The organism is Candidatus Limnocylindria bacterium (assembly GCA_036523395.1).
Lineage (GTDB): Bacteria > Chloroflexota > Limnocylindria > P2-11E > P2-11E > CF-39.
Map to the genome: position 1 here is coordinate 1 of DATDEH010000124.1, position 54,695 is coordinate 54,695.

At 67.4% G+C, this 54,695-nt stretch carries 43 protein-coding genes and 1 tRNA gene; 13 read left to right on the forward strand and 31 right to left on the reverse strand.

The window, feature by feature from the left end:
• On the forward strand, positions 1 to 2,169 hold a 2,169-nt coding region (locus tag VI056_15580), incomplete at its 5' end, for an LUD domain-containing protein (protein ID HEY6204441.1).
• A 3-nt stretch (positions 2,170 to 2,172) separates the two neighbouring features.
• On the opposite strand, the gene VI056_15585 is transcribed toward VI056_15580, so the two are convergent.
• From VI056_15585 to uvrB, 6 genes are all read right to left on the reverse strand, one after another.
• Positions 2,173 to 2,487 carry an iron-sulfur cluster assembly accessory protein gene (locus tag VI056_15585; protein HEY6204442.1) on the reverse strand — a complete coding sequence of 105 codons (315 nt, stop codon included), beginning with the start codon at positions 2,485 to 2,487 and terminating at the stop codon, positions 2,173 to 2,175.
• Positions 2,488 to 2,537: 50 nt separating this feature from the next.
• A complete protein-coding gene (locus VI056_15590; GenBank protein ID HEY6204443.1) occupies positions 2,538 to 3,173 on the reverse strand; it encodes a hypothetical protein in 636 nt (211 codons plus the stop codon).
• Positions 3,170 to 4,147 carry a CvpA family protein gene (locus VI056_15595; GenBank protein ID HEY6204444.1) on the reverse strand — a complete coding sequence of 326 codons (978 nt, stop codon included), beginning with the start codon at positions 4,145 to 4,147 and terminating at the stop codon, positions 3,170 to 3,172. Before VI056_15595 ends, VI056_15590 begins: the two co-directional genes overlap by 4 nt.
• Before the next feature lie 208 nt (positions 4,148 to 4,355).
• Entirely contained in the window at positions 4,356 to 7,274 is a 2,919-nt protein-coding gene (gene uvrA, locus VI056_15600; GenBank protein HEY6204445.1) for an excinuclease ABC subunit UvrA, read from the reverse strand.
• A complete protein-coding gene (locus tag VI056_15605; GenBank protein ID HEY6204446.1) occupies positions 7,274 to 8,131 on the reverse strand; it encodes a hypothetical protein in 858 nt (285 codons plus the stop codon). The genes uvrA and VI056_15605 overlap by 1 nt, the downstream gene beginning before the upstream one ends.
• Complete coding sequence (uvrB, locus tag VI056_15610; protein ID HEY6204447.1) at positions 8,131 to 10,194, reverse strand: excinuclease ABC subunit UvrB; 2,064 nt, start codon at positions 10,192 to 10,194, stop codon at positions 8,131 to 8,133. The genes VI056_15605 and uvrB overlap by 1 nt, the downstream gene beginning before the upstream one ends.
• A gap of 209 nt (positions 10,195 to 10,403) precedes the next feature.
• Between uvrB and VI056_15615 the strand changes: the two genes are divergently transcribed.
• Entirely contained in the window at positions 10,404 to 11,030 is a 627-nt protein-coding gene (locus tag VI056_15615) for a TadE family protein (protein ID HEY6204448.1), read from the forward strand.
• A gap of 92 nt (positions 11,031 to 11,122) precedes the next feature.
• Positions 11,123 to 11,908: a Flp pilus assembly protein CpaB gene (cpaB, locus tag VI056_15620; protein ID HEY6204449.1), complete on the forward strand. Its 786-nt coding sequence runs from the start codon at positions 11,123 to 11,125 to the stop codon at positions 11,906 to 11,908.
• 4 nt (positions 11,909 to 11,912) lie between these two features.
• Here cpaB and coaE read toward each other — a convergent pair whose 3' ends face one another.
• Genes coaE through VI056_15655 form a run of 7 tightly spaced genes read right to left on the reverse strand, consistent with a single transcriptional unit; the run spans position 11,913 to position 19,596 of the window.
• Positions 11,913 to 12,515, reverse strand: coding sequence for a dephospho-CoA kinase (gene coaE / locus VI056_15625; GenBank protein HEY6204450.1), 603 nt, complete (start codon positions 12,513 to 12,515; stop codon positions 11,913 to 11,915).
• Positions 12,512 to 14,512, reverse strand: coding sequence for an ABC-F family ATP-binding cassette domain-containing protein (locus VI056_15630; protein ID HEY6204451.1), 2,001 nt, complete (start codon positions 14,510 to 14,512; stop codon positions 12,512 to 12,514). The genes coaE and VI056_15630 overlap by 4 nt, the downstream gene beginning before the upstream one ends.
• Positions 14,509 to 14,676 (reverse strand): hypothetical protein, encoded by a 168-nt coding sequence (locus VI056_15635; GenBank protein HEY6204452.1) that lies wholly within the window; start codon positions 14,674 to 14,676, stop codon positions 14,509 to 14,511. Before VI056_15635 ends, VI056_15630 begins: the two co-directional genes overlap by 4 nt.
• Before the next feature lie 4 nt (positions 14,677 to 14,680).
• Complete coding sequence (mutM, locus tag VI056_15640) at positions 14,681 to 15,553, reverse strand: bifunctional DNA-formamidopyrimidine glycosylase/DNA-(apurinic or apyrimidinic site) lyase (GenBank protein ID HEY6204453.1); 873 nt, start codon at positions 15,551 to 15,553, stop codon at positions 14,681 to 14,683.
• Positions 15,546 to 18,269: a DNA polymerase I gene (gene polA / locus VI056_15645; protein ID HEY6204454.1), complete on the reverse strand. Its 2,724-nt coding sequence runs from the start codon at positions 18,267 to 18,269 to the stop codon at positions 15,546 to 15,548. Before polA ends, mutM begins: the two co-directional genes overlap by 8 nt.
• A 36-nt stretch (positions 18,270 to 18,305) precedes the next feature.
• Positions 18,306 to 19,013, reverse strand: a complete 708-nt coding sequence (locus tag VI056_15650; protein ID HEY6204455.1) for a zf-HC2 domain-containing protein — start codon at positions 19,011 to 19,013, stop codon at positions 18,306 to 18,308.
• Positions 19,014 to 19,056: 43 nt separating this feature from the next.
• Positions 19,057 to 19,596, reverse strand: a complete 540-nt coding sequence (locus VI056_15655) for a sigma-70 family RNA polymerase sigma factor (protein ID HEY6204456.1) — start codon at positions 19,594 to 19,596, stop codon at positions 19,057 to 19,059.
• Positions 19,597 to 19,686: 90 nt separating this feature from the next.
• On the opposite strand from VI056_15655, the gene VI056_15660 reads away from it, so the two are divergent.
• From VI056_15660 to VI056_15670, 3 genes are all read left to right on the forward strand, one after another.
• Positions 19,687 to 20,067, forward strand: a complete 381-nt coding sequence (locus tag VI056_15660; protein HEY6204457.1) for a response regulator — start codon at positions 19,687 to 19,689, stop codon at positions 20,065 to 20,067.
• Entirely contained in the window at positions 20,064 to 20,873 is an 810-nt protein-coding gene (locus tag VI056_15665; GenBank protein ID HEY6204458.1) for an inositol monophosphatase, read from the forward strand. Before VI056_15660 ends, VI056_15665 begins: the two co-directional genes overlap by 4 nt.
• 13 nt (positions 20,874 to 20,886) lie before the next feature.
• Positions 20,887 to 20,970, forward strand: a tRNA-Leu gene (locus VI056_15670).
• A gap of 799 nt (positions 20,971 to 21,769) precedes the next feature.
• On the opposite strand, the gene VI056_15675 is transcribed toward VI056_15670, so the two are convergent.
• The 6 genes from VI056_15675 to VI056_15700 form a co-directional block, all read right to left on the reverse strand.
• Entirely contained in the window at positions 21,770 to 22,975 is a 1,206-nt protein-coding gene (locus tag VI056_15675) for a GAF domain-containing sensor histidine kinase (protein HEY6204459.1), read from the reverse strand.
• 55 nt (positions 22,976 to 23,030) lie between these two features.
• Positions 23,031 to 26,783 (reverse strand): DNA polymerase III subunit alpha, encoded by a 3,753-nt coding sequence (locus tag VI056_15680; GenBank protein HEY6204460.1) that lies wholly within the window; start codon positions 26,781 to 26,783, stop codon positions 23,031 to 23,033.
• Between the two features lie 41 nt (positions 26,784 to 26,824).
• Complete coding sequence (locus tag VI056_15685) at positions 26,825 to 28,189, reverse strand: hypothetical protein (protein ID HEY6204461.1); 1,365 nt, start codon at positions 28,187 to 28,189, stop codon at positions 26,825 to 26,827.
• A gap of 4 nt (positions 28,190 to 28,193) precedes the next feature.
• Positions 28,194 to 30,029: an endonuclease/exonuclease/phosphatase family protein gene (locus VI056_15690; GenBank protein ID HEY6204462.1), complete on the reverse strand. Its 1,836-nt coding sequence runs from the start codon at positions 30,027 to 30,029 to the stop codon at positions 28,194 to 28,196.
• A 54-nt stretch (positions 30,030 to 30,083) separates the two neighbouring features.
• A complete protein-coding gene (locus VI056_15695; protein HEY6204463.1) occupies positions 30,084 to 31,805 on the reverse strand; it encodes a GAF domain-containing protein in 1,722 nt (573 codons plus the stop codon).
• A gap of 97 nt (positions 31,806 to 31,902) precedes the next feature.
• The gene (locus tag VI056_15700; protein HEY6204464.1) at positions 31,903 to 32,670 is read right to left on the reverse strand and encodes an SDR family NAD(P)-dependent oxidoreductase; all 768 of its coding nucleotides are present in this window, start codon (positions 32,668 to 32,670) and stop codon (positions 31,903 to 31,905) included.
• A gap of 25 nt (positions 32,671 to 32,695) precedes the next feature.
• Between VI056_15700 and aceB the strand changes: the two genes are divergently transcribed.
• The 3 genes from aceB (at position 32,696) to VI056_15715 (ending at position 37,123) form a co-directional block, all read left to right on the forward strand.
• Positions 32,696 to 34,303 carry a malate synthase A gene (aceB, locus tag VI056_15705; GenBank protein ID HEY6204465.1) on the forward strand — a complete coding sequence of 536 codons (1,608 nt, stop codon included), beginning with the start codon at positions 32,696 to 32,698 and terminating at the stop codon, positions 34,301 to 34,303.
• 137 nt (positions 34,304 to 34,440) lie between these two features.
• Positions 34,441 to 35,265: a phosphate ABC transporter substrate-binding protein gene (locus VI056_15710; GenBank protein HEY6204466.1), complete on the forward strand. Its 825-nt coding sequence runs from the start codon at positions 34,441 to 34,443 to the stop codon at positions 35,263 to 35,265.
• Between the two features lies 1 nt (position 35,266).
• Complete coding sequence (locus tag VI056_15715) at positions 35,267 to 37,123, forward strand: ATP-binding protein (GenBank protein HEY6204467.1); 1,857 nt, start codon at positions 35,267 to 35,269, stop codon at positions 37,121 to 37,123.
• Here VI056_15715 and gatB read toward each other — a convergent pair.
• The 5 genes from gatB to gatC are packed head-to-tail and all read right to left on the reverse strand — an operon-like array spanning position 37,107 to position 42,097.
• The gene (gene gatB, locus VI056_15720; protein HEY6204468.1) at positions 37,107 to 38,573 is read right to left on the reverse strand and encodes an Asp-tRNA(Asn)/Glu-tRNA(Gln) amidotransferase subunit GatB; all 1,467 of its coding nucleotides are present in this window, start codon (positions 38,571 to 38,573) and stop codon (positions 37,107 to 37,109) included. The two genes, VI056_15715 and gatB, sit on opposite strands and share 17 nt — an antisense overlap.
• Entirely contained in the window at positions 38,570 to 39,178 is a 609-nt protein-coding gene (locus tag VI056_15725) for a hypothetical protein (protein HEY6204469.1), read from the reverse strand. Before VI056_15725 ends, gatB begins: the two co-directional genes overlap by 4 nt.
• Before the next feature lie 2 nt (positions 39,179 to 39,180).
• The gene (locus VI056_15730; protein HEY6204470.1) at positions 39,181 to 40,353 is read right to left on the reverse strand and encodes an aminotransferase class I/II-fold pyridoxal phosphate-dependent enzyme; all 1,173 of its coding nucleotides are present in this window, start codon (positions 40,351 to 40,353) and stop codon (positions 39,181 to 39,183) included.
• Positions 40,350 to 41,801, reverse strand: coding sequence for an Asp-tRNA(Asn)/Glu-tRNA(Gln) amidotransferase subunit GatA (gatA, locus tag VI056_15735; protein HEY6204471.1), 1,452 nt, complete (start codon positions 41,799 to 41,801; stop codon positions 40,350 to 40,352). The genes VI056_15730 and gatA overlap by 4 nt, the downstream gene beginning before the upstream one ends.
• On the reverse strand, positions 41,798 to 42,097 hold the full coding sequence (gatC, locus tag VI056_15740) for an Asp-tRNA(Asn)/Glu-tRNA(Gln) amidotransferase subunit GatC (GenBank protein HEY6204472.1): 300 nt from the start codon (positions 42,095 to 42,097) through the stop codon (positions 41,798 to 41,800). The genes gatA and gatC overlap by 4 nt, the downstream gene beginning before the upstream one ends.
• 55 nt (positions 42,098 to 42,152) lie before the next feature.
• Between gatC and VI056_15745 the strand changes: the two genes are divergently transcribed.
• Complete coding sequence (locus tag VI056_15745) at positions 42,153 to 43,085, forward strand: alkaline phosphatase family protein (GenBank protein ID HEY6204473.1); 933 nt, start codon at positions 42,153 to 42,155, stop codon at positions 43,083 to 43,085.
• Between the two features lies 1 nt (position 43,086).
• Here VI056_15745 and VI056_15750 read toward each other — a convergent pair whose 3' ends face one another.
• Genes VI056_15750 through VI056_15760 form a run of 3 tightly spaced genes read right to left on the reverse strand, consistent with a single transcriptional unit; the run spans position 43,087 to position 43,943 of the window.
• A complete protein-coding gene (locus VI056_15750) occupies positions 43,087 to 43,419 on the reverse strand; it encodes a VOC family protein (GenBank protein HEY6204474.1) in 333 nt (110 codons plus the stop codon).
• 2 nt (positions 43,420 to 43,421) lie between these two features.
• A complete protein-coding gene (locus tag VI056_15755; protein ID HEY6204475.1) occupies positions 43,422 to 43,583 on the reverse strand; it encodes a ribbon-helix-helix protein, CopG family in 162 nt (53 codons plus the stop codon).
• Positions 43,584 to 43,943 carry a diacylglycerol kinase family protein gene (locus tag VI056_15760; protein ID HEY6204476.1) on the reverse strand — a complete coding sequence of 120 codons (360 nt, stop codon included), beginning with the start codon at positions 43,941 to 43,943 and terminating at the stop codon, positions 43,584 to 43,586.
• A 10-nt stretch (positions 43,944 to 43,953) separates the two neighbouring features.
• On the opposite strand from VI056_15760, the gene VI056_15765 reads away from it, so the two are divergent.
• Positions 43,954 to 44,742, forward strand: coding sequence for an oxygenase MpaB family protein (locus VI056_15765; GenBank protein HEY6204477.1), 789 nt, complete (start codon positions 43,954 to 43,956; stop codon positions 44,740 to 44,742).
• Between the two features lie 1,007 nt (positions 44,743 to 45,749).
• Here the strand turns inward: VI056_15765 and VI056_15770 are convergent.
• From VI056_15770 to ligA, 3 genes are read right to left on the reverse strand one after another with little or no spacing between them, the layout of a single operon-like run.
• Positions 45,750 to 46,865: a glycoside hydrolase family 27 protein gene (locus tag VI056_15770; GenBank protein ID HEY6204478.1), complete on the reverse strand. Its 1,116-nt coding sequence runs from the start codon at positions 46,863 to 46,865 to the stop codon at positions 45,750 to 45,752.
• 27 nt (positions 46,866 to 46,892) lie between these two features.
• The gene (locus VI056_15775; protein ID HEY6204479.1) at positions 46,893 to 48,248 is read right to left on the reverse strand and encodes an ATP-binding protein; all 1,356 of its coding nucleotides are present in this window, start codon (positions 48,246 to 48,248) and stop codon (positions 46,893 to 46,895) included.
• Between the two features lie 26 nt (positions 48,249 to 48,274).
• Positions 48,275 to 50,308: an NAD-dependent DNA ligase LigA gene (ligA, locus tag VI056_15780; protein HEY6204480.1), complete on the reverse strand. Its 2,034-nt coding sequence runs from the start codon at positions 50,306 to 50,308 to the stop codon at positions 48,275 to 48,277.
• Positions 50,309 to 50,350: 42 nt separating this feature from the next.
• Between ligA and VI056_15785 the strand changes: the two genes are divergently transcribed.
• A complete protein-coding gene (locus VI056_15785; GenBank protein HEY6204481.1) occupies positions 50,351 to 50,797 on the forward strand; it encodes a pyridoxamine 5'-phosphate oxidase family protein in 447 nt (148 codons plus the stop codon).
• Positions 50,798 to 51,096: 299 nt separating this feature from the next.
• Positions 51,097 to 51,777: a hypothetical protein gene (locus VI056_15790; protein ID HEY6204482.1), complete on the forward strand. Its 681-nt coding sequence runs from the start codon at positions 51,097 to 51,099 to the stop codon at positions 51,775 to 51,777.
• On the opposite strand, the gene VI056_15795 is transcribed toward VI056_15790, so the two are convergent.
• Entirely contained in the window at positions 51,774 to 54,035 is a 2,262-nt protein-coding gene (locus tag VI056_15795; GenBank protein HEY6204483.1) for a UvrD-helicase domain-containing protein, read from the reverse strand. The two genes, VI056_15790 and VI056_15795, sit on opposite strands and share 4 nt — an antisense overlap.
• Positions 54,036 to 54,695: the final 660 nt, after the last annotated feature.

A 54,695-nucleotide genomic window follows, 5' to 3' on the forward strand; every position in this document is an offset into this window, starting at 1 on the left:
ATGACGGCGTCGAAGACCGAGTTCCGCCGCAAGCTCGATCGCGCCCTCGACTCTGACAAGCTGCGGGTCGCGCTCCACCGCGCCCTCCCGGCTCTCGGTCTGCGCCGTGAAGACCGGATGCGCGAGATCGACTGGCCGAAGCTGCGCGAGGACCTCACGAAGCGGAAGAAGCGCGCGATCGATGACCTGCCCGCGCTCGTCGACCAGTTCACGCGCGAGGCCGAGGCGGTCGGCGCGAAGGTATACCGCGCCGTCGACGCCGAGGAGGCGCGTCGGGTCGTGACCGCGATCTGCCGCGCCAAGAAGGCGAAGCTCGTCGTCAAGTCGAAGTCGATGGCGACCGAGGAGATCCTGCTCAACGAGCACCTCGCCGCGAACGGCATCACCGCGGTCGAGACAGACCTGGGCGAGTGGATCATCCAGCTCGCCGGCGAGCGTCCCTCGCATCTCATCGCGCCGGCGATCCACAAGACGCGCGAGGAGATCGCGGCGCTCTTCTCGAAGGTCGTCGGGCATCCGGTGAGCGACGACACGGCGTCTCTTGTGGCGGTCGCGCGCGAGGAGCTCCGCGCTTCGTTCCTGAAGGCGGACATCGGCATCACCGGCGGCAACATCCTCATCGCAGACACGGGCACCCTCGTGCTCGTCACGAACGAGGGCAACGCGGACCTGGCGACGAGCCTGCCAGCCGTTCACATCGCGATCGTGGGCGTGGAGAAGGTCGTCGCGTCGTTCGACGACGCCGCCGCCGTGCTGAAGCTGCTCGCGCGCAGCGCGACGGGTCAGAAGATCAGCACGTACACGCAGTTCATCACCGGACCATCGCGATCCGCGGACATCGAGCTCAAGACACAGATCGGAGTCCACGGTCCGAAGGAGCTGCACTTCGTCCTCATCGACAACGGCCGCACCGCGATGCGCGAGGATCCGGCCTTCCGCGAAGCGCTGCGCTGCATCAAGTGCGGCGCGTGCAGCAACGTGTGCCCCACGTATCAGGTGGTCGGGGGGCATGTCTTTGGCCACATCTACACCGGGCCCATTGGGCTGGTCGTTTCGCCGTTCCATCACGGGCTCGACAGCGTCGCGTACGAGCAGCAGATGTGCGTCGGCTGCAACGCCTGCGACACGGTCTGCCCGGTGGGCATCCCGATCGCATCACTCATCACCGACGTGCGCGCGCTCGCGGTCCAGCGCACTGGCATCTCGTGGTCCAAGCGGATCGCGCTTTCGCAGTGGACCTCACCGCAGCGCATCGACCGCATGACTGGCTGGCTCTCCGCCCTACAGGGCCCCCTCCGTCACGGCAGCCTCGTGCGCCTGCCGTTCGGTGACCTCGGGAAGGAGAAGAGCCTCCCCGCCGTCGCCGAGCAGCCGCTCCATTACCGGGCCCGCGAGATCACGCAGACGAACCCGACCGATCCAGTCGTCCATGTGGGCCTCTTCCCGTCATGCATCGTCGATCACTTCCTGCCCGGAGCCGGGTACGCGGCCGCACGAACACTGCAGGCGCTCGGCGCCGACGTGCACGTGGTCGAGGGCCGCAGATGCTGCGGCCTACCGCACATGAACAGCGGCGACCGGCAGAACGCTCGGATGATGGCGAAGGAGATGATCGCTGCGCTCGAGCGCGTCCAGGCCGACCGGCTCGTGGCGCCGTCGTCCTCGTGCGCGATCACGATGGCGCAGGACTACGAGCGGATCCTCGCCGACGAGCCCGAGTGGGCTGAGCGCGCGCGCCGGCTCGGCGAGCGCATCGTGTCCTTCACTGGATTCGCGTACGACCTCGCGATCGAACGCGGCGCGACCGGCCGCCACCTTGCGATCCGCGCGACGTACCACGACGCCTGCCAGTCGGCGAACGTGCTCAATCTGCACGACGAGCCGCGCGAGCTGCTGCGTCGGGTCGCGGGTGTCGAGCTCATCGAGATGGCGGATTCGGCGGTGTGCTGCGGATTCGGTGGGACGTTCTCGTTCGAGCATCCGGACGTCGCGAACTTCGTGCTCGAGACCAAGCTCGCGAACATCGCCGCGACCGGCGCCGACATCGTGATCACCGACAACCCCGGATGCCTCACGCACCTGCGCGGCGGCCTCGACGCGCGAAATCAGCGCGTCAAGGTACGGCACATCGCGGACGTTCTCTGGGAGTCGCTGGCCGCGCCGGACTAGGTGCTAGCCACGGCCTCCGCATGCGCAGCCGCCGCCGAGCGTCGGGTTCTTCACGAGGAAGCCCGTGCCCTCCGGCCCATCGACGAAGTCGATGATCGCGCCATCTGCGAAGGGCTGGCTGACCGGATCGACCGCCAGCGGAATACCCGCGACATCGCTCACGGTGTCCTGATCATCCGCGTTGGCGTCGAACGCGAGTCCGAACTGCGTCGAGCAGCAGCTCTTGCCGGCGACATACATCCGAAGGAAGGCGCGCGAAGGGTCCGTGCCGCGGATCTCGCGGAGCTTCTCGGCGGCTACGGGCGTCATCTCGATCATTGCTTCACCTCTGCCGGATATCGGTCGCCGGCACCATGGTACCCGAGGACTCAGCCCGCGGCGATCCGCCTGGGCTCGGCCACGTTCTCGAACCGGTCGCTCTGCTCGTTCCAGCGGTGCAGCAAGGTCGCCTTCGGCTTGCCGCCACGCACCGCTTCGATCTCGTGGACCGTCGCGATGACCCGTCGGTCCGGGTACTCCACGCTGGCGCCGAGCGAGCGGATGTACACGACAAGCTCGAGCTTCTGCGCGTCGTCGTCGGGTACGCGGTTGTCGCCGGTGATCTGCCCCATGGCCTCTTCCATGCTCGGCGCGTGGAGAGCGGTCGCCAGGGAGACGCCGCCGCCGACGCCCGCGAACACCTTGCGCACGGGAGCTCCCCAGATGTACCCGTGCTGCATCATCCGCGCGATCTCGGGCACGACGATGTAACCGCCGTTGCTCACGGCAAGGAGTCGAGGGACATCGGTGCCGTCGTCCTCCACGGTCTGGATCGGAGTGCCCTTCGGCGCGTGGGCGAGCATCGCCCGCAGCACGGTCGTCTTGCCTGCGAAGCGCGGGATCGCGACGACGAGGTACGAGTGACGGCCCTTAGCCGTTAAGCGCAGCGTCGCGGCGATGTCCTCTGACATCGTCCGGTTCGCGACGAGGTCGTCGAGGGTCGGGGCCTTCTCGGGCTCGGTCATGGCGTCACGAACATCTGCGTGAACATGCGCCCGTACGGGCCGGCCGAGATCACGCCGATCGCCATGTGCGTGAACTCGGGACGCAGGATGTTCTCGCGGTGGCCCTGGCTCTGCATGAGACCGCGGTGCGCGACGGACACCGACTGCGCGTAGGCCAGGTTCTCACCGGCCCGCGAATATGCGATGCCCGCCGCCTTCAGGCGATCGAAAGGCGACCCGTTCACGGGCGACTGATGCGCGAAGTACTTCAGCTTGAACATCTCCTCCGAGTGCTGACGCGCCACGGGCAGGAGGCGGTCGTCCCATTGCAGCTTCGCCAGGCCGACGGCGGCCCGCTCGTCGTTCACCAGGTCGAACATCTGGCGTTCCGCCACCGCATCGGCCGCAAGCTGGAGGTTGCTCGGGAGATCGAGCGACTCGCTCTGGTCCTCACCGAGCTTGGTGACGAAGAGCGGAACGGTCTCGCCCAGCTGGCCGGAGAGCTTCGCGAGCGTCGGCTGGAACTCGCTGATCTGATCGATGAGGGCGCGCGCGATGCGCGAGCTCTCGACCGAGGCCTTGAGATCGCTGCTGACCGGCGATACGACGAATGCGGCCAGCACGATCGCGATGACGAACAGCGCCCGAGCCGCCGCGGGAAAGATGCCGCCGACGCGGTCGGCCTTTTCGAGCGCGGGCGCGCGGTGCACCGCTCGCACGATGGGCGTGAGCGCGAAGTGGCCCGCGATCGAAAAGAGTCCTTCGACGATGACCAGTACGACGATGAAGCCGATCGGCTGCGCCGTGACGGGAGAGACGCCGAAGTTCTCGATGAGGCGAGCGGCCTGGGATTGGAACAACACCGCAGCCGCGAATGAGACGATCCATGTCGCAAGTCCGTACGCCGTGGCGATGAATCCGGAGCGATAACCGGCCCAGATCGCGGCGGCGATGAGCAAGATGATCGCTGCGTCGATCAAAGAGAACGGATTCACCTGCGTCTGATGCTAGCGATAGAGACGAGCGCGACACTTCGAGACACGTGAGTCGGCGCCGCGGGTGACGCGGCGAGACACATGCTCGCGAGCGAGAGTGGAGGGGCCCCCGCCGGCAGCGGAACGTCGAGCACACGGTGAGGCGGGGAGGCCAACTCGCGAGCGAGCGGTGCGAGCCGCGGCAGGACCCGCGGCGCCGTCCACAGGCCTAAGCGATCCCGCGCACCTCGCCGGTCGCGAGCAGCTCGCGTAGATAGCGTCCCGTGAAGGACCGCCGTGATCGCGCGACGGCTTCCGGAGTCCCCTCGGCGATGACTTCGCCACCGGCCTTGCCGCCTTCCGGACCGAGATCGATGATCCAGTCGGCGGTCTTCACGACGTCGAGGTTGTGTTCGATCACGACGACGGTGTTCCCGGCATCCACGAGTCGATGCAGAACGTCGAGCAGGCGCTCGACGTCGGCGAAGTGCAGACCCGTCGTCGGCTCGTCGAGGATGTACAACGTCCGTCCGGTCGCGCGCCGCGAAAGCTCGGTCGCGAGCTTGATGCGCTGCGCCTCACCCCCGGAGAGGGTCGTCGCGGGCTGACCGAGATGGATGTAGCCAAGGCCGACGTCGTTGAGCGTCCGCAGCTTCGACTCGCAGGCCGGGATGTTGGTGAAGAAGGCGAGAGCCTCTTCCACCGTCATCTCGAGCACGTCGGAGATCGACTTTCCCTTGTATCGGATCTCGAGCGCCTCGCGGTTGTAGCGCTTCCCGCCGCAGACCTCGCACGGCACGTACACGTCGGGTAGGAACTGCATCTCGATCTTGATGATCCCGTCGCCGGCGCAGGCCTCGCACCGTCCGCCCTTCACATTGAAGGAGAAGCGGCCCGCGGTGTAGCCACGAAGGCGCGCCTCCGGGATCGCGGCGAAGAGATCGCGGATCGGCGTGAAGAGACCGGTGTACGTCGCGGGGTTCGAGCGCGGCGTGCGGCCGATCGGCGACTGGTCGATGTCGATGACCTTGTCGATGTTGTGGATCCCCTCGATCTTTTCGTGCGCACCGGGGCGCTCCTTCGCCTTCGAGAGCACCTGGGCCAAGCGCCGGTAGAGGACTTCGTTCACGAGCGTGCTCTTTCCGGATCCAGAAACGCCGGTGACGGAGACGAAGACGCCGAGCGGGATGCGTACGTCGATGTTCTTCAGGTTATGTTCGCGCGCGCCGCGAACGATGATCGCGTCGCCCTTCGCCGAGCGGCGATGCGTTGGCATCGGAATGCGGCGCCGACCGGAGAGATACGCACCGGTCAGCGAGCGCGGCTCGCGCAGGATCACCTCGAGCGGACCCTCCGCGACGACCTCGCCGCCGTGCTCGCCTGCGCCCGGGCCGATGTCGATGATCCAGTCGGCCGTGCGGATGGTCTCCTCGTCGTGCTCGACCACGATGATCGTGTTCCCGAGGTCGCGCATGCCGAGAAGGGTGCGGATCAGCTGCGCGTTGTCGCGCTGGTGCAGGCCGATCGACGGCTCGTCCAGGATGTACAGCACGCCCATCAGCCCTGAACCGATCTGGGTGGCGAGCCGGATGCGCTGCGCCTCGCCGCCCGAAAGCGTCGTGGCCGAGCGATCCACCGTGAGGTAGTCGAGGCCGACGTCGACGAGGAAGCCCAATCGCGTGCGGATCTCCTTGAGCACCTGCTTCGCGATCTGGCGGTCGCGAGACTTGAGCCCGCCCTTCTCGCGCTCGAGCGCTGACACCCAGTCGAGTGCCTCGCTCACGGTGAGCGCGGTGACATCGACGATGCTCTTGGCGAGGATCGTGACCGCGAGCGCCTCGGGCTTGAGCTTGCGGCCCTGGCATACGGGGCATGGCCGCTCGCTCATGTACTTCTCGATGTCCGCGCGGATGAACTCGGAGGTCGTATCGCGGTGCTGGCGCTCGAGCCAGGGGATGATCCCCTCCCACTCGTACTCGTACGAGCGGCGCTGACCGCTGCGGTTCTCGTACGACAGCTTGAGTGGCTCTTCCGTCCCGCGCAGCAGCGCATCGATCGCCTTCTTCGAAAGGTCCTTGACCGGCGTGTCGAGAGAGAACTTGAACCGGCGCGCGAGCCCTTCGATGATCGCCATCCGGTACTGCGCCGTGCCGCCTGACTTTTGCCACGGCAGCACGGCGCCCTGCTTCAGCGAGAGGTCGGGGTTCGCCAGCACGAGCTCCGGATCGGGTTCGAGCTTCGTGCCGAGGCCGGTGCACGCCGGACACGCGCCGTGCGGGGAGTTGAAGGAGAACATTCGGGGCTCGATCTCGCCGATCGAGAAGTCGCCCTCGGGGCACGCCAGGCGCTGGCTGAACAGACGCTCCTTTGACTGGGGCTCGGACCGGGCCGGCGAAGCCGGGCCGGTCCGCGCGTCAGCTTCGGCGACCATGACCAATCCCTCTCCGAGCCGTAGCGCCGTCTCGACCGAGTCCGTGAGCCGCGAGCGGTCGGCGTCGCCATCGTCACCGCGCTTCAGCACGATGCGGTCGACGACGACCTCGAGCGAGTGCTTCTTCATCTTGTCGAGCGTGATGTCCTCGCTGAGGTCGCGGACGGTCCCGTCCACCCGCACCCGCGCGAAGCCGCCGCGCCGAGCCGTCACGAGCAGCTGCTGGTGCTCGCCCTTCCGATCGCGAACGAGGGGTCCGAGGATGAGGAGCCGCGAGCCCTCTTTGTATTCGCGGATCTGGTCGACGATCTCCTGGACGGTCTGCGCGACGATCGGGACACCATGGTTCGGACAGTGCGGCACTCCGACACGCGCGAACAGCAGGCGGAGGTGGTCGTAGATCTCGGTGACCGTACCGACCGTCGATCGCGGGTTGCGCGTGGTGCCCTTCTGGTCGATCGACACGGCCGGCGAGAGGCCCTCGATGAAATCGACGTCGGGCTTCTCCATCTGTCCCAGGAACTGCCGCGCGTACGCCGACAGCGACTCGACGTAGCGGCGCTGTCCCTCGGCGTAGATCGTGTCGAACGCGAGCGACGACTTCCCCGACCCCGACAGACCCGTGATCACGACCATCTTGTCGCGCGGGATCTGGATGTCGATGTTCTTGAGGTTGTGCTCGCGCGCGCCTTTGACGTGGATGTGCGTGACGGGCATCACTCGCGCTCTCGCGGCGTCTCGCCGATGCGAACGATGCGCGCGTAGCGCCGGAACTCCTGGGGCGGTTGAGCCTCCGCGCCGGTGGACCCCTCCCCGGGACGTGGCCCGATCCGCGCGCCGACCGGTGCCGGTTCCGCGGGAGGCCCGCTCGGTCCGCTGCGATAGAAGCGCGTCTCGCCGCCCCGTGTGTCGCTCAGTACCGCGCGAAGGTAGAGCAGCCATAGCACCGTGCTGACAACGCCGCCGGTGAGCGTGTCGGCCACTCCCTGACGGAACGAGTCCTGGGGCAGTGGCAGCAGCGAATTCGCGAGAAGCTGATAGAGACCAGCCGGCAGCAGCGCGATCGCGCCAACGCCGAAGACGACAGTCCCGAGCAGGTGATACGCGCGCCGTAGCCCGCCGTGATCCGTGACGCTCGCGCCACGCGGGAACATCGCGTTGCGGCCGGCACGATGGGCGCCATAGAAGAGAGCGCCGAAGACCGTGAATGTCGCGCCGCGCAACAGGTCTTCCTGACGTCGGCGGTCGTTCTCCAGCTGCTGGCGCTGGATCACATCTGCCGGGATCGGCTCTGGTGGGCACGGGACTCCGGCCGGACACGGACGCGCGATGGGCGGGACGGGACTGCCGCCGTAGACGATCTGGTTCCCCACTGCATACGCGAGGGCGCCGTTGAGAAGCGCCGACAGGCCGAACGCGAGCGCGATCACGCCGGCGAACGAGCCAAGATAGAGATACGCCCGCAGCACGGTATTGCCCGACAGATCGAAGCCGTCGCGCCCGCGCTGGAACGCGATGACCCCGATGATCACGAACACCGCGAGCACCGCAACGGGGATGAGGATCGTGAGCATCAGCCTCCCCTCCGGCGTCTGCTCATGACGCGCTTTGTCGTGCGGGGGCTGGTGGACATTCCCGAATCATCGATGCCTTCTGGTCCGCTCTGCAGGACCTGCAGCCCGCGGAGATCGACGATCTCGTCTCGCAAGGCGGCCGCCTTCTCGAAAGCGAGCTCCTTCGCGGCGGCCTTCATCTGCAGCTCGAGATCCTTGATGAGCCGCGCCAGCTCGTCCTTTGGCAGCTCCCCGGCGGCGATCGGGCGGCCGCCCTTCTCGTAGACGCTCTCGACGTCGGCGACGTGGCGCAGCCGCATGCCGACATCGCGGATCGCCTTCACCACGGTCTGGGGGTCGATGCCGTGCTCTGTGTTGTACGCGAGCTGGACCTCACGCCGGCGCTCCGTCTCATCGATCGCCGCCCGCATCGAGGCCGTCATGCGGTCCGCGTACATGATCACCCGGCCCTCGACGTGCCGCGCAGCGCGTCCGATGACCTGGATCAACGAACCCTCCGAACGCAGATATCCCTCCTTGTCGGCGTCCAGGATCGCGACGAGAGTGACCTCCGGAAGATCGATCCCCTCGCGAAGAAGGTTCACGCCGACGACCACGTCGAATACGCCGAGTCGGAGGTCGCGAAGGATCTCGACCCGCTCGATCGTCTCGATCTCGGAGTGGAGGTACTGGACCTTGATGCCCATCTCACGCAGGTAGTCGGCGAGGTCCTCGGCCATCTTCTTCGTGAGCGTCGTGACGAGGGCGCGCTGCCCTCGATCGACGCGCAGCCGCAGCTCGGCGAGCAGGTCGTCGATCTGGCCGTCCGTCTTGCGGACCTCTATCTCGGGATCGATCAGGCCGGTCGGCCGGATGATCTGGTCCACGACCTGGCCGGAACGCTGGACTTCGTACGCGCTTGGGGTGGCCGAGACGAAGATCGTCTGATCGAGGCGCGCCTCGAACTCCTCAAAGGTCAGGGGACGGTTGTCGAGCGCGCTCGGGAGACGGAACCCGTATTCGACGAGGATCTGTTTGCGCGACCGGTCGCCTCCCCACATGCCGTGCACCTGCGGGATGCTGATGTGCGACTCATCGACGAACATCAGGAAGTCCGGCGGGAAGTAGTCGAGCAGCGTCCACGGGCGACTTCCCGCGGGCCGGCGAGACAGGTGTCGCGAGTAATTCTCGATCCCCGCACAGCTGCCCGTCTCGCGCATCATCTCGATGTCGAAGTTCGTCCGCTGACGCAGCCGCTGCGCCTCGAGCAGCCGTCCGCCGTCCTCCAGCTCCTTCACCCGGTCGACCAGCTCCGCCTCGATGTCGCGGATCGCCTCCATGAGCTTCTCGCGCGGCGTCACGAAATGGCGGGCTGGATAGATGTCGATGCGGTCCCGTTCCGCGAGCACCTCGCCGGTCAGCGGGTCGAGCTCCGTGATGCGATCGACGTCGTCGCCGAAGAACTCGACGCGCACGGCCAGCTCCTCGTACGAGGGCTGTATCTCCAAGGTGTCGCCCATGACCCGGAACTTGCCGCGAACCAGGTCCGTGTTCGTCCGCTCGTACTGGATGTCGACGAGGTGGCGGAGGACCGTGTCCCGTCGCACGCGCTCGCCCTTGTTGAGGCGCACCGTGACGGCGCCGTAGTCGACCGGCGCGCCGAGGCCGTAGATGCACGAGACCGAAGCGACGATGAGCACGTCCCGCCGCTCGAAGAGCGCTCGTGTCGCGGCGTGGCGCATCCGGTCGATCTCCTCGTTTCGCGAGGAGTCCTTCTCGATGTACGTGTCGCTGCGCGCGATGTACGCCTCGGGCTGGTAGTAGTCGTAGTACGAGACGAAGTACTCGACGGCGTTCTTCGGGAAGAACTCTTTGAACTCCCCGTAGAGCTGGGCCGCGAGGGTCTTGTTGTGCGCGAGCACCAGCGACGGGCGGCCGGCCTCGGCAATGACCTTCGCCATCGTCACCGTTTTTCCCGAACCGGTCACGCCGCGGAGCGTCTGCGACTTCATGCCCTCGCTCAGGCCACGGCTCAGCGCTGCTGATGCCTTGGGCTGGTCGCCGGCCAGATCCCAGGGCAGCACGAGGTCGAACGGCGCACGGCCGCTGGGCCTGTCTATCGGTACCTGAAGGATCTCGCTCTTGGGCACGGGCGCCTCATTCTAGAACGCATGTTCGGTGACGGCCACAGCTCCCCCGACTCTCCCGATTGTCGCGCACCAGCCAACCATCTGCCGCGTTTTTCCCACCAAAGCGCTATTGCGGTACCCCATACCGCTCCCTAGCGTCACCAGTGCTCTCTAGGAAGGGACGGCCACCACTGGAAAAGCTCCGTACTCTTGTACACAGCGAGGAAGGGCAGAACCTCGTTGAGTTCGCCCTACTGCTGCCTGTGCTGTTGTACATCCTCATGGGGATCATCCAGTTCGGCTTGATCTTCGCCGTGTACGTGACGATCAACAACTCTGTCCGCGAAGCCGCCGGGTGGGGCTCGATCTACGTGTACGACAACACCATCGGCAACACGAACAACGACACGGCCCGAAACAACGGCATGGTCGACCGGATGTACCAGTCCCGCGGCATCCTGAGCATGGCGCCGCGCGGTGGCTCGACCGGCAACTTCAGCACGGCGAGCACCGGAACGCTCGCAGCCGCGTCGTGCCCGGTCCAGACGCCCGCCCCCGTGTTCGGCTGGTACTACGGCGCGACCAGCACGAACCCGGATGTAACGATCTGCTACTCCGTCCCGGCCGGCGTGACCGTGAACGACCCGCGACGCGGGTACTACCTCGACGTCGAGACTTGGTACCACTTGCAAGTTTTCATCCCGCTGCTCCAGCAGTTCCTTCCAGACGACCCGGTGAAGGGTTCGCCGTGGATCCGACTGCCTGGGCGCATCACGGTCGTTGTCAATTAGGAAGCAGCATTCAGGCAAGACCGTCGTTAATCCATTGAGGAATCGCTAGAGTCCGTTAGGGACAGCAGCACAACAGAGGAGAGGGACAACAAGTGCAGGACGGTTCACGCCGCCGCGCGCGGCTCATTCTCATCGTTGGTGTCGCGCTCGCGCTCGTCGCGGGCGTGGGCACGTTCGTGTACGCATCGGGGGCCAAGAGCGACCAGCCGGTCGCCGTGCCTACGGTCGCTGTGCTCGTCGCGGCGCGCGAGATCCCTGCCAAGACGACGCTCACCTCCGCGGACGTGAAGCTGCAGGAGTTCAACGTCGACGCCAAGCCGGCCGCCGCGATGACCTCCGCCGAGCAAGCACTTGGCAAGATCACGATCCAGAGCATCAGCGTCGGCGAGCCGATCCTGCCGACGAAATTCGCCGACCCGAAGAACCCGTCGTTCGTCGTGATGCCCGCGAGCTTCATCGGGCCCGACGGCGCCCCGGTGGCGAACTCGCCGAACTTCCGCGCGATGTCGATCACCGTTCCCGACGCGAACGCGGTCGGCGGCTCCGTTCTGGTCGGTGACCTCGTCGACCTCGTGTTCACCATGCAGTTCGACCCACAGCAAAAGCTTCAGCGGCCGACGCCGCAGCAGACACTCGACTTCAGCTCGAAGATCATCCTGGAGCGCTTACCGATCCTCGCCCGCCTCGCGAGCGTCTACACGATCCGTGTCGACGCCCTGACGGCCGAGCGCATCGCGTACCTACAGTCCGCGGGTGGTCAGATCGCGTTCCTGCTGCGCGCACCGAAGGACGAGCGGGCCAGTGGCTCGACGGGTGCGACGTTCGGGGACATCTACACGAACTTCCGCGTCAAGATCCCGGAGAAGATCAACCCATAGCGGTCTAGCCGCGGGGCGCGGACCGGAGACGCTCCCAGGCTTCGCGCACACGTGTACGTGTCGCGTCGCGGTCGCCGTCGTTCACGATCACGACGTCGGCCGCGGCGCGGAACTCCTCTTCACTCGCCTGCCGCGCCAGACGCAGCTCGGCCTCTGGCTGCGGTAGGCCGCGCGCGCGAAGCCGCTCGATCAGCAGGCCGCGCGGCGCGACCACGATCCAGATCTCATCGCAGACGCTCCGCAGATCCGACTCCAGGAGCTTGATGGCCTCGACGACCATCACGTCGCCGTCTCGCAGCATCTTGCGCGCCTCCAGGATCCGCGCGACGACCCTGGGGTGCATGATCCGCTCGAGTCGCGCAAGTTTCTTCGGATCGCTGAAGACCTCTGCCGCGAGCTTCGCGCGGTCGATCTCCTTGTCCTCGCCGAGCACGCCGGTCCCGAACGTCTGCACGATCGCGCTGTAGCCGACGGTGCCGCGCGACTGCTCGTCGTGAACGATCGCGTCAGCATCGATCACCTTCGCGCCGAGCTCGCGCAGCATCGCTGCGACGAGCGACTTGCCGGATCCGATCTGGCCGCTTAGGCCGACGACGCGCGAGCTCACTCCTTCTCGGCCTCGCTGACGCGGGTCCACTCCGCATACAACTCCTTGAGCGAGCGCTCGAGGGCGGCGTGCTCTTCGCCGACGCGGCGGGTCTCGAGGTAGTTGCCGCTCAGAGCGATCTGGGCGACCTTCTCCGTGAGCTGCTTGAGTTGGAGTTCCATCGCGGAAATCCTTGCTTCGAGCGCGCGCGTGCCACTGACGCGCCGGAGCGGCGATGCCGTCGCGCGGTTTCGCGCGGTCGGGCGGGTCCTGCCGCGGCTCGGGGTCCCCGCTCGGGAGTTGGCCTCCCCGCCTGCATCGCGAGCTCGCCGTTCCTCTGCGGGCGGGGCCCCTCCACTCTCCCTCGCGGGAATCCCGCTCGCCGCGTCACCCGCCCGCCCGACCGCCGCGCTCACGTATTCGACGACCGGGGCGTCGCGTCCGGCTGCGCGCTCACGCTGATAGGCCGTCCAGCCCCCCTCAAAGCGACGGAGAAGGCCGCCATTGATCAGCCAGAGCTCTGAGGCAAGTTTGTCGATGAAGTAGCGGTCATGACTCACGAATACCAGCGTCCCCTCGTAATCGGTCAGCACTGCCTCGAGCTGTTCGCGCGCTGCGAGGTCGAGATGATTCGTGGGCTCGTCGAGCACGAGGAGATTCGCGTGTCGCAGCGACAGGCGGGCCAGCGCGAGCCGGCTTCGTTCGCCGCCTGAGAGGACTGCGACCGACTTCGCCACGTCGTCGCCACGAAAAAGGAAGCGCGCGAGCAGGTTGCGTGCTTCCTGGTCGTCCATGGCGCCGGCGGCGCGCATCGCTTCGAGAACGGTCTGATCGCCGGTCAGCTCTGCCTGGGCCTGCTCGAGGTACGCCACGCGCGCGCCAGGCGCGGCGCTCACGTAGCCGTCGAGCGGCGTCAGATCCCCGACCAGGGTCCGCACCAAGGTCGTCTTTCCCGCGCCGTTCGGTCCCACGAGCGCCACGCGCGCGTCCCGGGCGACCCGCAGCGGACCGGCGCGCATGACCGGATCGCCGTAGCCGACCGCGAGCGCGGTCGTCTCAAGGACCGTCTCGCTGCCGAGGTCCGCGGCCTCGAGGCCCCAGCTGTGGCGCGTTGACTGTGTGGGCGCCTCGATACGCTCGACGCGCGCGAGCTTCTTCCCGCGGCCGCGCGCCTCCTTCGAGCGCTGCCCGGCGCCGTATCGGCGGATGAACTCTTCGGTCTTCGCGATCTCTTCGGCCTGGCGCGCATGCGCGCGCATCTGCGCCGTCTCGCGTTCGAGCCGCTGGCGCGCGTAGTGCGAGTAGCCGCCGCGGTACTCGACGACCGTCAGGTCCTCGATCGACAACGTGCGCGACGTCACGCGATCGAGGAACCAGCGGTCATGCGATGAGATGAGGCATGTCGCATCTTGCTCGACCAGAAAGTTCTCGAGCCACTCGAGAGCGGCCACGTCGAGATGGTTCGTCGGTTCATCGAGGAGGAGGACGTCCGGATCGTCGAGGAGCAGGCGGGCCAGGCCGAGCCGTGTCCGCTCGCCACCGGAGAGGGTCGCCACGTCGCGATCGACGAGACCGCCGAGGCCAAGCCCACCGAGGATGCGCGCGAGCGTGCCTTCGAAGTCATAGCCGCCAGCGTGCTCGAAGTGGTGCTGCGCATCGGCGTAGCGCTCGAGCCGCTCGGGATCCCCGGTCGCGATCTGCCCTTCGAGATCGCGCAGCTCGCGCTCCAGTTCGCGCAGATGGGCTGCCGCGCCTCGCGCGTGCTCGATCACCGTTCCCGTCGCTTCGTCCAGCAGCTCCTGGCGCAGGAAGCCGACGCGGGTGCCACGCGCGTAGGCGACCGCGCCACGATCCGGTGCGTCGAGACCCGCCGCGATCCGCAGGAGCGACGTCTTTCCCGTCCCGTTCGGACCGACGAGGCCGACCCGGTCACCCTGCGCGACACGGAACGACACGTCCTTCAGGACCTCGCGCTCGCCGTACCACCGCGCGACGGCCTGGACCGAGAGCACGCTCACGGCCGGATCCGGGGCGGGTCGACGCCCGGACCCAGGACATGCCAGCGCATGTGTGGGGTCACGCCGGGTGCGGCAGCGTTGGCTCGGACGAAGAAGCCAGCCTTGTCGAGGCCGCGCTTCTTGCCTTCGGCGTCCAAGTAGCTCGACCTGTCGAATTCCGGCATCCGTTCATTGTCGTCGCGGCGCCCGCTGGCACCGCGGGCAGTGGAAGGTCCCGCGCCCGCCGACGACGGTGCGCACGACCGCGCGGCCACAGCGTGGACACGGATGGCCCGCGCGGTCGTACACCTGGAACTCGCGCTGCATCCGGCCCTGGCCGCCGCGCGCGTCGAGATAGTCGCGGCGCGACGCGCCGCCGAGGCGGATGCCCTTGCGGAGCACGAAGCGCAGCGCCTCGCGCAGCTTGGCGACTTCGTCGGGTCGGAGCGAGCCGGCGGTCCGCAGTGGATGGATACGCGCGCGCCACAGCGCCTCGATGTCGTAGATGTTGCCCACTCCGGCGATGCCGCGCTGGTCGAGGAGCAGCGGCTTGATCGCGGACCGGCCGCGCAGCTGCAGGAACTCGCGCAGCCAGCGGGTCGTGAAGCGCGGGGTCAGCGGCTCGATGCCAAGCACGCGGTGGAGTGGAACGCCCGGCCGAGAGCGCGGGCGCTCGCCGTCCTCCGCGAGGTCCGCCCGGTCCACGATCGCCATCCGACCGAACTTCCGCGTGTCCGAGAAGCGCAGAACGGTGCCGTCGTCGAATCCGATCGAGGCGCGGACGAACGTGTCGTCGGGCGCGCCGGGCCCGCGGAACAGGAGTTTGCCGGTCATGCGCAGCGACACGATGAGCGCCTCACCTCCGTCCAGCTCGAGGACGACGAACTTGCCCCGCCTGCCGACGCCCGTGATCGCGCGTCCCTTCAGCCGCGACGCGAAATGCGCGGCGGGCACCGGCTCGGTCACGCGATGCCAGAACGACTCGAACGACGCGATGCGCCGCCCGATGACCATCTCGCGCAGCTGCCGCGCGATCGTCTCGACCTCGGGCAGCTCAGGCATGTGCGGCGGCTGGCTGCGGGATCCGCGTCATCTCGTCCCAGTTCGTGCCGACGCGCACGTCGACGATGACGGGAACATCGAGCGCATAGGCGGCGGACATCTCGTCGCGAAGGATCTGCGCGGTCGCGTCCACGGCATCTTTCGGAAGCTCCACGACGAGCTCATCGTGCACCTGCAGCATGACGCGCGCCTCGGACTCCATTTCGGCGAGACGGTCGTACACGCGGCGCATCGCGATCTTCATGATGTCGGCGGCCGTCCCCTGGATCGGCATGTTGATGGCCATGCGTTCGGCCGCATTGCGGACCGCCGAGTTGCGACTGGTCATGTCCGCGATGTAGCGGCGGCGGCCGAGAAGCGTCTCGACGTAGCCCTGCTCGGCGCAGAATGCCTTGGTCTCGATGATGTAGCGCTGGACCTGCGCGTACCGCTTGAAGTACTCATTGATGAAGCGCTGCGCCTCCTCGCGCGGCATCCCCATGCGCCAGGCAAGGCCGAAGTCGCTCATGCCATAGATGATCCCGAAGTTGAGCATCTTCGCGACGTCGCGCTGCTCCCGGGTGACCTGGTCTTCGCTCACGTTGAAGCCGGCCGCTGCGGTCCGGCGGTGCACGTCGGCGCCTTCGCGGAAGGCGGCGGTCAGCGCGGGGTCACCGGACATGTGCGCAAGGACACGCAGCTCGATCTGTGAGTAGTCCGCGGCAAGCAGCACGAGATCCGCTCCGCCGGCGACGAACGCGCGGCGGATGCGCCGCCCGAGCGGTGTGCGGATCGGGATGTTCTGGAGATTGGGGTTCTTGCTCGACAGGCGCCCCGTGGCGGCGACAGCCTGGTCGAACGTCGTGTGCAACCGCCGCGTGTCCGGGTCGACGAGCGGGCCAAGGCCCTCGGCGTACGTCGAACGAAGCTTCTCGATCTCGCGGTACTCCAGGATCTTGTCGACCACCGGATGTGCGGTGCGCAGCTCCTCCAGCACCGCGGCGTCCGTCGAGTAGCCCGTCGCGGTCCGCCGGCCGCGCGGCAGCTTCAGCTCCTCGAACAAGAGCGAGCCGAGCTGTTTCGGCGAGTTGATCGGGAACTCGTGACCGACCGCGTCGTACGCCTCGCGTTCGATGCGCGCCACCTCACGTGCGAACTCCTGCCCCAACGACTGCAGGTAGGGCAGGTCGACAGCGATGCCGGCTTCTTCCATCTCAACCAGGACGTCCACGAGCGGGAGCTCGATCTCCGCGAAGAGCTTGCGCATGCCGAGACGATCGAGGTCTTCATCGAAGAGCGCGCCGAGCCGTGCCGCGGCGACCGCACCGGCGCCCGCGCGTGCGAGTCGCTCTTCCGGCGTCGGGACGCGGTGCGGATCCTTGCGGTCGGCCACCGGCAGGACCGGCACCTCGAGCTTGAGGCGCTCCGCCGAGAGGTCCTCGAGCGCGTGATAGCGGCGGCTCGCGTTCACCAGATATGACGCGAGCATCGTGTCCATCGTCACGCCGCGCAGCTCGGCACCGGCACGCCGGAGCGCGCGGCGCGCGGTCTTCGCATCGTGCGCGGTCTTGGCGACGCTCGCGTCGGCAAGGACGGACGCGATGGGCGCTGGAACGCCGGAGATCGTCGGCACGTACCAGGCGTCCTCTCCCACGGCGAGGCCAAGACCGAGCAGGACCGGGTGGCGACCGACGTCGACGTCAGCGTGCACCGCGACGCTCGACGCAGCGCGAAGCCGCGCCGCGACGTCGGCTGCATCCTCCGGACCGACGAGCGTGGTCGCGACGGGCGGCGCGGCGAGAGGCGCGGTGTCGAGGCCCAGCGCGAGCTGACCCGGCCGCGCGACCGGCGCCGGAGCGGGCGCGAGGTTGCCGTCGGCAGGCGGGAGTCGCGGGATGAGGCTGCGGAATTCGAGATCGCGGAAGAGCTCGAGCACGCCGGCGCGGTCGTAGCTGCGGAAGCGCGTTGCCGCGACGTCAAGCGTGACCGGCAGGTCAGTGATGATCCTGGACATCTCGCGGCTGCGGAAGACTTGGTCTTTGTTGGCGGCGAGACTCTCGCGCAGCTTCGGCGTGAATCGCGAGAGTTCCTCGTACACGCCTTCGATCGAGCCGTTCTCCGCAATGAGCTTCGCGGCAGTCTTCTCGCCGACGCCGGGGACGCCGGGGATGTTGTCCGTCGTGTCGCCCTTGAGGGCTTTGAAGTCGATCATCTGGTCGGGCCGCAGGCCGTAGCGCTGCGCGATCTGCGCCTCGTCGTACACGACGGTGTTCTGGAAGCCCATTCGCGTCGTGAACAGCTTCGTGTTCGGTGTGACGAGCTGCAGCGTGTCGAGATCGCCCGACACGATGATGCTCTCGAGACCAGCCGCCTCCGCCTGCTTGGCCAGGGCGCCGATCACGTCGTCGGCCTCGAAGCCCGGGAGGGCGTAGATGGGCACGCCCAGCTTCCCGAGCAGCTCCTTGCAGCGCTCGAACTGCGGGCGGAGCTCGTCGGGCATCGGCTTACGCGTTGCCTTGTACGTCGCGTCGCGTTCGTGTCTGAAGGTCTTTTGGGGTAAGTCAAAGGCGGCGGCGATGTGCTGCGGCTTGATCTCCTCGATCGCCTTGAGCAGGATCGACGCGAAGCCGAAGGTCGCGTTCGAGAGCTCGCCCTTAGTGGTCGTCAGCGGCGGGATCGCGAAATAGCCGCGGTAGATGAGCGAGTTCGAGTCGACCAGGATGATGCGTTCGGGCATGTATCAAGTATGAGGACCGCGCGCCGCGGCCGTCGGTCAGACGGACGTGCGGAGGCGGCGATGCAGAACGATCGCGATCGCGCCGCTGATCAACGCGACCACGAGCCATAGCAGGGGATTCACGAGCGGAGAGCGCTGCGGCTCAGCGTTCGTGTGTCGGCCGGTGTCTTGTGGATTGAACGCCACCGCGCCTGGTGCGCCAGATGGTCCGGCGGTCGCCTGATCCGCGCGCGCGGTCGCATTGTCTGTTGCCGCGCCGCTGGGGGCTCGCGGGGCCGGCGACACGGTAGGGCTGACCGCGAATGCGGCGAACGGCGAGGCGGTGGGCGCGGGCACGCCCGTTGTCGTGGGCGCCCCGGCTGCCGCCGGTACCTGCTGTTTCGCGACGGCGTCGCGGCTGGCCTCGCTTGCGGTCGTGGCGGCGCCGCTGCTCGCCAGGAAGTTGATGTTCGAGACGAGCGAGCTCGCGATGAAGAGGAACGCGGCCGCACCGCTCGCGAGCGTCATGAGCGTGCGCAGCGGCGCAAGCCACGCGGGGACCGAGGAGAGACGCGGCACGAGCCGGCGCGACGGCATGGGGTCGGGGAGGGCCTGCAGGACGGCAACGGTGGCGCGCAACTGCGCGACGTGCGCGCGGCAAAGCGCGCACGTGTCGAGATGCCCGCGTACCGCGGCCTGGGCCGCAGGGGCGAGCGCGCCGTCGATGTAGGCCGAAAGCTCGGCGTGCGGATGCTCTTGCGTCACAGACCTCCTTTCCTACAGACGACGGAGGCGGCGTACGGTTCCATCATCCTTCGGGGCCCCGCCAACCACGGGCTATCAGGGTGTTCCGGACCGCCAACCGGCCGCGGTGGATACGTGACTTCACGGTCCCGATCTCGACCGACGTGATCACCGCGATCTCCTCGTACGCGAAACCCTCGACGTCGCGCAGCAACAGCGCGGTCCGCTGCTCGGCTGGCAGGGCCTCGAGCGCGGTCTCCACTGCGGCAAGCGCTTCGCGGTCGCCCGCGAGCTGCGTGAGGTCTGGTCCAGGGGCCACAGGCTCAGCCCACGTGACCTCGTCATCGTCCGGAGGATCCAGCGGAAGCTCGGGCCTCCGCTTGCGAGACCGCAGCTGATCGAGCGCACGGTTCGTACAGATGCGGAAGAGCCATGCGCGGAACGAGATGCCCTGGAACGAAGCGATCGAACGCCATGCTGAGAAAAGAGCGTCTTGCACGATGTCCTCCGCATCCGAGGTCGTGCCGACGATGCGCAATGCGTGCCGATAGAGCGCTCGCTCCTCTCGTCGCGCCAGATCCTCGAACGCTCGTGTGTCGCCCACGCGCGCGCGTTCGATGAGCAGTTGGATTTCACCATCCGAGGTCCCGCTCAACGCGCGCTCGGGATCGCGAATCCGCTAAAGTCCGTCCGCGTGGCAGACAGAAAGAAAAAGGTCGTCGTCATCGGCGAGGACGACGAGCCGATCGCGGTGTTACTGCGCGACGCCATCAGCGATGAGCCTGGATACCAAGCGGTGGTCGTGTCGGACGGCGCGCTGGTGCTCGAGACCGTACGCCAGGTCCACGCCGACCTCCTCATCCTCGACATCATGATGCCCGGTCTGAGCGGTCTCGAGGTCTACGACCGCGTCCGCGAGGATTCGAGTATCCGCGACATGCCGGTGCTGTTCGTCAGCGCGAACCTCCCGCTGTACGACCCCGAATTCAAACGGCGGAACATCACGACCGTCCTCACGAAGCCGTTCGATCTCAACGATCTCCTCCAGCGCGTGCGATCGCTCTGCCCGGCATGACGGGCAGCCGCGCACACAGCGCGGCGGATGCGGCACGATACGCGACCCTCGCCGGTGTCGCCACGCAGACCGCGGTCGCGGTCGGTGATGCGATCGTGCAGACCGAGGTGCAGATCGTGACCCGGAAGAAGGGCCGCGCCAACTTCGCGACCGCGGCCGACCACGCGGCGGAGAAAGCGATCATCGCGCGTCTTGCCGCGCACGATCCCGCCATACCTGTGCTCGCGGAGGAGAGCGCGAAGGCTAGGGTCCGCAGGGCCGAACGCCTGTGGGTCGTCGATCCGATCGACGGGACGCTGAACTTCAGCCGCGCGATCCCGTTCTACTGCGTCGTCATCGCGTACGTCGAAGGCGGACGGACGCGCGCGGCCGCCGTGCACGCGCCGCGCACCGGTGAGACGTTCACCGCCGCGGAGGGACGTGGCGCGACACGCAACGGCGTCGCGATCAGCGTTGGGTCCGTCACGAAGCTGTCGGAGGCGTTCGCTGTCGCGAGCCTCGCGTTCGGCGTGACGAAGAAGAAGGACTCGCGCTTCGTCGTGCTGAACTCCACGTGCGCGCGACTGCGGGTACTGGGGACCGCAGCGCTCGAGATGTGCTACGTCGCGATGGGGACGTTCGACCTCTTCGTGCACGAAGCGCTCTCGCCGTGGGACGTCGCCGCGTCGGCGTTCATCGCGCGCGAGGCGGGCGCGAGCGTGCTGTCGCTCAAGACCGGCGAGGATGCGGTGTGGGACGAGCGTCAGATCGTGATCGCAAATCCAAAGCTCGCGCGTGTGGCGATGAAGCTACTGAAGCGCCCATAGAATTGACCCTTGCGCCGGAGTGGCGAAATGGCAGCACGCGAAGGATTCAAAATCCTTTGGGCGCAAGCCCGTGAGGGTTCGACTCCCTCCTCCGGCACACGCTCGTCCGAAGAGATCTAAGGCTCGTACGTCGAGGCAGAATCGTCGATTCGTCTGCAACGTACCGACGCCAAACGTCGTGCTTCCGTCTCAGGTGAGGCGCCGAGGTATCTGCGTAAAGCTGAGTAAGTAGCTCGCGCGACGCTATCTTCGCGAACTCGAGCTTGTAGAGCGGGTGCTTGCGGGTCGCCCGATCGTCAACGCTGATTGCGCCACGGACTGAGAACGCACCATCCAGGCGTCTGGCTAGCCACTCCAAATGGGGTCTGCTCGCCGAGTAGAAACGCGTGACGAGTCGCGATGCCTTGTGGTTGGGATACCGCCGACGATTCGGTGCATGCCAGTAGCAGAGGATCGAACCGTCACCGTCGAGAAGACCCCGCGCCAGAGGCGCCAGGTGCTCGTCAGGTACATCGATCGCGGACAGTTTGAGGTCTTACGCGGCATCAGCCCGAAGCTTAGAAACCACGAGTGCAGCGGCCGGGTCGTGGATAGCGACCTGGTTCGTCCAAACACCGAAGCCACCGGGCTTGCGGTAGATCCGCGGTTGACGTCGCACGGCCGTTTTGAACTGATCGATGAGATCAAGCTCCTCCGATGTGAAGGAAACAATCGGTCTTCGGCCGTCCAGACACCCGTCCGTAGCGATGAGGCCGACTGCATATGCCGTCGCGGCCGACCAACTCCAACCAGTTTCGTGGTCCACGAGAGCTATGAGAGCGCATTAGGAACGATTTGTTAGCGCTTGACCACGGCTGTTTCATGCGACAAGCAGTCCCACGTTTGTGCGACACGCCTTACAGCGGTAGGCGCACTGTCACCGTCGTTCCCTTGTCCTCGCCGGGGCTCTCGAGCTGAAGCGAACCGCCGTGCGCTTCGGCGACGAGCTTCGCGACATGCAGGCCGATCCCCATCCCGGCGAACGTGGATGCCTTCCCCGCCCCCCGGGTGAACGCCCCACCAAGCCGCGACAGGTCGCCCTCGGGGATCCCGATGCCCTGGTCCGCGATGGCGATCTCCGCCGCTCCGTTCTTGCGCGCGAGCCGCACCGCAACCTGCCCACCGCGAGGCGAATATTTCACCGCATTCCCCACGAGATTCATGAGCAGCTGGTCGATCCGCGCCTGGTCACCGTCGTACGTGAGCGTCTCGGGCGCGTCGATCGCAAAGGAGTGCCGACCCTCTTCGCGCGTCGCGGCGACGTAGCGCCCAACGACATCGCGCAGCTCTCCCGCGAGGTCGAACGGCGCGTTCTCCAATTCGAGCTTCCCACGGCCGGCGCGCGACACGGAGAGAAGGTCGTTGACGAGGCCATTCATCCGATCGACCTGGCGCTCGATGGACTCCAGATTGCGCTCCAGCGCCTCGAGATCCATCGGAGTGCGGCGGTCCCGCGAACGCCGCAGCCGACCGAGCTGCAGCTGCGCGAGCGCCTTCAGCGGCGTGAGCGGGGTGCGCAGCTCGTGGGAGACGATCGACAGGAACTGCTCGCGCTCCCGATCCATCTCGTTGAGCTGTGTGAACAGCCTGGCGTTGGTGATCGCGATGGAGGCCTGGGCGGCGAGGATGTGCGCGAGATCGCGATCGATCTCGTCGAAATCGCGGTCCGGGCTCCGCGTGTAGATGTGGAGCGCCCCAAGCAGCTCACCTTCGCGAGCGATCGAGAGGGCGAGGACTTTCGCCAGGCCCTCGGCGCGGATCAATTCCGGGTTCCCGAGCGGCGCCGTGCGCAGGTCGCGCACCGCCACCGAACCGGGACGCTGGTAGTGGCGCAGCGCACGTTCGAGCGGGATGCGTTGGGACGCGGCGTAGTGGTCGGACAGGCCGCTGTAGCCACGGATGACAAGAGCGTTCTCTTCGTGGTCGACGACCATGAGCGACGCCGCGTCCGCGCTGTCCAGAGACCGCGCGGCATGCGCCACGGTCATGTAGAGCCTGTCCAGATCGAGGATGCCGAGCATCTCGACGGTGACCTCGTGCAGACGCCCGAGACGGTCGCGCATCGTCACGCCGGAAGTATCAGTCCGATTGGGTCGGTCGCGCGCGTGTAACGCACCGCTAAAGCGGTAGGACGACCTCGACCACATCGCCGCCGACCTCGTTGGCGACGGCCTCGGCGAGCTTGCGTGAAGGCAGCGCGCGGAACGACGTCGGCACCCGCCGCACGCCCCCCGCAGCACGCGGCAATTCGAGGATCACCACCGCAGGCCCGGCGTGCGATCTGAGGACCTGCTGGATGCGCTGAAAGATCGCGATGGACCGTTCGTAATCCAGAGCCTCGCGAAAGCGGATGACAAGCTCCGAAGGCGGATCCGACGAGCTCGCGGGCGAAGTCGAGGACGGCGACGGGGCAGCTGAGGCTGGCGGCGAGGAGGCTGACAGCGGGGAGGCGGGTGACACGGCGGGTGTCGTCTCCGAGGCCGACCGTTGAGCCGGCGACGACAGGGAGGGGTTGCCCCGTGAGGTGGGAGCCGGCGAGTAGGTCGGCCGAGAAGACGATCCCGCCGGGGCAGGACCCGCCGACCCGCCAGCGGTCGAGCCGTGGCCGTTCCCATTCGCCGGCCTCATGAACTTCGCCCGCTTCGCGAGGCTCTGACGGCGCTCGTCGGCGACGCGGCGGATCTCAGCGATCCCGGCGTCGTCAAATCGCACGGCGTGCTCGCACAACAGCTTCGGCGCCTCGTCGCGCTGCTCGACGCGGGCGAGGACGAGCAGGATCTCGTCGGTGTTCCAGAGCGATGCCGTCGCCTCATAGGTGCGCGGGAAGACCGTGACCTCGGTCGTGCCGGTGAGGTCCTCGACCTGCGCGAACATCATCAGCTTCTTCTCTTTGGTGATGTGCTTTCGCGCGCTCGTGACGACACACGCGACCGTGACGAGCTCCTCCCCCGCCTCCTTCAGCTCCGCGAGATACGCCGTGACGACGTCGCCCATGCGCTCGGCCATCCGCTGCAGCGGGTGCTCCGAGAGGTAGATCCCGAGCAGCTCCTTCTCCCAGCCAAGGAGCTCGCGCTTCGGAGCTTCCGGGCCGTTCGGGAGCGGCTGCGCCACGATCTCGTCCGCCATCCCGAGGCTGGCGAAGAGACCGACCTGGCCGCTCTCCCGATCACGCTGCTCGCGCTGCGCGGTCGCGAGGGCAAGATCGAGATGACCGATCTGCACCGCGCGCGGTCCGAACGCATCGAGCGCGCCGCATTTGATCAGCGACTCGAGGACACGCTTGTTGCAGCGCTGAAGATCGATCCGCCCGCAGAAATCGTCGAGCGAGCGGAACGGGCCGTCAGCGCGACGCGCTTCGATGATGCTCTCCACCGCGCCGGCACCGACGTTCTTCACCGCGCCCAGTCCGAAGCGGATCCCCTTCGGAGTGATCGCGAATCCGAACTCCGACTCGTTCACGTCCGGCGGAAGGACGGCGATGCCCATGCGCCGGCACTCCGCGACGGCGATCGCGATCCGCTCCGAGTTGCCCATGTCGGACGAGAGCACCGCGGTCATGTACTCGAGCGTGTAGTTGGCCTTCAGGTACGCGGTGTGGTACGCGATGACTCCGTAGATCGCGGCGTGCGCGCGGTTGAAGCCGTAGCGCGCGAACGGCTCGAAGTCCCTCCAGACCTGCTCGATCACGTCCGCGTGCACGCCGTTGCGTAAGCAGCCCTCGACGAACTTCATCTTCTGCGCGTCGAGCTTCTCGCGGATCTTCTTGCGGATCGCGAAGCACAGGACGTCGGCCTGCGAGAGCGTGAAGCCGGCGAGCGCCTGCGTCACCGCCATCACGTCCTCCTGATAGACCATCACGCCGTACGTCTTGCGCAGGACCGGCTCGAGGAGCGGATGCGCGTACGTCACCGCCTCCTGGCCGTGCTTGCGGCGGATGTACGCCGGGATGTAGTCCATCGGGCCCGGGCGGAAGAGCGCGACCATCGCCATGACGTCCTCGACGCGGTCCGGCTTCAGGTCGCGGATGTGCCGGCGCATGCCCGCGGACTCCAGCTGGAACATGCCCGTTGTCTCCCCGGAGCCCAGCAGATCGAACGTCTTCTGGTCGTCGAGCGGAATGCGCGCGCGGTCGATCTCGATCCCGCGCGAGGTCTTGATGAGCTTCAGCGCCTCGTCGAGGATCGTGAGGTTCGAGAGCCCGAGGAAGTCGAACTTGAGCAGGCCGAGCTTCTCGAGCGACTTGTCTTCGTACTGCGTCTGGATCGCGGACGTTCCCTTCGAGCGTTCGAGCGGGACCAGATTGATCAGCGGCTCGGCGGTGATGACCACCCCGGCGGCATGCGTGCCGGTCGATCGAACGAGCCCCTCGACCTTCTCCGCGAGGTCGAGGAGGCGCCCCACGTGCGGCTCCTGCTCCAGTTGCTGCAGCTCGCCCACCATCCGGCGTGAGTCCTCGAGCGTGACGCCGAACGGGATCGTCTTCGCGACGCGGTCGGCCTCGCCATATGGCATCCCGAGCACGCGCGCGACATCACGGACGGCCGCGCGCGCGAGCATCGTGTTGAACGTGCCGATCTGCGCGACACGATCGGCACCGTACTTCTCCGTGACGTAAGCGATGACCTCGTCGCGGCGATCGTCCATGAAGTCGACGTCGATGTCCGGGAGGGTGTACCGCTCGAGGTTCAGGAAGCGGTCGAAGATGAGGCCATATCGGATGGGGTCGATGTCGGTCAGGTCGATGACGTAGTTCACGAGTGATCCGCCTGCAGAGCCGCGGACGGCGGTCAGGATGCCGTGCTCGCGCGCGTAGCGGATGAAGTCCTGGACGATGAGGATGTAGCCCGAGTAGCCGAGCTTGCCGATGACCGACAGCTCCTTGTCGAGCCGCTCGCGCAGCTCGGGCGTGATCGCTCCGTACTTCGCGACCACGCCCGTCTCGGCCATCGCGCGCAGGTGCTCCTCGGGCGTTGTGCCTGCGGGCACTTCGAAGGCCGGAAGTTGCAGCTCACCCAGTGGAAGCTTCAGGTCGATCATCTCCGCGATGCGCACGGTGTTCGCGATCGCCTCCGGGTCATTTGGGAAGAGAACAGCCATCTGCTCGGCGCTCTTCAGATAGAGCTCGGGGTGATCGATCATCTTGAGGCGGTCCTGCGTGTCGATCGTCTTCCCGCTCTGGATGCAGACCATCACGTCCTGCGCCTCGGCGTCCTCCGCGTGCACGTAATGGATGTCGTTCGTGGCGACGAGCGGGATCCCGGTCCGCCGAGCCACCTCGCGTACGCCCTCGAGCACGGCCTCCTGCTCGGTAACGCCGTGCTGCATCAGCTCGAGGAAGTAATTGCCGGCGCCGAAGATCTCCTGATGCTCGACGGCGACCTTGCATGCCGCTTCGACGCCCTCGTCCTGGATCGCCCGCGCGAGCTCCCCCTGCAGGCAGGCCGACAGGGCGATGAGCCCTTCGGAGTGCTGTCTCAGGATCTCCTTATCCATGCGCGGCCGGTAGTAGTAGCCGTCGAGATGGGCCGTGGTGACGAGCGATACGAGGTTGCGGTAGCCGGTGAAGTTCTTAGCCAGGAGCACGAGGTGAAACGGTTTCCCGTGACCCTCGAGGCGGGGATCGCGCTCGAAGCGATTCGTGCGCGCGACGTACGTCTCGACGCCGAGGATCGGCTTGATGCCGGCCTGGTTGGCCGCCACGAAGAAGTCCACCGCCCCGTAGAGGGCGCCGTGATCGGTGAGCGCGATCGCCGGCATCCCAAGCTCCTTCGCGCGCGCGACGAGGTCGGAGACGCGCGAAAGCCCATCGAGGAGGCTGTATTCGCTGTGGGTGTGGAGGTGGACGAACGATCCCGTGATGACGATCCCCATCCGCTGGTAGGAAGCCCCGCGGCAATGACGAGTCTAAGCGCTCAGCGCGGGACGTAGATCCAGAGCGTTCCCTCGTGGCGATCGAGCCGGTAGCGATCGAGCACGGCGGCGGCGAGGTCCGCCGGCCAGCGCTGCTGCTCGAAATGCGCGGCATCGGCGAGCCTATCGAGCGGAACATCGGCGACGACCGCGGCGAATCCGCCGCTCCGCACACGCGGGGTCACGTCATCGACGCGTACGCCCAGAGCGACGAGCCGAGCCCATACATAGGAGTCGTCGATGATCGGCTCGATGCCGGCGGCGATCAGCGGCCCGCTGTCCTCTGCGTAGATCGGGCCGGCCGGAAGCGACGACGCGGCGTGGGTCCGTGAGGCGAGGATGTCCTGCGCGGGTGGCGCGAATGGTCCGATCGTCGAAAGGATCAGCGTTCCGATGAGCTGCGCGGCAAAGAGCGCGGGCGCGCGGCCACTCCGGGTCGCGACCGTCGGCGCGAGCGCGAGGCAGGATGCCGCGGCGAGGTCGAGGAGGTAGTTGATCGTCGCCCCCTCATGCCCGCCAAGAGCCACGACCGCGAGAGCACCGATGAGATACGCGCGCATCCGGCCATCCGCCGCGAGACCGGCGAAGACGACGAACGACCCGATCAGCACCAGGCCGAGGACCACGAGCAGGACCGGATTGCGGATGTCGTATGGGAACGAGTTGTAGAGCACGAGATGCTTCCAGAGCCCAGCCGCGTCAAAACGAATGAGCACGAGCACCAGCACGGCGAGCGACGCGGCGACAAGCGTCGCGCCGAATCGCAGCGCGACGTGCCGCTCCCGCCACAGGAGATACACCAGCACGAACGCGAGCGGAACCGCGGCAGTCGGCTTCGCGGCGATCGCCAGAGCGGCGAACAGGCCTGCGAGCGCCGCCCTGCGCGGATCGGGCGACGCGGTCACGATGGCGAAGGCCGTGAACGCGACCGCGATCGGATCGACGCGCGCACCGCTCCCCCACGAAGCGACTGGAAACAGCGCGAGGAACGACAGACCGAGCGCAGCGGCGATCGGCGGCGTGGACCGCGCGCGCCATGCCACGAGCGCCGCGACGCCGCACAGCGCGACGATGTTCGCGATGCGGAGCGCGGTGAACGGACCGAGCGATGCTCCCAGCGCTTCGATGACGTACGCGAGTGGCGGGTAGTTCGCGCTGACGAACGTTCCCGCCGCCTCTGACGCATAGGGATCCCCGCCACGCGCCACCATCTGCCCGGCGTGCGCGACCGCGCCCTCGCCGTATCCGGTCGACACACCCGACGCGACGACGGTCACCCAGTCGATCAGCGTGAGGCCGGCCGTGATGAGCGCGACGACACCGAGGAAGAGCCACGGAGCGTTCGCAGCCGTGACGAGCCGCGTCACCCTCTCAGGGCGCGGTGCGTGTGATGTTCACGACGAGCGCTCGATGATCCGACGACAGATTCGTGTCGGCGGTGGTGTGCGCCTGCGCGCCGACGACACCGAGCCCCCAGACGTAGTCGATCCGCTTCGGAGGGTCATCGCCTGTCGTCGTGGGCCCGGCTGACTGCCCGAGGTCCTGGAAGCCCGCCTGATCGAACAGCCGGATCTCGATGTCGCCCGGCTCGGCGTTGAGATCTCCGGCCACGACGACCGCCTTCGCGTCGCCGAGCTCCCGTAGGATCGTGCGCACCTGGTCCTGTCGCACGAATGTGCCGTCGCTCGTGTGATCCAGATGCGTCCCGACGACGAGCAGGTCGCCGATCTTGACGAACAGCGCGCCGCGCGGCTGGTTCCGCATCGTCGGCCCGGGCGCATACGAGACTCGCTTGATGACCTCCATCGGATATCGCGACAGCACCGCATTGCCGTACAGATCGCCGATCGTCGGCAGGAACGTGTAGTACATCTCGAGCTTCTGTGCGAGCACCGACAGGACATCGTGCTGCTCGTCGATCATCCAGCCACGCACGACCTCCTCCAGCACGAGCACGTCAGGCGACTCGGTGGCGACGGTCGCGACGATCCTGTCGAGCGACGGGATCTGGCCGGCGTCGAAGCCCTGATGGACGTTGTACGTCATGAGGCGGAACGTGACCTTCGGCGGCTGCGGGTCGGCCGTCATGGGCGCGCTCAGGAACGCAAGCAGTGGCACCGCCGCGCCGACGGTGGCGGCAGCGACCGCGAGCGGCGTTCCGAGGCGGACGACCGGCGTCGGCGCGACGAGCGTCGCGAGCACGACGACCGCGGTCGCAGCCCACACCGCCGGCTGTAGCGCGAAGAACGCGTAGAACCCGAACGCGGTCCCGACGAATACGAGCCAGCCGAGCGACAGCGCGAGCACGGGACCGGCCGGCGATCCCGCGGGGACCTGCGGTGCGCCCAGGATCGTCGCCGCGGAGATCACGATCCCCGCCGCGAGGAACAGACCGCCGGCGAGAGAGAGGACAGGGAGGTGAGACCACAGCAGGGCACCGCCGATCGCGAGCGACGCGGCTCCGATGAAACGGTTCGGTCCGAAGCGCACCAGGGCGAGCGCGCCAGCGGAGAGTCCGAAGCCCACGATGATCTGGCCGATCTGCGTCGCGCGAGCCGGCTCCGGCCCGAGGCCGAGCCCGCCCGCGAGAGCGACCTGAGCCCCGTTCGTGCCACCGGTCTCCGCGACGAGGACGAGCGCGGGCGCGGCGATCAGCGCGAGGGTTCCCACGAGATTCGGTCTGGTCCACTGCCGCTCGGCGGAGAGCGAGGCGAGGCCGGCGGCGCCGAACACCAGCACGGCGACGAGGACGATCCCCACCGCGACCGGGAAGGCGAGGTCGACCACCGGCTGCGTACGGAGCGCAGCGCGAAGCGCCAGGTCGGCGACGAACGCGATCGGCAGCGCGCGAGCGAGCGCCGGCGGCGCGTCCGCGACCCGAGAGCTGTGGAACAGCGCGAGCCACCAGAAGCCGGCCGCGAGCGCTACGACCGACAGCGCAAGGTCGAGCCAGTTGCTCCGTGAGGCCGTGAGCGCCAGCGTGGCGATGCCGAAGATCACCCCGCTCAGACCGACGGCGCGCCGCGGCCCCAGGCGCGCGCCGACGAGCAGCGCGAGTAAGGAGGTCGCGAAGACCGCCGTCGCGGCCACGCCGAGGTTGGTGTTCGGGGCGCCGAAGAACGTCAGCTGGAACGTCGAGCTGAACGTGCGGAGGTCTGCGAACAGAAAGAGGAGCCCGATGACCCCGAAGGTCACCCCGCCGATCACGCGCGGGAGTCTATTGCCTGGCCCCAGCGCTGAGGGTTGACTACCGGTGGCGATCTAGCGCGCTTCGGCTCGCCACAGCTGCGCGAGCTCCCGCGTCGCGTCCTCGACGTAACCGCGGACCATTTCGATGGCGCTGAACGTCGGATCGTCGGCCATCGGCCCGAGCACCAGGGCCCCCGCCGGGTCGCTCTCGACGACGATCGGCAGCGTGATCGTGCGGCCGCCGCGGGCGAGACGCTCGAGCGCGAGCGAGGCCTGCCAGTCGAGAGCGGGCTGCGCGATCTCGTGGATCGTCGGGGCGGGGACGATACGGGCCTCGCGCATCGCACGCGCGATCGCGTTGTAGCGCTCGTCGATCGGGATCGTGAACTTTCCACTGGTGATGCCGAGCGCGTAGTCGAGCTCGCGCGCGACATCGGAGTCACTGACGAGCTCGCCGCGCAGGACACCGGCGCCCGGATCGAAGCCCATAAGGAACGCGGTCGCGAATCCCGCGCCGGCGGAGCGCCTCAGGAGATCGGCGAGGACCGTCTCCGCGCTGCGCTGCTGGGGCCGATCGGGCGCGGCTGGCACGAGCGCGGTCGGACCAGCTTCGCTCGATGAGGGGACGTTCGAAGGCGGTGGCTGGAAGCGCCCGGAGAGCCGCACCTGACCGAAGCGCGGCGACGCGACCTCGGCGACCGCGGCGATGAGCCGGAGCTCGTGATCGGAGAACCCCTCCGGCCGAAAGGTCTGCACCGTCATGACGCCGAAGACTTCCCCCGCGCCGACGAGCGGGACCTGCAGCACGGCGACGTCGCGACGCCTGACGCTAGCGCCGTCGCGGATCGCGAGATCTCGTTTGAAGACGTGCCAGCGACGATCGTGTCGCGCCGCGTAGCAGCCGGGCCCGTCGTCGACGGCCTGACGACCGAGCTCCGATGCATCCGCCTCCGGGCCGAGCACCTTGTAGCGGTACGCGACCTCGGTGAGAGCGATGTGGAACAACGAGACCGAGAACGCCGAGGCATCGGTGATCACGTTCATCACGTCGCGCAGGATCCGCCCGACGCTCCGGGCGTCGTGCGCGTCCTCGAGCGACTTGCGGACCTCTTCCACGACGAGATCGACGCTGTCGCTCCGGCTCATCGGTTCGGCGTTGGGCGCCTCGGGTTCCGGCGCGCTCAACTCCGTCGCGGTCTCCGAGATGAGCGTCAGCCGCGGGTCGCGATGCGGTTCGGGCTCGACCGGCGGCGCGGGCGGCGGCGTGAATACCGAAGACTGCTCGACCTCGACCGGGTAGTGCGGGACACTCGGTGCGAACAGTTCGCCTGCCATCGCCGACGCGATCAGCTCGCACGCGAGGTCGAGCGCCTCGCGCGTGTGCTGCGCCAGCTGCTCGCGCGTGATGAACGTGCCGAGAAGGACGCCGACAGTGTGTCCCTGAGCGACGAGACGCGCGATGAGCAGACGCGGCGGGGCGCCGACCCACTCGGCCTGATAGGGGACGGGCCAGTCGAGAGCGAGCGCGCGATTCGCGGGAAGCGCGTCGTCGGGGAGGTTCAGCGTCGTGAGCCGGCGATCGTGGAGCCACGGCATGCGTCCGACCTGGACGATCGCGCTGTCGTTGGCGGGAGGCTGACGGACCACCGCAACGCCCATGAGGAACGGCACGCTGTTGAGGAGGATTCGAAGTGTGGCCTCGACCGGGGGCGTGACTGGTGCGGCGTTCAGCGGCGTCGGCTCCGTACTCGTCGGGGCCGAGCCATGTTCGGCTCCGGTCATACGCTCGGCCACTGCACCCAAACCGAAGTGTCCTTCCCGCCACGCCCGCCCGTCATCCTTGTTGTAGTCCGGCCGGTACCGGTGGGGTCCTCACCGTTCGGGGGATATCTCAATGCGCCGAGGTCCCCCCATCCACGAGCAGGGTCTGTCCGGTGATGAAGCTCGCCGCGGGCGACGCGAAGAAGACCACCGCGCCCGCGACGTCCTCGGGCGTCCCGAGGCGTCCCAGGGGCGTGCGCGCGACCTCTTCCTCGCGGAAAGCAGGGTTCCGACCCATCCGCTCGCGCGTCAGGTCGGTCTCCACCAGGCTTGGGCCGACGGCGTTCACGGTGATGCCGTGTGGCGCGAGCTCGAGCGCGAGCGAGCGCGTCACATTGACCACGGCGCCCTTCGCCGCGCTGTAGGCGACCCGCTCGCGCCTGCCGACGACACCGTAGATCGACGCGATGCTCACGATCCGGCCGCCGCGCCGCGCCGCGATCATGCGCGCCGCGGCCGCCTGGGTCACGAAGACGAGGCCTTTCAGATCGATGTCGAGGACCGCGTCCCACGAGTCCGCGTCGAGCGTGACGAGATCCTGCGGGATGTTCGTGCCGGCGTTGTTCACGAGGATGTCAACGCTTCCCCACTCGCGGTCGATGCGCTCGAAGCAGACCCGGATCGACGCTTCGTTCCGGACCTCGAGCAGCAGCGCGAGCGACCGCCGTCCTTTTGCGCGGAGCGCAACGGCGACCGGCTCGGCGTCGTCGCCGTTCCGCGATGTGACAGCGACATCCGCGCCGGCGTCGGCGAGGGCAAGCGCGACCGCCCGACCGATCCCGCGGGACCCTCCGGTGACGAGCGCGCGCTTTCCTGCAAGTCCAAGCGGTGCGGACATCTGTGCGTGTGCGAGCATACGGGCGATGGCGACCGCGTCCGTCGAAGTTCGCATCCCGGACGACGCACGCGACACCGCTGGACTCGCCTCGGAGCTGCTCACCAAAGAGGCACAGGATTTCCTGATCCGCCTGCATCGCGAGGTCGAGCCCACGCGTATCGGTCTCCTCGAGACGCGGCAGGAACGATGGCGCGAGCTGCGCGAAGGCGGAACGCTCGACTTCCTTCCTGACTCCCGACCCCTACGCGAATCGGAGTGGACGGTCTCGCGCGTTCCGGCCGACTTGCGCACGCGGAAGGTCGAGATCACCGGCCCGACCGATCGCAAGATGGTGATCAACGCGCTGAACTCCGGCGCTTCGGTGTACATGGCTGACTTCGAGGACGCGAACACACCCACGTGGCGCAATCTCATCGAGGGCCAGCGCAATCTGACGGACGCGATCGACCGCACGATCGAGTTCCGCAACCCCGACGGCCGCGTGTACAGGCTCAACGAGAAGACCGCGACGCTCGTCGTCAGACCGCGCGGGTGGCATCTCGACGAGAAGCACTTCCTCGTTGAGGGGCGGCCGATCGCCGGCGCGCTCTTCGACTTCGGCTTGTACTTCTTCCACAACGCGAAGCGGCTCCGCGCGAAGGGGACGGGCCCGTACTTCTACCTCCCGAAGCTCGAGAGCCACCGCGAGGCGCGACTATGGAACGAGATCTTCAAGTGGTCGCAGGACGAGCTGCACATCCCGCGCGGCTCGATCAAGGCGACCGTCCTCGTCGAGGTACTCACGCTCGCGTTCGAGATGGACGAGGTCCTGTACGAGCTACGCGAGCATTCGGGCGGACTGAACGCCGGACGCTGGGACTACATGTTCAGCATCATCAAGAAGTTCGCGGGACGGCCGGAGTTCATCCTGCCGGACCGCGCGCAGGTCTCGATGACCGTCCCCTTCATGCGCGCGTACACCGAGCTGCTCGTGAAGACCTGCCATCGCCGCGGCGCGTTCGCTCTCGGCGGCATGGCCGCGTTCATCCCGAACCGGCGCGACCCCGCGGTGACCGAGGCGGCGCTCGCGAAGGTGCGCGACGACAAGGTGCGCGAGGCGAACGACGGCTTCGACGGGACGTGGGTCGCGCATCCGGATCTCGTCGAGACCGCCATGACCGAGTTCGACCGCGTCCTCGGCGACAAGCCGAACCAGCTCGACCGCCGCCGACCTGAGGTCGTCGGCCAGGCGAGGCAGCTGCTCGACATGAAGATCCCGGGCGCGACGATCACCGAGGCCGGACTGCGCACGAACGTGAGCGTCGGCATCCAGTACATCGCGTCATGGCTGCGCGGGACCGGGGCCGCGGCGATCAACAACCTCATGGAAGACGCGGCGACCGCGGAGATCTCGCGCTCGCAGGTGTGGCAGTGGGTGCACCACGGCGTGCCGCTCGCGGAGGGCGCGACGGTCACGCGCGAGCTCGTCAAGAAGATCGAGCAGGAAGAGGTCGCGAAGATCCGCAGCACCGTCGGCAACGAGGCGTTCGGCAACGGACGCTACGGCGAAGCGGCCTCGCTCTTCGACGACGTCGCGCTCTCGCCGGACTTTGCGGAGTTCCTCACCCTCCCTGGATACGAGCGCGTCGACTAGCGATCGGCACCACACGAGACGCCGATCTCCGATGATCCCGATTTGCTCGCGATTCCAGCGACGCGCTCACCCAACACCTCCCCCGAACGGGGTATGGAGCGAGCCGCCACCGTGTAACCACACTATCCTCGATGGCCGTGACTCAACGCGTCCTTATCGTGGCACTCGCGCTCGTCCTCGCCGCATGCGGCGGGACGGCGAAGCCGCCGACGCCGACCGCGGACCCGCTTGCCGGTCGTTACACCGCGAGCGGCGGCGGTGGCGCGCTCGCGGCCGTCACCGCCCTTACCGCTAGATTCTCTGAGCTACACCCCGGGGTGAAGTGGCAGGTCGAAGAGGTCGGCTCGGACGCGGGCGTGAACCTCGCGACGACCGGCGCCGTCGACCTGGGATTCACGAGCCGAGCCCTGACCGCCGATGAGGCCACGAAGCTGAAGTCGGTCGGCATCGGCCTCGCCGGCACATCGGTGATCGTGAACGCCGCGAATCCCGTGAAGGATCTGACTCGCGATCAGGTGAAACGGCTCTTCGCCGGAGAGATCACCAACTGGAAGCAGGTCGGTGGTGAGGACCTTGACGTCAAGGTCTTCGTCCGCGAAGCGAACGCGGCGACGCGCAGCTCGTTCGAGCAGTACTTCTTCGGCGGCAAGGCGACGTACGCAAAGGACGCGACCGAGGTGTACGAGCTCGAACAGACGCTGAAGTCCGTTGGGTCGTTCCGTGCGTCGATCGGCATGGCCACCGCCAACCAACGGACAGCGACCGAGCCGACCGTCAAGCTGCTCTCCATCGATGGCGTCGCTCCGACGCCCGAGAACCTCGTGAACGGTTCATACAAGATCGGCCGTCCGCTCCTGCTCGTGTTCCCCACAGACCAATCGAAGCTGCGCGCGGGGATCAAGGCCTTCCTCGACTTCGTGCGCAGCCCCGAAGGACAGCAGATCGCCGCAAGCGCGAACTGATATGGACCGCTTCGTCAGCAACGTGACCTCGTTGCTGCGGCCGAGCCTCCGGCGCACGCTGCTCGCACGCAGCTTCGTCATCGGGATCCTCCCGATCGTCATCATCGGCGGCCTCGCGATCGGGGTGTCGCAGCGGCTTCTGCTCGACCGCTTCAACGACGAAGCCCAGGTCGTCGCAAGTGCGACCTCCAACGGCATCGCGGAGCGCATCACGCTCGCCTCGCGTGGGAGCGCCGTCCTTTCCGCGGTTCCAGGCATCCGCGAGCTCACCGCCGCCATGGACGCGGACGGACTGCGGGAGCTCCTCATCCCACTCAAATCGCGTCTCGGTCTTGACCTGGCGTTCGTCTCTGATACGGACGGCGTCATCATCGCCGGCGCGCAGGACTTCGCGCCGGGTGACAAGCTCCCGGCGGAGCTGATCGTGCGCGCGCAGGCGCGCGCGGAGCAGTCGTATGTGATCTACACCGAGGCGCGCGGGCTCATGATCAGGGCGATCACGCCGGTCTCGTCGGGAACCCCGGCGAGCGCTCCGGGTTTCGTGGAGACAGGCTCCTTGCTGGACAACAGCTTCCTCAAGACGCTGCGGGCATCATCGGACTCGGAGACTGCCATCCTCGTCGACGGTCAGGTCGTCGTGTCCTCGATGTCCGGCCTCGACGCCGCGGCACTGCCCAAACCAACAGAGACCGATCTGCTCGTGGGACCGTACCGCTCCGAGGTCGTTCTTGATGGTCGTCGCTACGCCGCGATCTTCACACTGGTCCAGTCTCACTCGAGCCATCCCCAGCAGCTCGCGGTCTTCCTCCCGCTGGCTCCGCTTGAGGAGGCGCAGCGTCAGATCGCGGCCGCGGTCGTCCTCGGCGGCATCATCCTGGGCGCTCTTTCGCTCCTGTTCTCATACCGCACCGCACGTGCGATGACGATGCCGCTCGCGCGACTCGCGGCCGCGGCACGACGCATCGAGGAAGGCGACCTCGCGACACCGGTCGCCGGTGGATCGCAGCACGAGATCGGCCAGCTCGAGCACTCGTTCGGATCGATGGCCGGTGCGCTCTGGACGCGCGATAACCGCAACGATGCGCTCGTCGCCGAGCTTCGCGCGGCGAATGTGAAGCTCGAAGAGGCGAACCGCTTGAAGAGCGAGTTCATCGCGAACGTCAGTCACGAGCTCCGCACGCCGATGAACGCCATCATCGGCTACACCGACTTCCTTCTCGAGGGCCTGAACGGGCCGCTCACGGAGTCTCAGTCCGCGGACCTGAGCCGTGTGCGGACGGCCGCGCACAACCTTCTCAGCATCATCAACGGCCTGCTCGACCTCGCGAAGATCGAGGCCGGGCAGATGGAGGTCCAGCCGGAGTACGTCGATATCGCGACGCTCGTGGCAAGTGTGATCGATCTATTGGAGGAATCGGCGCGAGCGAAGCAGCTCACACTGCGCTCTGACGTGGACTCCTCGCTCCCGCAGGCGTGGGCGGATCCGCAGCAGATCCGGCAGGTCCTGGTGAACCTTGCGGGCAACGCGATCAAGTTCACCGCGAAAGGCGAGATCGTCATCAGCGCCGCCGTCGTGAGCGGTGCGCTCGAGGTGGTCGTTGCCGACACCGGCGAAGGCATCCCGACCGAAGCGCAGGCGTTCATCTTCGACGAGTTCCGGCAAGCCGATGGTTCCTCTCGCCGGCGTCATGGCGGCACGGGTCTCGGCCTCGCCATCGCACGCCGGTTCGTGTGGATGAACGGCGGAAAGATCTGGGTCGAGAGCATCACCGGCCGCGGCTCCCAGTTCCACTTCACCGTGCCGATACAGGCCCGCGGTCATAGAGCTCCGGAGGCCGCGCTCAGCCTGGAGAGGTGATCCGCTCTCGCAGCAGGCGGTTCACGATGTCGGGATTCGCTTTTCGGCCCATACGCTTCATGACCGGTCCGACGAGCGCGCCAAGCGCGCGGGCGTTCCCGGCCTTGTAGTCGGCGATCGCCTTCGGATTCTCTTCGAGCACCGCGTCCACCGCGGCGGCGATCGCGGTCTCGTCAGAGACCTGCGCGAGACCTTTCGACTTCACGATCGCGTCGGGCGCTGCGCCGGTCTGCCACATCTCCGCGAACACGTCCTTCGCGACCGACCCGGAGACCTCGCCCTTCTTCACCAGCGCGACGAGCGCGCCCAGCTGTGCGGGCGTGATCTTCGCTCCGGCGACGGAGCCGCCGTCATTCTTGAGAAAGCGCAGGAACTCTCCGGTGACCCAGTTCGCGACCGTCTTGGGCTCCCCGCCCGCCGCGCGGACCGTCGCCTCGAAGAAGTCCGCAAGCGCGCGGTCGTCGACCAGGATGCGCGCGTCGTAGTCGGACAGGCCGTACTCGCTCGTGAAGCGCGCGCGGCGCGCGGTCGGCAGCTCCGGGATGGCGGCGCGAAGGCTCTCGACATCGGCACGGGTCGGCGCGAAAGCGACGAGGTCGGGCTCCGGAAAGTACCGGTAATCCTGGACGTCCTCCTTCGATCGCTGCAGGAAGGTCTGCTTTCGCTCGGGACTCCAGCCGACCGTGATCTTGCCCTTGCGCGTACGGATCTCGCCGCCCGCCTGCCACTCCTGCCACAGCCGGTCGGCCTCGTAGGGCACGGCCTCCTCGAGGGCGGCGTAGCTGTTCATGTTCTTGATCTCGCTCTGCGGCGGCCAGCGCACCATGCCAGCCGCCTCCGTGAAGCGGATCGAGACGTTCACATCGAACCGACCCGCGCCCTGTTCGAAGCGCACCTCCGACACGCCCGCGAACACGAGCACTTCACGCAGCGCGCGAACGTAGGCGAGCGCCTCCTCGACCGATGTCATGTCGGGCTCGCTCACGATCTCGAGCAGGGGCACGCCCGAGCGGTTGAAGTCGATGAGCGAATAACCATCGCCGTGCTTCGAGTTGGCGGTGTCCTCCTCGAGGTGCGCGCGGGTGATCCCGATGCGCTTCGCGCCCGCTGACGTCGTGATCTCGAGCCACCCTTTGACGTTCAGCGGCAGGTCGTACTGCGAGATCTGGTACCCCTTCGGCAGGTCGGGGTACATGTAGTTCTTGCGGTCGAACTTCGTGTGCCCGGGGACCTCGCAGTTGAGGGCGAGGCCGGCGATCATCGCCAGTTCGATCGCGCGCTTGTTCGGAACGGGCAGCGCGCCCGGCAGGCCGAGGCAGACGGGGCAGACGAGCGAGTTCGGCGGCGCGCCGAACCACTTCGCGGCGCACCCGCAGAACATCTTCGACTCAGTGGCGAGCTCAACGTGCGTCTCGATGCCGATGACGAGCTCGTACGGGCGTTCGCTCACGGCTGTTGTGGCTGCGGGATGCCTGTCGGCACCGGCCCGGTCGTCCGATCGGAAGCGCGGACGAGCCGGCTGAGATTCACGATCAGGCGGTCGTCGCTCATGGAAACAAGATACTGGTCGAGGTCACGCCCGCCACCCTCCACCGTGCGTCCTGCTCCGGTGAACGTCGGTGCGTGACCATCCCGGCAATGCGCGATGAACGTTCGCTGCTCGACAGACGCGAGACCCATCATGTCGATCGTGCACGGAGCACCGTTGTCGACCTGCAGCGACCACGCGCGCCGGAACGCGTAGACCTCACCTTTCGCCGGCTGCACGAGCCAGAACTCGCGGTCGGCACCGAGAAGCGGCGCGGCTACAAGTTTCGGCGGCGCGCCGGCAGCCGGAAGGTCGCCGATCGCGAGCACGAGTCGATCGCCGGGCACCAGCGCCGGCGGCGTCACGATCTGCGGCGCGATCGCGAGCAATGACACCACCAGCACGGCGATGAGCCCGCCGAACAGCAGTCCGGCGATCAGCACGTACTGCTTCCACACCGGCGTGGGGTCGAGCGACTCCGCTCCCGCCCAGTGCTCGGCGGGCTGATCCTCGTGACGCGTGCCCATCCCTAGCTCCGCTGCTTGACGAAGCGCTCGATGCGGTCGCAAGCATCCACGATCTGCTCCATCGACGACGCGTAGCAGGCGCGGATGTGTCCGCGGCCGCGCTCGCCGAACGCGTTGCCGGGCACGACGACGACGCGCTCTTGCTTCAGCAGCTGCTCGCAGAACTCATCGTCGGATAGACCCGTCGAGGTGATGTTCGGGAAGCAGTAGAAGGCGCCGCGCGGCTCGAAGCAGTGCAGGCCCATCGCATTGAAGCGGCGCCACATGTATTGACGGCGCCTGTCGTACTCGCCGACCATGCGTTGGACCTCGGGCTCGCCGGTCTTCAGGGCCTCGAGCGCGGCGTACTGCGCGGCCGTGGGCACGCACATGACCGTGTACTGATGGATCTTCATCATCTGCTCGATGATCTCGGCCGGAGCGCACGCATAGCCGACGCGCCAGCCGGTCATGGCGTACGACTTCGAGAACCCGGCCAGGTAGATCGTGCGCTCCTTCATGTCGGGCTGCGACAGGATCGACTGATGCTCGGTGCCGTACACGAGGCGGTCGTAGATCTCGTCCGCATACACGAGGAGGTCGTGCGCCGCGGCGAGCCGCGCGATGCCCTCGACGTCTTCTTTCTCGAGGACCGCACCCGTCGGGTTGTTGGGGAAACCGAGGAGGATCGCGCGCGTGCGAGGCGTGATCGCCGCCTCGACGTCGGCTGGCGTGAGACGGAAATCGTCCTCCTGCCGCGTTGGCACCGCGACGGGCACGCCGCCCGCGAGGACGATGCCCGGGACGTACGCGACGTATGAGGGGTCGGCGAGGATGACCTCGTCGCCCTCGTTCAACGTGGCGCGCATCGCGAGGTCGACAGCCTCCGACACTCCCACGGTCACGATGATCTCGCGCGCCGCGTCGTAGCGAACGCCGCGCAGGCTCTCGGTGTGCTCGGCGATCGCCTCGCGGAGCGGACGGATGCCGTAGTTCGACGTGTACTTGGTCTTGCCCTCTTTGATGGAGCGGATCGCCGCCTCGCGGAACCGCTCTGGTGTGACGAAGTCCGGCTCGCCCACACCGAGCGAGATCGCGCCTTCGACGCCGGCGATCAGATCGAAGAAGCGCCGGATGCCGCTCGCGGGGATGCGCGCGACCTTCGCGTTCGTGAGCGGACGGCGTGCGACCTTCATGCAGCCACCTCCGGACGCATCTCGTGATGCTTGGTCGCCCTCTCGTAGGCGGCAGCCACGCGGAACATCGTGGCTTCCTGGTACGAGTTCGCGATGACCTGCAGCCCGATCGGCAGACCCTCGGAGAGGCCGCACGGCAGCGAGACGCCGGGCAGGCCGCTGATGTTCACCGGCAGGGTGAAGATGTCGTTGAGGTACATCGATAGCGGATCGTTCACTTTCTGGCCGATCTTGAACGCGACGGTCGGCGAAGTCGGCGTGACGATCGCGTCGACCTTCTCGAAGACGCGATCGAACTCCTGCTTGATGAGCGTGCGCACCTTTTGCGCCTTCACGTAGTACGCATCGTAGTAACCCGCCGACAATGCATACGTGCCGAGGATCATGCGGCGCTTGACCTCGGGGCCGAAGCCCTTTCCGCGCGTGCGGCGGTACGTCTCGAGGAGATCGGGTCCGTCGACGCGGAGCCCGTAGCGCACGCCGTCGTAACGCGCCAGGTTCGCCGACGCTTCCGCCGGCTGGATGAGGTAGTAGACCGCGAGGCCGTGATCGGTCAGCGAGAGCGACACGTCGACGAGCTCTGCGCCCTGGCGCTCGAGCTCCCGCAGCGCGTCGCGCACTGCGCGCTCGACGTTCTTCTCCATGCCCTCGATGAAGAACTCCTTCGGCACGCCGATACGCATGCTCTTCACACCGCGGTCGAGCTCACGCCGCAGGTCCTCTTTCGGAAGCGGCATCGTCGTCGCGTCGCTCGGATCTTTGCCGAAGAGCGCTTCGCAGACGATGGCGCAGTCCTCAACGCTGTTGGTGAACGGCCCGACCTGGTCGAGCGACGACGCGAACGCGACGACGCCATAGCGTGAGACGCGTCCGTAGGTGGGCTTCATGCCGACCACGCCGGTGAGCGCGGCTGGCTGGCGGATCGAGCCACCGGTGTCGGTGCCGAGCGCGAAGAGCGCCTCACCGGCCGCGACGGCGACCGCGCTTCCTCCCGAGGATCCGCCCGGCACTCGGTCCACGCGCCACGGGTTCTTCACCGGACCGAACGCGGAGTTCTCGTTCGAGCTGCCCATCGCGAACTCGTCGAGATTCGTCTTGCCCATCATGACCGCGCCGTGTTCATCGAGGCGCTCGACGACGGTGGCGGAATACGGCGGAACGTAGCCCTCGAGGATCTTCGAGCCGGCGGTCGTCGCGACGCCCTTGGTACCGATGATGTCCTTGCACGCCCATGGGATGCCACAGAGGAGCGGCGCGTCTCCGGCGCGCAGGCGCTCGTCCGCCGCGCGGGCCTGCGCCCTGGCTCGCTCGTCTGATAGGAGGAGCCAAGTGTTGAAGCGGTCGGCGTGCGCGGCGCGCAGCGCGATCTCGGCGAGCTCGAGCGCGGTCGTTTCGCGGCGACGCAGCAGCGCGGCTGCCTCGGTAATGGTGCGCGGCAGGTCTTTCATCGCTCTTCGAGGATCTCCTGGACGAGAAAGAACTCGCCGTCCCGGCCGCCCTTTGGCGCGTTGGCGAGCGCCTCGTCTGTCGTGAGGCCGGGACGGATCACGTCATCGCGCTGCACCCCCACGAGCGGAAGGGTCGATGCCGTCGGCGAGACCTGGCTGGTGTCCACGGTCTTCAAGCGCTCGACCGCGTCCAGCACGACGGAGAGCTGCCCGGTGAAACGCTCGATCTCCTCTTCGGTCAGCGCGATACGCGCCAGATCGGCGACATGAACGATCGTGGCGCGATCGATGGGCACGAGACCAGTTTAGGAGCCGTTCTGGGCGCGAGCCGCCGGCGTTACGGTTGATGTGATGGGTCTCGAGAGGCATCTCGTGACTTTGCCGGTCTGCGCAATCTTCGTCGCGGCGGTCTGCGCCTGCGGCGGCGGCAACCAGACTCCGGCGTCGACGCCGTACGGCGAGGCGAGCCCGACGTCATCAGCGCCGTCGGCGCAGCTCGTCCTGCCGACCGACCCGCAGCAGCATCCCGCGCAGAGCCGCACACCACACGTATTCGTCATCGTCATGGAGAACACCGGCCTCGACAGAGCCCTCCGGTCGCAGCCGATCGCCCGGCTTGCCTCGGCGAACGCGCTCGCGGCCAACTACCGCGCGGTGGCGCGACCCAGCCTGCCCAACTACCTGGCTCTCACATCAGGCAGCACCTGGGGCATCGTGGACAACGACTATCACTCGCTGCCGGCGGCGGACCTCGGGACGCAGCTCACGACCGCGGGAGTCACTTGGCGCGCGTACATGGAAGGGATGACCGCTGAAGCCGGCTGCATGCGCAGTCTGTATCCGTACGCCCTCAAGCACAACCCGTTCGCGTACTACGGCGGCGCGTGCCCGTCGAACGTGGTCCCCTTCGAAGCGCTCGATGCCGACCTCGCGGGCGTTACGCCCAACTTCGTCTGGATCACGCCGGGTCTGTGTCATGACGGCCACGACTGCGCCATCGACGTCGCAGGAACGTGGCTCGACGGGCAGGTGTCACGGATCGTGTCGTCCGATGCATGGCGTTCGGGCGGGTTGCTCTTCATCGTCTGGGACGAAGGCGACGGCGGCGACAGCAACCTCGTGCCGCTCATCATGCTCGCCAAGGACGCGACCGCGGCGCGCATCGAAACGCAGTACGACCACTACTCGCTCCTCGCGACCATCGAGGACATCTTCGACCTTCCGCGACTCGGCGCGGCCGGGGCGGCGCGACCGCTCTCGCGGATCGCTGCCGGAACTCGCTGATCTAGGAGCGCGTCTCCAGCTTCACCAGCCGGCCATCTGGATCGCGCACCGCCATCTCACGTGTGCCCCAGTGCGTTGCGGCGAACGGCGCGACGACCTCGGCCGGTCGCGCGGGTGCGCTCTCGTCAGTCGCGGAGAGGTAGAGCTCGACCGCAGGCTCGCGGTCGGCGGGCACCTCCGCGAGATAGATGTACGGCCCGCCGCCGGTCGCGCGGAGCATCCCGGACGTGCCACGGTCGTCGTCGAGCTGGAAGCCGAGGGCGCGCCAGAACGCGACGCTCTTCCCCCAGTTGTGCGTCTCGATGTAGATGTGGTGGACCCGGTCCGCCGCCATCGCTATCTCCCCTTCTTGCGCTTCTCGCGGTCGAGGTAGTCGCGGAGCGCCGCGGCGACGAGCGCGGACAGGCTCATCTCCCGGTCGATCGCGACGTGCTTCACGTCACGGATGAGCTCGACCGGCAGGTATACGTTGAACTGCCGTATCTCGTCTTCGGCCATCTAATGTACTAGTATCCTAGCAACGCGCTGGCCGAGCACGATGACGCCAACGACGACGGCACCGATCGCCGCGATCAGCACCATCGCCGCGCCGACGTCCTTCGCGGCTTTCGCCAGCGGATGACGCTCGGGCGACGCCAGCGTCACAATGAGCTCGATCGCGGTATTGAGCGCCTCGAGCGCGAGGACGAGCGCAGTGGCCAGGACGAGTACCGCCCATTCGAGGGCGCTGGCGCCGAGCCACGCGGCGACCGCGATCACGATCGCACCGATCACGATCTCGATCTGCGCGCTTCGCTGAGTTCGTATCAGGTATGAGATGCCCTCGAGCGCGAAACCGAAGGAACGCAGCAGGCTCACACTCCGGAGTGTGGCTGACATTGGCATCCTTCCGCGCGACGCCGTCGCTCGCAGGCTGAACCGCGAGCTGTTCGTGGCGCTCGGCAGCACCGCCGCGGTACTGCTGCAGATGGCGCATCCGCTCGTCGCCGCGGGCGTGGATCAACACTCGGACTTCCGACGCGATCCCTTCGGCCGCTTCCACCGCACCGCCAACACCTCGCTCGATGCGGTCTTCGCCGACACGAAGCGCGCCAAACGCGCGCTCCGACGTATCGACGCGCGCCACGTTGCGGTACGCGGCACCGCCGTCGACGGACGCCCTTACCGCGCGCAGGATCCGCACCTCCTCCTATGGGTGCAGGCGACGCTGGTGCTGACGTCGCTGCGGTGGTACGAGCTCGTCGCCGGACGGCTCCCGCCGGCGGACCGTCAGCGCTACTGGGACGAAGGCAAGGTCTTCGCCCGCGAGCTCGGCGTGCCCGACGAGCTCTTCCCGCCGACCATCGGCGATCTCGAGCGGTACGAGCGCGACACGCTCGAGACGGCGGCAGTGCCCGACATCACGAGCCGCCTCGTCGCCCGGACCGTGCTGCATCCGTTCGCCGTGCTGCCCGACGCGGCCTACTGGCCGACCGACGTCATCGCTGCCGGACTTCTGCCACCTTCGCTGCGCGAGGCGTTCGAGCTGCGGTGGGGCACCACGGAGCGGTTCTTCTTTCGCTTCGTTATCCACGCGATGCGCATCTGGCGTGCGGTCGCACCGCGGTGGCTGGCGATCGTTCCGCACGCCCGCCTCTACGACCGGCGCGTCCGCTAGGAGGCGTCCTGAGCCGGGCGTTGGGTGAGCGGGGCGGCATCGGCCGCCCCGCTCGCCGCTTCTCGCCTCCCTGCGGAAAGAACGAGCCGTTGCGCTCGTGACCGAGCAGCGCTGTTATCACGGTCTGACCAGCCGGATTCGACTGGAAACTGAATCCAGTCTTGGTCACGGACCAGTCGATGTGGGCGCCCGTGGTCAAGAACTCGCCCGCGAAGCCCGCGCTCGTGTCACGGATCGTTCGCTGCGACGTCACGCCACTGAACCCGAGATCACATGTGACGACCGAAGGCGTGCTGGGGCCTGGGAGCCCAGGACCTCCGCCGCCGAACAGTGCGTTGACGAGCGTCCGTGGTCCCGCATCGCGACGTTCGTCATTGCGTAGCGCGCCGTGCCGGCATCCAGGTCCACCTCGACGACACTTGCCGGGGCGCGGAAGGTCCAAAGGAGGCCCCCTGCGCCGAAGCCCGGATTGTTGTCAACGATCTGATGCGTCCCCGCAGTGAAGGGGTCGACGACCCCTCGATAGACGTCGAGTCAGACGAACGCGAAGGTCCCCTGGTGCACACGGCCGTCGGTCCCGGGTGCCGACGCCGGTGCCATCGACGACCGCGGCACCGACAGCTCCGTTGAAATCTGTGATCGCGGATGGTTCGATGCCGATGCCAACACCGTTGATGTGAAGTCCCCCGAAGGCGGGATCTCCGGCGACAGGTGTGGGTGTCCCAGGTCCCGGGGCGCCCGCCGCCGCCTGAAGCGGCGCGAAGGCCGCCGATGCGGTCATGAGCGCCGTGGTCGCAGCGCCCGCCTTCAACAATTCGCGCCGCGATAGGGCATGCCGTCTCGCGTGGGGCGTGATCAGCTGCGCGAGTCGCGTAGCTGCCAGATTCCTCATACGCTGCCTCCCTCCCCTTTGTAGCGGCCGAGCAGTACACCCGAGTAGCTAGCCGGGACTCCTTTTGGGGCTGCTGCGGATCAGCGTCTGAAGGGTCGCGAGCTCTTCGGCTGTCTCACGCACGCGCCGGATTGTCGCGCGTCGCTTTGAGCATTGCGGCGGAGTGAGGCGCCAACGTGACGTCGTAGCCTTGCCGTCGCCGGCCGACATCCTGACGCTCCCAGAGATCTCGGACGAGCGCCGTGTCGGAGATCGAGCCGCCAACGAGGTCCCACGTCACCTCGGCGCGCGCAGCTGTCTCCCCGCGGTTCAACAGGACGACGGCCCGCGCGCCACCGGCGAGCTCGCGGACCCAGACCTCGACATCGCGCGCGCGATCCACGCGTCGGCCCTGCCTTCCGAGCGGATCCTGGTCCACCGCGATGACCTCGGGTGCGGTGAGGATCGCGCGGGTCGCGTCGCTCATCTTGCGCAGGTCGTTGCCCGCCATCAGCGGAGCGGCAAGGATCGCCCACAGCGAGAAGTGCGCGCGGTACTCGGCGTCGGTCATCCCGCCGTTGCCGACCTCGAGCATGTCGGGGTCGTTCCAGCGGTCGTGCCCGGCGAACTGAGCGAGCGCGTCCTGCCGGTCGAGGATGTCGATGACGCTGTCCCACCGGTCGGCGATGTCGTGTGAGGTCCGCCAGAGATGCCCGACGCTGCCACCCCACTCCCATGGCCGGTTGCGACCCCACTCGCAGATCGAAAGGACCATCGGCCGGCGGGCTGAGCGGATCGCCTCCGACCACGTCGTGAACGTCGCGCGCGCGTCGAGCCCCTCCGTGTGGCACCAGTCGACCTTCATGAAATCCACGTTCCATGACGCGAAGCGGCGCGCGTCGACGAACTCGCGCCCGCGGCTGCCGGGGTAGCCCTGGCAGGTGCGATCGCCGGCGCAGGTGTACAGGCCGAAGCGCAGGCTGCGTTCGTGGAGATAGCCAGCGAGGGCGCGCATGTCGGGGAAGCGCCAGAGATTCGGCTCGAGATTGCCGTCGTCGCCGCGGAGGCTGCCTTCCCAAGCGTCGTCGACGACGACGTAGCGGTAGCCCGCGTCGCGCATGCCGCTCTCGACGAGCGCGTCGGCTGTCTCACGCACGAGCTGATCGGACACGAAGGGGCCGAAGCGATTCCAGGAATTCCAGCCCATCGGCGGCGTCGGCGCGAGGCCGTCGCTGAGCGCGCCCAGTCCCATCTACTTAGAGCGGGGTCCGGCGGCTGGTCAGTCCTTCGGGTTGCCGCTGGGATCGAGCGAGACGAAGTACGACTCGCAGGCCATCTCGACGAGCTGGGACGTGAGCGCCGGCGGTTGGCCGAGGAAGCGCGCGGTGTCGATCAGCTGCTCGATGATGTCGCGCGGGTGGCACGAGCGAAGCCCGATGTTCTTCGTCCGGTAGATCGCGAGGATCTGGGACATCGACTCGGCGCGGTACTCGATGTTCTTCCGCGCGCACATACGCTTGAAGATCTCCTCGTACTGCGCGACCGTCGGCGCTTCGATGCCGATCTTGTAGCGGATGCGCCGCAGGAACGCTTCGTCGACGAGGTCGGCCGGGTCGAGGTTCGTCGAGAAGATGATGAGCATGTCGAAGGGGATCTCGATCTTCTTGCCGGTGTGCAGCGTCAGGTAGTCGACGCGCTTCTCGAGGGGGACGATCCAGCGGTTCAGGAGGTCCTTGGGTGACACGCGCTGCCGGCCGAAGTCGTCGACCATGAAGATGCCGCCGTTCGCCTTCATCTGGAACGGCGCCTCGTAGAACTTCGAGGTCTCGTCGTAGATGAGGTCGAGCGTCTCGAGCGTGAGCTCGCCGCCGGTCATCACGATGGGACGCTTGCTGATGATCCAGCGGTGGTCGAAGCGCAGCCGGTCGGACGCAGCCTGCTCCATGACCGGACGGTGGTAGACCTGATCGAAGACCTTGATGACCTGTTGATCGATCTCGACCGCGTACGGCAGCACGACCTCACCGCGCATGAGTGATACGAGCACTTCGCCGATCGTGGTCTTGCCGTTGCCGGGAGGGCCGAACAGAAAGATCGACTTGCCGGAGTTCACGGCCGGCCCGAGCTGCGCGAGCGTCTCGCGCGGGATGACCATGTGCGCGAACGCGCGCGCGAGGTCCTCTGGTGTGACGTGGATGTTCGAGATGGACTGGCGCTGCACCGCGGCGATGTAGGTCGCGAGCGGCACCGGCGCCTTGCCAACGTATTGGCTGCGCTGGAGCGCTTCCTGCGCCTTCTCCGATCCACGGTCGACGATGACGAACTGGTACGACGCGGACGAGATGCCCGCGCCGCCACGGATCTCCACCAGACGCTCGGTCTTGAGGAAATCCATGATCTTGTCGGTCACGCCCTGGATCGAGAGACCGAGCGCGCTCGCGAGTTCGGCCATGGACATCTGGCCGCGCAGATAGAGCGTCTTCAGCGCGAGGTCCGCGAGGAAGCCCAGCGTCAGTCCGGTCTGCTCGACTGTCTGCGGCTCGGGTGGCAGCGGGATCGCCGGCATCTCCGGATGCATCGCGGACGCGGCGCCCGCGGGGGCCGCGGGTCGTGTCTGCGTTTGCGGTTGGTACAAGTTCCTCTGAACCCCTTCCTGAATGCCTAACGGAGCATAGCGTCGAAGGTCGCCTCGTCTACCACTTTGACACCCAGCTGATGTGCTTTCTCTAGCTTCGTGCCCGCGCCAGGTCCCGCGACGAGCAGATCTGTTTTCGCGCTGACGGAACTCGTCGTCTTTCCTCCGAGCGAGCGCACGATCGCCTCGGCTTCCTCACGCGAACGTCGCTCGAGCGTTCCGGTGAACACGACCGTCTTGCCTGCGAACGGTCCGCTTGCCGCGACCGCGCGCGGTGTTGGGAGGATCGGACGCAGGTCTGCTTCGCTGAGCCGATCGAGGAACCGCTGCTCCTCGGGCTGCTGGAAATGCTCGCTGATGCTTTTCGCGACGACCTCGCCGATGCCGCTGATCTGCTGGAGCTCTTCCGCACTGGTACCGCGGAGGACGCGCAGCACGTCACCGAAGGACGGGTCCTCGGGGAGTCGACCGACGAGCCAGTGCGCGAGATCGTCCGCGGTCGTCCAGCCGAGGTGCGGCACGCCGAGCGCGTTCAGCATTCGCCCGAGCGGCCTGCGCCGGGCGTTCTGGATGCGCTCGTAGATGTTCGACGCGCTCTTCTCGGCGAAGCGATCGAGATCCATCAACTGTTCTTTGGTGAGGAAGAACACGTCCGCCGGATTGCTCACGAGTCCGCGCTCCTGAAGCTGCGTGATCAGCGCCCAGCCCATGCCCTCGATGTCGAAGCCGCCACGTCCAACGAAATGGCCGATCCGTTGTCCGGTCTTCGCGGGACATTCCGGATTCCCGCACCGGTACGCGACCTCGCCCTCGACGTGTTCGACGCTGCCGCCGCACTCGGGGCAGCGCTCGGGCATCGCGAACTCGGGATACGCCTTGCCCTTCTCGCGCGCGTCATGCTCCGCACGCACGACCTCAGGGATCACGTCGCCGGCGCGCTGGATGATCACGCGGTCCCCCACGCGCACGTCGAGCCGGCGCACCTCGTCGAGGTTGTGTAGCGTCGCGCGCTTCACCGTCGTGCCACCGACCACCACCGGCGCGAGCCACGCGACCGGCGTGAGAACACCGGTCCGCCCGACGTACACCTTGATGTCCTCGACGGTGGTCGTCACCTGCACGGCCGGGAACTTGAAGGCGGTCGCCCACTTCGGGTTGTTCGAAACGAATCCGAGCCTCTCCTGATCCTCGATGCGATCGACCTTCACGACCACTCCATCGGTCCCGTAGTCGAGGTCGTGCCGCTTCTCCTTCCATTCCGCGATGAACGAGAGCGCTTCGTCGATGTCCCTGGCGCGCTTCCAGTGCGGATTCGTCCGCACACCAAGCTCGCGAAGCCGCTCGAGGAGCTCGTGCTGTGACGCGACGTCGAGGCCTGCTGCGGAATACGACCACATGGCGAGATTCCGCTTCGCTGTCGCGCTCGGGTCGAGCTGCCGCACCGCACCGGCGGCCGCGTTTCGCGGGTTCGCGAAGGGCGGCTCGCCGCGCTCGGCGCGCTCCTTGTTCGTCGCCTCGAACGACGCGGTCGGAAGGTAGACCTCGCCACGGACATCCACGCGACCAGGGACCGCCTCGCGGAACGTCAGTGGGATCGACTTGATCGTTCGGAGATTGGTGGTGACGTCCTCGCCGACCGAGCCGTCACCCCGCGTCGCGCCCTGGACGAACTTGCCGTCCTGGTAGGTGAGGTTGATCGCGAGACCGTCGATCTTCAGCTCACAGACGTAGCCGACGTCGTCGCGACCGAGACCCTTGCGGACCCGCTGGTCGAACGCGCGGAGCTCCGTTTCGTCGAAGGCGTTGGAGAGCGACAGCATCGGCCGCGCGTGCTCGACCGGGGCGAACCGGTTCGACGCCGGCGCGCCGACCCGCTGCGTCGGCGAGTCGGGCGTGACGAGCTCGGGATGTTTCGCTTCGAGCTGGCGGAGCTCGCGCATGAGCGCGTCGTACGCCTCATCCGCGATCGTCGGCTGGTCGAGGACGTGGTACTCGTAGTTCGCCTTCTCGATCCGGCCGCGCAGCTCCGCAATGCGTTTCTCTGTCGACGACGTGGCCATGCTGCGATTCTCGCTCAGCCGGTCGTGCTAGCGTCGGCGACGATGGCCTCCGCCCCTCCCGTCACCGAGATCGACCTCACCGAGTTCTCCGAGATCGTCGACAACGCCCGCACCGACGGCGAGCGCGGCCAGAACACCGGTGCGGTCGCGACGGCGAACGACGGACGCCCCGACGTCGCACTGAAGGGCAGCCTCATGGTCTGGGATGCCGACCACCTCGCCTGGTGGGAGCGCGGCCGCGCGGAGACCGAGGCCGCGGTGCGCGCCAACCCGCAGGTGGCGGTGATGGTGCGGAACATCGTGCGCGACCGGCGGACGCTGCGCTTCTATGGCGAGGCGCGCATCGTCGATGACGCCGAGCTGCGCGAGCGCGTCTGGCAGCGCGTGAGCCAGGTCGAGAAGGACACCGATCCGGAGCAGCAGGGGGTCGCTGTTCTGGTGCGCATCGACCGCGTGCGCGCCGGCAAGTTCGACATCCAGCGGCGCTAAGTCTTCGCGCGCGCGGCTTTCTTCTGCCGGGGACTCATCGTCTCCTGTGGCGGCTGCCACTTCGAGTTCTCCCGCCCCGGACGGCCACCGTACCGCGGATCAGGGACGGTCTCGCGGCCTTGAATCGACTTACGTGCCCGGCTCGTGACGCCGGTCTCCGGATCCTGGCGACCGATCTTCTGCGCACCCCTCGCCGCCCGCTTCGATGGTGTTTCCCCGCGACCTCTCGCTCTCTCTGCACGCGACTTCGGCATGACGCCCTCCTGGATCCCGTTCGACGCGAGCGTACGCTCCACCGCGTGGACGAGTCGTCGGTCGAGCGGACGCTCGCGGAATGCGAGCAACAGCTTCGCGCGGGTGGAACGCCTGACCTCCGTGCGCTCGGCTTCTGGCGCGCTGTCGCCGCGGTGAAGCGACACCCCGATCTGGTGGGCCCATACGCGACGCGGATCGCGACGATCGATCGGGCGGTGTTCCGCCGCCGTGTCCGGCTCGCGTTCCCGGTGGTCCTCGGCGTGATCGTTCTCGACCTGGGGCTGTTCGGCGGACTCGTCCTTCTGGGTGTCGCGACGCTCGTCGATCATCACTGGCGCGAGATCCTGGTGCTCGTCGCCGCCGGCGCGCTCGACGTGACGACCCACGGCCTCGCCCACCTCGCCGTCGGCACGTTCGTGGGGATCGACTTCACCGATTGGTTCGTCGACCTTCCGAAGCGACCGCAGCCCGGCTTCAAGATCGACTACGCGTCATACCTGCGCGCGTCACCGCGGCAACGGGCCTGGATGCACGCGGCCGGCGCGATCGCGACCAAGCTCACGCCGTTCCTGGTCATCCCGTACGCGATTGCGATCGGTGCGGAGACGTGGGCGCTGCTCGTCCTGCTCGCGGTCGGCGTCGCCCAGATCCTCTTCGACGTGCTGTTCTCGGTGAAAGCGTCCGACTGGAAGAAGTTCCGCCGCGAGATGCGACTCGCTCGTTAGGCCTTCGCGAGCTTCGCGAAGGATGCCATCAGCTTCTTCACGCCTTTGTCCGGGAACGCGACGACGACCTCTTCGTCGTCGCTACGCACCTGGCTCGACACGACCACGCCGCTCCCGAGCGACGGGTGCCGCACGTGGTCGCCGGGGCGGAACTTCGTGTCCGACGGCGCGACGCGCCTCCGTGGCGTTTCGACACGGCCGGTCCACGCGCCGGGCAGGCCGGCGAGTGCGGCCTCGCGGCGCGCGGCCTTCCGCTCCTCGTAGCGCTCACGGTCGCGCTCCCAGTCGAGATCAGCCCACACGTCGCGCTCCTCCGTCTCGACGCGGCCGCGGTGCTCGATGCCCTCCGTCGGGAGCTCGAGCAGGAAGCGGGACGGCGGATTCTCGTTGGTCCGCCCGAACAGCATCCTCCGACGCGCGAAGGTGAGGAACGCGCGGTCCTTCGCGCGCGTGATGCCCACGTAGGCGAGTCGGCGCTCTTCCTCGATCCGGTCCTCGTCGTCGAGCGAGCGCGCGTGTGGGAACACCCCGTCCTCCATGCCGGTCAGGAAGACGATCGGGAACTCGAGGCCCTTCACCGCATGAAGCGTGATGAGCGTCGCGACCGGTTTCGCCTCCGCGAACTCATCCTGATCCGAGACGAGCGCGACCTGCTCGAGGAACGCGGGCAGCTGCTCCTCCTGCGGGAGCGTGAGGAACTCCTCGGCGAGGCTGCGCAGCTCGAGCACATTCGCGTGCCGCTCCTCCCCCTCCTCGGTGCCGTCCTTGAGATACGTGCCGTAGCCCGTCGCCGCGATGACAAGGTCGATGAGCTCCGGCATCTCGAGGCGAGTCGCCTCATCGTGCAGCTTCACGACGAGCCGGCCGAACGCGGTGAGCGCGGTCTGCTGCCGCTTCGGGATCTCCGCGATCTCCTCGGCGCGGAGGAGCGCCTCCGTGGGCGTCAGCTCGTTCGCGCGCGCGAAAGCCATCAGTCTCGCGCGCGTCTTGTCGCCGATGCCGCGGGGCGGCGTGTTGATCACGCGAGCGAGGGCGACGCTATCGAGCGGGTTCCTCACGATCCGCAGGTAGCCGAGCGTGTCCTTCACCTCTCTCCGCTGATAGAAGGACACGCCGCCGACGACCTGATACGCCAGGCCGAAGGAGCGGAACACGTCCTCGATCGCGCGCGACTGCGCGTTCGTCCGGTACAGCACGGCGACGTCGCGGTTGTTCGTCACCTCGCCCTGCCGCTGCAGGCGCTCGATCTCGCGCGCGATCGCCTCGGCCTCGTGGTGCTCGTCGAACGCCTCCATCACCACGACCGCAGGACCGCCCTCACGCTTGGTCCAGAGCTTCTTCTCTTTCCGCGCCGCGTTGTTGCGGACGACGGACCACGCGGCGTCGAGGATCTTCTGTGTGCTGCGGTAGTTCTGCTCGAGCTTCACGACCTTCGCGTTCGGGTAGTCCCGCTCGAAATCGAGGATGTTGCGCACGTCCGCGCCGCGCCAGCTGAACACGCTCTGGTCGTCGTCGCCGACGACAGCGAGGTTCTGACGGAATCCCGCGAGGTAACGCAGCAGCACGTACTGCGCGCGGTTCGTGTCCTGGTATTCATCGACGAGGATGTGCTGGTAGCGCTCCTGCCATCTCTCGAGCGCGAGGTCGCTCGTCTCGAACAGCCGGCAGACGAGAAGGAGCAGGTCGTCGAAGTCGACGGCGTTGTTCTCGCGGAGCAGCGAGTCGTAGCGCTGCCAGACGAGCGAAGCGATCCGGTCCAGCTGATTACGCGGCGCGTTCGCCAGGTCGGCGGCACCCTTGAGCTCGTTCTTCGCGCCGGAGATCACGTTGCCGATGGCGCCCGGCGTGAAGAGGCGCTCGCTCACGCCCTGCTCCGACATGGCCTGGCGGAGCAGGGCCCGCTGGTCGCCCTCGTCGTAGATCGCGAAGGCGCGGTCGATGCCGACGAGCGGGCCGTCGCGCCGAAGCAGGCGAGCGCAGAAGGCATGAAACGTCCCGACCGTCAGGTCCTTGAGCTGCCCCTCGCCGAGTAGCCGCTCAAGGCGCTCCTTCATCTCCCGCGCGGCCTTGTTCGTGAACGTGACGGCCAGGATCGAGTGCGGCGAAATGCCGAGGTCACGGATCAGATAGGCGATGCGGTGTGTGAGCACGCGCGTCTTGCCCGATCCGGCGCCGGCCAGGATGAGCAAGGGCCCGTCGCCGTGCGTGACGGCGGCGCGCTGCTCGGGATTGAGAGGGTCGAGGATGGGATCGGGCACCGTTTCGATGGTATGTGCGACAGGCACTTGTGGATGGAACGTGGAAATTCCCGCGAGTCCGTGGAGAACGCGCGCCCGTCTTTGTGGAGAAGGGGCTTTCCTGCGAGGGTGAGCGGCGTCAGATTGCTCGCCATTCCCGGGGAGCTTGCGTCTGGGGGAGACATCTCCCGGCGCCGGAACCTCGGGATTTTTCTTGCCGATCGATCCGCGCGAGCGGCGCGCCTTCATTACGGATGCGCTGTCGATGACGTGTTGAAAAACCTGATCCGTTTGTGGACGACTTCGCCGGCGGTCCGTGGATAAGAGGGTTGTCGCTGTCTAGCTCGCCAAGTATGTTTCCTCTCGTCCCGAGGGGACTGTCAAAGGGAACGGGTCCGAGATTCCATCAAGGGCACCGGTCCCCGGGAGCGCAACCGGAGATAGCATCAAAGGCGGTCCGAGAGGATATCGAGGATCGGCTCCACGGCCAGGCTGCTGAGCATCGATGCAGTGGCAGGGCACGGAGGCAGTTCGCTCGGGACGCTTTTTGTTTCCCCTCATCCGGCGCTGGACGCCGTCCGTACAGTCGTCGCAGATGCCGAACACTTCCGACCAGCCTGACGACGTCCTGATCGTTGCGCTCGCCGAGCGCGACCTGGGCGCTCTGGCGTCGCTCTACGA

Coding starts and splice junctions, on each gene's coding strand:
- VI056_15585 (HEY6204442.1), bottom strand. CDS start 2,487: ATGATCGAGATGACGCCCGTAGCCGCCGAGAAGCTCCGCGAGATCCGC.
- VI056_15590 (HEY6204443.1), bottom strand. CDS start 3,173: ATGACCGAGCCCGAGAAGGCCCCGACCCTCGACGACCTCGTCGCGAAC.
- uvrA (HEY6204445.1), bottom strand. CDS start 7,274: ATGCCCGTCACGCACATCCACGTCAAAGGCGCGCGCGAGCACAACCTC.
- VI056_15605 (HEY6204446.1), bottom strand. CDS start 8,131: ATGCTCACGATCCTCATCCCCGTTGCGGTGCTCGCGGTGTTCGTGATC.
- VI056_15635 (HEY6204452.1), bottom strand. CDS start 14,676: ATGCCGGAATTCGACAGGTCGAGCTACTTGGACGCCGAAGGCAAGAAG.
- mutM (HEY6204453.1), bottom strand. CDS start 15,553: ATGCCTGAGCTGCCCGAGGTCGAGACGATCGCGCGGCAGCTGCGCGAG.
- polA (HEY6204454.1), bottom strand. CDS start 18,269: ATGCCCGAACGCATCATCCTGGTCGACTCGAACTCGCTCATCTACCGC.
- VI056_15665 (HEY6204458.1), top strand. CDS start 20,064: ATGACGGGCAGCCGCGCACACAGCGCGGCGGATGCGGCACGATACGCG.
- VI056_15675 (HEY6204459.1), bottom strand. CDS start 22,975: ATGCGCGACCGTCTCGGGCGTCTGCACGAGGTCACCGTCGAGATGCTC.
- VI056_15680 (HEY6204460.1), bottom strand. CDS start 26,783: ATGGGGATCGTCATCACGGGATCGTTCGTCCACCTCCACACCCACAGC.
- VI056_15700 (HEY6204464.1), bottom strand. CDS start 32,670: ATGTCCGCACCGCTTGGACTTGCAGGAAAGCGCGCGCTCGTCACCGGA.
- aceB (HEY6204465.1), top strand. CDS start 32,696: ATGGCGACCGCGTCCGTCGAAGTTCGCATCCCGGACGACGCACGCGAC.
- VI056_15715 (HEY6204467.1), top strand. CDS start 35,267: ATGGACCGCTTCGTCAGCAACGTGACCTCGTTGCTGCGGCCGAGCCTC.
- VI056_15725 (HEY6204469.1), bottom strand. CDS start 39,178: ATGGGCACGCGTCACGAGGATCAGCCCGCCGAGCACTGGGCGGGAGCG.
- VI056_15730 (HEY6204470.1), bottom strand. CDS start 40,353: ATGAAGGTCGCACGCCGTCCGCTCACGAACGCGAAGGTCGCGCGCATC.
- gatA (HEY6204471.1), bottom strand. CDS start 41,801: ATGAAAGACCTGCCGCGCACCATTACCGAGGCAGCCGCGCTGCTGCGT.
- VI056_15745 (HEY6204473.1), top strand. CDS start 42,153: ATGGGTCTCGAGAGGCATCTCGTGACTTTGCCGGTCTGCGCAATCTTC.
- VI056_15750 (HEY6204474.1), bottom strand. CDS start 43,419: ATGGCGGCGGACCGGGTCCACCACATCTACATCGAGACGCACAACTGG.
- VI056_15755 (HEY6204475.1), bottom strand. CDS start 43,583: ATGGCCGAAGACGAGATACGGCAGTTCAACGTATACCTGCCGGTCGAG.
- VI056_15770 (HEY6204478.1), bottom strand. CDS start 46,865: ATGGGACTGGGCGCGCTCAGCGACGGCCTCGCGCCGACGCCGCCGATG.
- ligA (HEY6204480.1), bottom strand. CDS start 50,308: ATGGCCACGTCGTCGACAGAGAAACGCATTGCGGAGCTGCGCGGCCGG.
- VI056_15785 (HEY6204481.1), top strand. CDS start 50,351: ATGGCCTCCGCCCCTCCCGTCACCGAGATCGACCTCACCGAGTTCTCC.